Origin of the sequence: Salegentibacter sp. 24, assembly GCF_004362395.1 — a bacterium.
Taxonomy (GTDB): Bacteria; Bacteroidota; Bacteroidia; order Flavobacteriales; family Flavobacteriaceae; genus Salegentibacter.
Window position 1 is genome coordinate 230,687 of sequence record NZ_SNWE01000002.1, and the last position, 57,671, is coordinate 288,357.

General features: G+C 37.3%; 43 protein-coding genes and 1 tRNA gene (1 of these 44 cut by a window edge). 27 read left to right on the plus strand and 17 right to left on the minus strand.

Annotated elements, in window-relative coordinates:
* Positions 1–927: 927 nt before the first annotated feature.
* Positions 928–1,932, plus strand: coding sequence for an endonuclease/exonuclease/phosphatase family protein (locus DET49_RS02385; RefSeq protein WP_133546556.1), 1,005 nt, complete (start codon positions 928–930; stop codon positions 1,930–1,932).
* Between the two features lie 202 nt (positions 1,933–2,134).
* Here the strand turns inward: DET49_RS02385 and DET49_RS02390 are convergent.
* A tRNA-Phe gene (locus DET49_RS02390) sits at positions 2,135–2,207 on the minus strand.
* A gap of 106 nt (positions 2,208–2,313) precedes the next feature.
* Between DET49_RS02390 and DET49_RS02395 the strand changes: the two genes are divergently transcribed.
* From DET49_RS02395 to DET49_RS02425, 6 genes are all read left to right on the plus strand, one after another.
* Positions 2,314–3,045, plus strand: coding sequence for a type III pantothenate kinase (locus DET49_RS02395; RefSeq protein WP_133546557.1), 732 nt, complete (start codon positions 2,314–2,316; stop codon positions 3,043–3,045).
* Entirely contained in the window at positions 3,042–4,292 is a 1,251-nt protein-coding gene (locus tag DET49_RS02400) for a hypothetical protein (RefSeq protein WP_133546558.1), read from the plus strand. Before DET49_RS02395 ends, DET49_RS02400 begins: the two co-directional genes overlap by 4 nt.
* A gap of 21 nt (positions 4,293–4,313) precedes the next feature.
* Positions 4,314–5,687 carry a hypothetical protein gene (locus tag DET49_RS02405; protein WP_133546559.1) on the plus strand — a complete coding sequence of 458 codons (1,374 nt, stop codon included), beginning with the start codon at positions 4,314–4,316 and terminating at the stop codon, positions 5,685–5,687.
* 1 nt (position 5,688) lies between these two features.
* Entirely contained in the window at positions 5,689–6,261 is a 573-nt protein-coding gene (gene lptC, locus DET49_RS02410; protein WP_133546560.1) for an LPS export ABC transporter periplasmic protein LptC, read from the plus strand.
* A gap of 189 nt (positions 6,262–6,450) precedes the next feature.
* Positions 6,451–7,740 carry a hemolysin family protein gene (locus DET49_RS02420; protein ID WP_133546562.1) on the plus strand — a complete coding sequence of 430 codons (1,290 nt, stop codon included), beginning with the start codon at positions 6,451–6,453 and terminating at the stop codon, positions 7,738–7,740.
* 92 nt (positions 7,741–7,832) lie between these two features.
* The gene (locus DET49_RS02425) at positions 7,833–9,953 is read left to right on the plus strand and encodes a peptidylprolyl isomerase (RefSeq protein ID WP_133546563.1); all 2,121 of its coding nucleotides are present in this window, start codon (positions 7,833–7,835) and stop codon (positions 9,951–9,953) included.
* Between the two features lie 158 nt (positions 9,954–10,111).
* Here the strand turns inward: DET49_RS02425 and DET49_RS02430 are convergent, their stop codons facing one another.
* Both DET49_RS02430 and DET49_RS02435 read right to left on the minus strand, forming a co-directional pair.
* Positions 10,112–11,029: a GYDIA family GHMP kinase gene (locus tag DET49_RS02430; RefSeq protein ID WP_133546564.1), complete on the minus strand. Its 918-nt coding sequence runs from the start codon at positions 11,027–11,029 to the stop codon at positions 10,112–10,114.
* The gene (locus tag DET49_RS02435) at positions 11,026–12,345 is read right to left on the minus strand and encodes a hydroxymethylglutaryl-CoA reductase, degradative (protein ID WP_133546565.1); all 1,320 of its coding nucleotides are present in this window, start codon (positions 12,343–12,345) and stop codon (positions 11,026–11,028) included. Before DET49_RS02435 ends, DET49_RS02430 begins: the two co-directional genes overlap by 4 nt.
* Positions 12,346–12,524: 179 nt before the next feature.
* Between DET49_RS02435 and DET49_RS02440 the strand changes: the two genes are divergently transcribed.
* From DET49_RS02440 to DET49_RS02450, 3 genes are all read left to right on the plus strand, one after another.
* Positions 12,525–14,696 carry a S9 family peptidase gene (locus DET49_RS02440; RefSeq protein WP_133546566.1) on the plus strand — a complete coding sequence of 724 codons (2,172 nt, stop codon included), beginning with the start codon at positions 12,525–12,527 and terminating at the stop codon, positions 14,694–14,696.
* A gap of 5 nt (positions 14,697–14,701) precedes the next feature.
* A complete protein-coding gene (locus DET49_RS02445; protein ID WP_133546567.1) occupies positions 14,702–16,618 on the plus strand; it encodes a peptide MFS transporter in 1,917 nt (638 codons plus the stop codon).
* A gap of 69 nt (positions 16,619–16,687) precedes the next feature.
* Positions 16,688–17,227, plus strand: a complete 540-nt coding sequence (locus DET49_RS02450) for a thioredoxin family protein (protein ID WP_133546568.1) — start codon at positions 16,688–16,690, stop codon at positions 17,225–17,227.
* A 367-nt stretch (positions 17,228–17,594) separates the two neighbouring features.
* Here the strand turns inward: DET49_RS02450 and DET49_RS02455 are convergent, their stop codons facing one another.
* From DET49_RS02455 to surE, 4 genes are read right to left on the minus strand one after another with little or no spacing between them, the layout of a single operon-like run.
* A complete protein-coding gene (locus DET49_RS02455; protein WP_133546569.1) occupies positions 17,595–18,134 on the minus strand; it encodes a C40 family peptidase in 540 nt (179 codons plus the stop codon).
* Between the two features lie 3 nt (positions 18,135–18,137).
* Positions 18,138–19,253, minus strand: a complete 1,116-nt coding sequence (gene lpxB, locus DET49_RS02460; RefSeq protein WP_133546570.1) for a lipid-A-disaccharide synthase — start codon at positions 19,251–19,253, stop codon at positions 18,138–18,140.
* Positions 19,254–19,312: 59 nt separating this feature from the next.
* The gene (locus DET49_RS02465; RefSeq protein WP_133546571.1) at positions 19,313–19,594 is read right to left on the minus strand and encodes a hypothetical protein; all 282 of its coding nucleotides are present in this window, start codon (positions 19,592–19,594) and stop codon (positions 19,313–19,315) included.
* Complete coding sequence (surE, locus tag DET49_RS02470; RefSeq protein WP_133546572.1) at positions 19,587–20,369, minus strand: 5'/3'-nucleotidase SurE; 783 nt, start codon at positions 20,367–20,369, stop codon at positions 19,587–19,589. The genes DET49_RS02465 and surE overlap by 8 nt, the downstream gene beginning before the upstream one ends.
* Positions 20,370–20,513: 144 nt before the next feature.
* Between surE and DET49_RS02475 the strand changes: the two genes are divergently transcribed.
* Entirely contained in the window at positions 20,514–22,649 is a 2,136-nt protein-coding gene (locus DET49_RS02475) for a carboxy terminal-processing peptidase (protein WP_133546573.1), read from the plus strand.
* 582 nt (positions 22,650–23,231) lie between these two features.
* Here DET49_RS02475 and rodA read toward each other — a convergent pair.
* The 5 genes from rodA to purH form a co-directional block, all read right to left on the minus strand.
* Complete coding sequence (rodA, locus tag DET49_RS02480) at positions 23,232–24,482, minus strand: rod shape-determining protein RodA (protein ID WP_133546574.1); 1,251 nt, start codon at positions 24,480–24,482, stop codon at positions 23,232–23,234.
* Positions 24,483–26,351 (minus strand): penicillin-binding protein 2, encoded by a 1,869-nt coding sequence (gene mrdA / locus DET49_RS02485; protein ID WP_133546575.1) that lies wholly within the window; start codon positions 26,349–26,351, stop codon positions 24,483–24,485.
* A 492-nt stretch (positions 26,352–26,843) separates the two neighbouring features.
* The gene (gene mreC / locus DET49_RS02495) at positions 26,844–27,668 is read right to left on the minus strand and encodes a rod shape-determining protein MreC (protein WP_133546577.1); all 825 of its coding nucleotides are present in this window, start codon (positions 27,666–27,668) and stop codon (positions 26,844–26,846) included.
* Positions 27,669–27,681: 13 nt separating this feature from the next.
* Positions 27,682–28,710 (minus strand): rod shape-determining protein, encoded by a 1,029-nt coding sequence (locus DET49_RS02500; protein ID WP_057482684.1) that lies wholly within the window; start codon positions 28,708–28,710, stop codon positions 27,682–27,684.
* A gap of 38 nt (positions 28,711–28,748) precedes the next feature.
* A complete protein-coding gene (gene purH / locus DET49_RS02505; protein WP_133546578.1) occupies positions 28,749–30,281 on the minus strand; it encodes a bifunctional phosphoribosylaminoimidazolecarboxamide formyltransferase/IMP cyclohydrolase in 1,533 nt (510 codons plus the stop codon).
* A gap of 239 nt (positions 30,282–30,520) precedes the next feature.
* On the opposite strand from purH, the gene DET49_RS02510 reads away from it, so the two are divergent.
* Complete coding sequence (locus DET49_RS02510; protein ID WP_133546579.1) at positions 30,521–31,774, plus strand: ABC transporter permease; 1,254 nt, start codon at positions 30,521–30,523, stop codon at positions 31,772–31,774.
* Between the two features lie 47 nt (positions 31,775–31,821).
* Here the strand turns inward: DET49_RS02510 and DET49_RS02515 are convergent, their stop codons facing one another.
* On the minus strand, positions 31,822–32,283 hold the full coding sequence (locus DET49_RS02515) for a GAF domain-containing protein (RefSeq protein WP_133546580.1): 462 nt from the start codon (positions 32,281–32,283) through the stop codon (positions 31,822–31,824).
* An 87-nt stretch (positions 32,284–32,370) separates the two neighbouring features.
* Between DET49_RS02515 and xrtF the strand changes: the two genes are divergently transcribed.
* The 12 genes from xrtF to DET49_RS02575 all read left to right on the plus strand — a co-directional run bounded on the left by xrtF (position 32,371) and on the right by DET49_RS02575 (position 47,057).
* Positions 32,371–32,916 (plus strand): exosortase family protein XrtF, encoded by a 546-nt coding sequence (gene xrtF / locus DET49_RS02520; RefSeq protein WP_133546581.1) that lies wholly within the window; start codon positions 32,371–32,373, stop codon positions 32,914–32,916.
* Complete coding sequence (locus DET49_RS02525; protein ID WP_133546582.1) at positions 32,913–33,356, plus strand: exosortase F system-associated membrane protein; 444 nt, start codon at positions 32,913–32,915, stop codon at positions 33,354–33,356. The genes xrtF and DET49_RS02525 overlap by 4 nt, the downstream gene beginning before the upstream one ends.
* A 65-nt stretch (positions 33,357–33,421) precedes the next feature.
* Entirely contained in the window at positions 33,422–33,814 is a 393-nt protein-coding gene (locus tag DET49_RS02530) for an HYC_CC_PP family protein (RefSeq protein ID WP_133546583.1), read from the plus strand.
* 185 nt (positions 33,815–33,999) lie between these two features.
* A complete protein-coding gene (locus tag DET49_RS02535; protein WP_133546584.1) occupies positions 34,000–37,848 on the plus strand; it encodes an efflux RND transporter permease subunit in 3,849 nt (1,282 codons plus the stop codon).
* 28 nt (positions 37,849–37,876) lie between these two features.
* The gene (locus DET49_RS02540) at positions 37,877–39,145 is read left to right on the plus strand and encodes a TolC family protein (RefSeq protein WP_166636529.1); all 1,269 of its coding nucleotides are present in this window, start codon (positions 37,877–37,879) and stop codon (positions 39,143–39,145) included.
* Complete coding sequence (locus DET49_RS02545) at positions 39,132–40,841, plus strand: efflux RND transporter periplasmic adaptor subunit (RefSeq protein ID WP_133546586.1); 1,710 nt, start codon at positions 39,132–39,134, stop codon at positions 40,839–40,841. Before DET49_RS02540 ends, DET49_RS02545 begins: the two co-directional genes overlap by 14 nt.
* A 23-nt stretch (positions 40,842–40,864) precedes the next feature.
* The gene (locus tag DET49_RS02550; RefSeq protein WP_133546587.1) at positions 40,865–41,410 is read left to right on the plus strand and encodes an ion channel; all 546 of its coding nucleotides are present in this window, start codon (positions 40,865–40,867) and stop codon (positions 41,408–41,410) included.
* A gap of 37 nt (positions 41,411–41,447) precedes the next feature.
* On the plus strand, positions 41,448–42,017 hold the full coding sequence (locus tag DET49_RS02555; protein WP_133546588.1) for a DUF3347 domain-containing protein: 570 nt from the start codon (positions 41,448–41,450) through the stop codon (positions 42,015–42,017).
* 56 nt (positions 42,018–42,073) lie between these two features.
* A complete protein-coding gene (locus tag DET49_RS02560; RefSeq protein WP_133546589.1) occupies positions 42,074–42,640 on the plus strand; it encodes a helix-turn-helix domain-containing protein in 567 nt (188 codons plus the stop codon).
* A 184-nt stretch (positions 42,641–42,824) separates the two neighbouring features.
* Positions 42,825–43,145, plus strand: coding sequence for a four-helix bundle copper-binding protein (locus DET49_RS02565; protein ID WP_133546590.1), 321 nt, complete (start codon positions 42,825–42,827; stop codon positions 43,143–43,145).
* 156 nt (positions 43,146–43,301) lie between these two features.
* Positions 43,302–45,809, plus strand: a complete 2,508-nt coding sequence (locus DET49_RS02570; RefSeq protein WP_133546591.1) for a heavy metal translocating P-type ATPase — start codon at positions 43,302–43,304, stop codon at positions 45,807–45,809.
* 27 nt (positions 45,810–45,836) lie between these two features.
* Positions 45,837–47,057 carry a permease gene (locus DET49_RS02575; protein WP_133546592.1) on the plus strand — a complete coding sequence of 407 codons (1,221 nt, stop codon included), beginning with the start codon at positions 45,837–45,839 and terminating at the stop codon, positions 47,055–47,057.
* A 340-nt stretch (positions 47,058–47,397) separates the two neighbouring features.
* On the opposite strand, the gene DET49_RS02580 is transcribed toward DET49_RS02575, so the two are convergent.
* Both DET49_RS02580 and lysS read right to left on the minus strand, forming a co-directional pair.
* On the minus strand, positions 47,398–49,884 hold the full coding sequence (locus DET49_RS02580) for a zinc-dependent metalloprotease (protein WP_133546593.1): 2,487 nt from the start codon (positions 49,882–49,884) through the stop codon (positions 47,398–47,400).
* A gap of 187 nt (positions 49,885–50,071) precedes the next feature.
* Complete coding sequence (lysS, locus tag DET49_RS02585) at positions 50,072–51,763, minus strand: lysine--tRNA ligase (protein WP_133546594.1); 1,692 nt, start codon at positions 51,761–51,763, stop codon at positions 50,072–50,074.
* A gap of 314 nt (positions 51,764–52,077) precedes the next feature.
* Between lysS and DET49_RS02590 the strand changes: the two genes are divergently transcribed.
* On the plus strand, positions 52,078–52,242 hold the full coding sequence (locus tag DET49_RS02590; RefSeq protein ID WP_133546606.1) for a YqaE/Pmp3 family membrane protein: 165 nt from the start codon (positions 52,078–52,080) through the stop codon (positions 52,240–52,242).
* Positions 52,239–52,937, plus strand: a complete 699-nt coding sequence (gene lipB / locus DET49_RS02595) for a lipoyl(octanoyl) transferase LipB (RefSeq protein ID WP_133546595.1) — start codon at positions 52,239–52,241, stop codon at positions 52,935–52,937. The genes DET49_RS02590 and lipB overlap by 4 nt, the downstream gene beginning before the upstream one ends.
* Before the next feature lie 98 nt (positions 52,938–53,035).
* On the opposite strand, the gene DET49_RS02600 is transcribed toward lipB, so the two are convergent.
* Positions 53,036–55,489, minus strand: coding sequence for a hypothetical protein (locus DET49_RS02600; protein WP_133546596.1), 2,454 nt, complete (start codon positions 55,487–55,489; stop codon positions 53,036–53,038).
* Positions 55,490–55,519: 30 nt separating this feature from the next.
* Entirely contained in the window at positions 55,520–56,116 is a 597-nt protein-coding gene (locus DET49_RS02605) for a ribonuclease HII (RefSeq protein ID WP_133546597.1), read from the minus strand.
* Positions 56,117–56,456: 340 nt separating this feature from the next.
* Here DET49_RS02605 and DET49_RS02610 point away from each other — a divergent pair, with 340 nt between their 5' ends.
* Positions 56,457–57,671, plus strand: partial view of a SusC/RagA family TonB-linked outer membrane protein gene (locus tag DET49_RS02610; RefSeq protein ID WP_133546598.1) — the 5' portion only. The gene runs 2,016 nt beyond the window's last position; only the first 1,215 of its 3,231 coding nucleotides appear in the window; the start codon lies at positions 56,457–56,459; its stop codon lies off the right edge, out of view.

A 57,671-nucleotide genomic window follows, 5' to 3' on the forward strand; every position in this document is an offset into this window, starting at 1 on the left:
TTTTCGTACTATTGCAGCCCTTTAACAATAGAAAAAGAGAGCTATTTCGGCTCATTTGAAATACTGAGCTGAATTTGAATAAGTTAGGACAGAGAGTTCGAGTCTCGTCCAGACCGCAAAGTTGCAAAAGCCTTTCAGGAATGAGAGGCTTTTTTTATGGGGTAAATTCACTTGAAATTGTGGGAACGGATGGATCTCCACCTTCTTTAGGGATTTAGTTTCTATATCCTCCTTTTATATTTCATTTGTCATTACAGTGTAATCATTTTTCATGAAAAAAGGAATATAATAACTATTTTTCATAATTAGTAATCGGTTTTCATAGATGGTTTTATAGCTTAGAAGTTATACCCGCATATTGCCTTCGCTTATTGTAGAGCGTAGTTTTTATGCGGGGATTAATCTTTTTATTTGTTAAATAGAAAGAAGAAATTGTATATTTGCCAGCCCTTATGGAAACTTTATGTTTACCTAGATTTTGGTTTAACGATAGAAATCAATTTCTTCTGAAATGATCCTTCAAAATACTTTATAAGTAGTAGGCGTCAGATTGGTTGGGTGAATTCAATAAAATTTACGGTTTTAGGATCGTGTAGCAAATGTTTTTCTAAAAAGGTTTTTGCATTAAATTTAAGTTGTGTTGTTTTCCCAATTTTGTTGGGATGTGTAGTTAGCCAGACCATTATCTTGTGTTGTGAAGATTTTGGCTAACCAATGAGAAGCTTTTTTCCGTGTATTCGGAAAGAGGCTTTTTTTATTTTAGGGTTTCCTTGGTCACTCTAATCTTCTTAAATCAATTTAAGTTATAGTGGCTAAAAAGGTCGCAGATTTCACAGTTTCTAAATAAATGAGTTTTTTGTTAATCCAAAAAAGTGGATGTTTTATGGAAAATGAATTTTTTATATTTAAAAATCAAATTCATCTGATATGAAAAAGTTTCTGTATTACCTTTTAGTGTTTATTGGGTTGATTACCATTCTTATTTCCCTGGGTTCATTAATATCGAACGAAAGAATCTGGTGGGTTAAAATTTTAGACTTTCCACGAATTCAGGTCTTGATTTTATCATCTATGGTACTGGTTTTGTTTTTTATATTAAAACGTGGTTTTGGAAGCAAAGACCTGAATCGGGGTCAATGGATTTTTATATTAGGGATAATTACCAGTATAGTAATCCAGGTTAAATATCTATATCCTTATACAAACCTGGGAGAAAAAAGACTAAAAAGTATTTCACTAGCCGAGGCACCTGAAGGTTCGACATTTGATCTATTAGTTGCTAATGTTTACTTGCACAACAAAAAGGTCCAAGAACTTATTGATATCATTGATGATCGAGAGCCTGATATTATCCTTTTGATGGAGACAGATCAGTGGTGGGAGAATGCCCTACAATCCATTGATGATAAATATTCTTACGGGATGGAGTATCCGCTTAATAACACGTATGGCATGATATTATATTCAAAATTCCCGCTTTTCAACCAACAAATTAAGTTTTTGACCTACGACAATGTGCCTTCCTTCCATACGCTTATTGAACTACCATCAGGAAAAATATTTAAGTTCCACGGGGTGCATCCTGTGCCTCCCTATCCAGGTGAGCCAAATACTACCAATGATAAGGAGGTTGCTTTAGTGAAAATAGGTAAAATGGTTGAAAAAACAGATATGCCTGGGGTAGTAGCAGGAGACTTTAATGACGTTGCTTGGACACGAGAGGATCTTTTTAAGCAAGATGACCTCCTCGAGGATGTTCGTATTGGCCGGGGGATTTACAATACTTATAGTGCTAAATCCATTTTCAAACGCTGGCCTTTGGATTATGTTTTTACAACCGAGCATTTTGCAGTAGTCGATATTTTACGCCTAAGGGATATTGGATCAGATCATTTCCCATTGTATGCAAGCTTAAGCCTTATTGGGGAATAAACCTCAGCTAGCGAATACAGTAGACCTCTGGGTTAGGCACCTGGAGTCTCAGACTTACTTCATGCAACGCCTATCCTTTTTTTTCGTGGGCGACTTGATCATTTATTTATACTCTGTTTCAGGGTGTTTTTGGGCTTGATCCTAATTCTTATCCAGGTAATTAAAAAAGCCCGAAAACACTATGTGTATCGGGCTTTTAAGGTGGTGCCTCCAGGAATCGAACCAGGGACACAAGGATTTTCAGTCCTTTGCTCTACCAACTGAGCTAAGGCACCAGTTGCTTTGTTATAAGCGGTTGCAAATATATATCCATTTTTATAATCTCACAAAGGAAAATTTAAAAAAATGCTTTTGTAATTTAGCCAGTATAATCATTTTGCTATGAATTTAATTATTGATGTAGGTAATTCTGCCGTAAAAAGTGCTGTTTTTCAGAATAATAAACTTCTAAAATCTTATACTTGTTCGCATGAAAATTTTTTTGAATTATTTCAGAAAATTAGGAAAGAACATCCAGAGATCGCATTTTCTATCCTTTCTACGGTTATACATGATTCTTACAACATCGAAAAGATACTGGAAAAAGAGACTAAGCTTTTGTTCTTAAATGAAAACACTAAGCTTCCATTTAAAAATATATATGACTCTCCGCAAACCCTAGGAAAAGATCGGCTAGCACTTGTAGCTGCTGGTGCTGAAAAATATAAAGATTCAAATTTGTTAATTATTGACGCGGGTTCTTGTATTACTTTTGACTTCAAGAATGATAAGAATGAATATTTAGGGGGAGCAATTTCTCCTGGTTTACATATGAGATTAAAAGCCCTTCATCATTTTACAGCGAAACTTCCTTTGATTGAACTGGAAGAATACCTTCCTTTAATCGGTAATTCTACCAAAAATAGTATTTTATCTGGCGTACTCAACGGGGTTGAAGCGGAGTTGGATGGAATAATTAAACGTTACAAAGCTGATTATAAATATTTAACAATTATTTTAACAGGAGGAGATACGCAAATTTTGTCAAAACGGGTAAAAAATGGCATATTTGCCAACCCGAATTTTCTTTTAGAGGGTTTAAACTACATTTTAGAATTTAACAAGACTCAATGATTAAACGATTTATAGTAATCGTAGCTGTTTTTTTTACAGTGGTTGCTACTGCTCAGGAGAATGTGTCATCGCCCTATTCATATTACGGGATTGGACTAACCACCTTTAAAGGGACCGTGGAAAACAGGTCTATGGGAGGTTTAAGTATGTTTTCAGACAGTATTCATCTAAACCTAAGAAATCCTGCCGCTTACGGAAGGTTAAGAAGAACTACATATGCCGTAGGAGGCTCTCATGATAGGTTGACTCTTAACTCAGATAATGCTGAGGATAATGCTAAGGTAACTTCTCTTGATTATTTAGCAATTGGAGTGCCTGTAGGAGGAAATCTTGGTTTCGGAATTGGAGTTTTACCATACACCTCAGTTGGATATCAAATTCTCGATGTTAGGGAGGATGTCGCTAGCAGGTTAGAAGGTCGTGGTGGAATGAATAAAGTATTTCTTTCAGCTGGTTATCAGGTCATCCCTTCTTTAAGTATTGGCGTTGATGCGAATTACAACTTCGGAAATCTTCAAAACCGTAGAACAATAGTCCGTGAAGATGTTCAGTTAGGAACACGAGATATAAGCAGAACTGATCTCCTGGGGTTTAGTTATAATTTTGGAGCCGATTTTCAACAAAAACTTAAAAATGGGCTAAATTTACACGCCTCAGCCACATTTTCACCAACTACTACCATTGACGCTGAAAACACTAGGAGCCTGGCTACTATCGCTTTTACCGGTAGGGGTGAGTTAGTGGTGGAAGAGAGAGATTTAGAGGTTGCAGATTCAGAATTGCAACTTCCATCCAAATATTCTTTAGGATTAGGTCTGGGTAAAAGTAATACTTGGTTCTTTGGAGGAGAGTACGTAAGTACCGATGATAATTCGTTTTTAAGTGTAAATGGTGCAGGTGGAACAAATGCAAATTTTGCCAAAGCTGCGCAATATAAATTTGGCGGATACTTTATTCCAGAATATAATTCTATTACGAATTATTTTAATCGGATTGTTTATCGGGCTGGATTCAGGTACGAGGAGACCGGTTTGAGCGTCAATAATCAGGACATTAATGAGTTTGGCATTACTTTTGGAGTTGGACTACCTGTAGGACCAGGATTTTCAAATATAAACCTTGGCTTTGAGTATGGTCAGCGCGGTACGACAGATTCAGGTTTAATTCAGGAAGATTATTTAAGGTTTTCAGTTGGGCTTTCCTTAACTGAAGCCAGAAGATGGTTCGAAAGAAGAAAATTTAATTAACCACAATAATAAAACAAGAAAATGAAAGCGAGATTTATAGCATTAATTACAGGAGCCGTGCTAGGTTCAAGTGTTTTAAGTGCACAGTCGAATGATTGTGCTACAATGGCAGCTTTGGCTTATGATGATGCAAAAGCTAAAAATTACGATGCCGCTTATGAACCTTTAATGAAAGTTAAAGAAGAATGCCCTAAATATAGTTTAGCAACTTTTCAGTATGGGGAGCGAGTTCTTGATTATAAAATTGAAAATTCTGAAGGGGCCGAGAAGGAGCAGTATATCCAAGAACTTATAAATCTTTGGGAAGAACGTTTGGAACTATATCCTAGCAAATCTTCAGCAGGGCAAATTTATGCTGACATCGCCCAGTTAAAATACGACCATAAATTAGGTACTAAGGAAGAATTGTATAATGCTTTTGATAAAGCTTATACAGAAGATCGTGAGAATTTTACCAGTGCTAAAAGTTTATACGCTTATTTCGATCTAATGGTTGAAATGCAAGATGCAGGTGATAGAGAACTTCAAGATGTTTTTGATAGTTACGATAAAGTAATGGAGAAAATTGAAGAAGAGGAAAATGACGCAGCCCAAAGGCTGGCTGAAATAATAAAGAAACAAGAAGCAGGAGAAGAGCTTACAGCTAAGGAGAAAAAGCAGGTTAAATATGCTGAGATTAATTTGAATAATTACAATGCTGTTAAAAATGCGCTTAACGCTAAACTAGGAGCAAGAGCGGATTGTGATAACTTAATCCCGCTTTACAAGAAGGATTTTGAAGCAAAGAAAAATGATGTTAACTGGCTGCAGAATGCTAACGCTAGATTATCTGCGAAAGATTGTACCGAAGATCCATTATTCTTCCAGGTTTCTGAAGCACTTCATGAATTAGAGCCTTCTGCAAGTTCTGCCTACTCTTTAGGCCAGTTGGCAGAGGCTGACGGTGATCGAGCGAAAGCCCTAGAATACTATAATGAAGCTGCCCAATTGGAAGAAGATCCAAGTGACAAAGCGAGGATTTTCTATAGAATTGCTTCTAACTATAAAGAAAGAGGTAGTTTTTCACAGGCCAGAAATTATTATAGAAAAGCAATTGATGCTAAACCATCTTTAGGTAATGCTTATTTGCAAATTGCTAATATGATCGCTCAAAGTGCAAACAGTTGTGGTGATACTACTTTTAATAAAAGAGCTGTTTATTGGTTAGCAGCGGATTATGCTGCCAGAGCGGCAAGGGTAGACCCTTCTATTGCATCTACAGCAAATCAAACTGCTACTGCCTATAGAGGTAGAGCGCCACAAAAATCTGATGTATTTCAGGAGGGTAGAAGTGCTGGAGAAGCAATAACCATTGGATGTTGGATTGGGGAAACCGTGCGCATTCCACAGATGTAATATGAGATTAACATATAAGGAAATAATAACAGGCATTGTCACGCTCTTAGGCGTGACAATGCTTTTTTCATGCCAGGGTAATCTCAATGAGCTTCGTGCCTTAGAAATCGAAGGTGATGCTCCACAGGCCATTGCAGAGGGAATAAACCTTAAGTATACGGATTCCGGGCGTTTGGTGGCAAATTTGAAAAGTCCCAAAATGATGGATTTTACCAATAAAGAATTCCCATACCGTGAGTTTCCCCAGGGACTGAAACTGGAGATTTATGACGAAAATAATAAGAAAAGTACTGTTATTTCAGATTACGGAATAATTTACGATGGAACAAACCTTATAGACCTGCAGGGAAATGTAGTGATTTATACTGCCGATAGTATGCGTCTGGAAGCCTCACAATTATTCTGGGATCAAAATATTAATTGGATATTTACCGATAAGCCCAATACGATAAGATTTCCAAATGGCGCACTTAACGAAGGGGAGGGTTTTGATGCTAATCAAAATTTCGGTAATTTTCGGTCACGAACCAATGTAGGGGTTCAAATAATTAAAGATGATAAATCCGATGAGTAAATATTTTAAATATTTTGAATACGCTTATTTATTTATAGCTGCATTTTTCCTGTTTGAAAGTTTTAGAATTTGGAATACCGAGCGCAGCAGGGCGTATTTATTCATTTTTTTTGTCATTATATCTATCTTTATGTTCTTTTTTAAAAGACGTTTTAGACGTAAGATTGAAGAGCGTAATAAGCGGGAGTAATGGAAGTTGAAATTCTCATAATTGTCTTTTTCTTAATTTTATCTGCTTTCTTTTCCGGGATGGAAATTGCCTATATTTCTTCTAATAAGATCTATATTGAAATTGAAAAGCGTCAAGATGATTTCTTGGCAACCGTTCTTAAAAGATTGACCAAAAAGCCATCAAAATTCATCGCTACGATGCTGGTGGGAAATAATATTGCCCTGGTGGTATACGGGTTTTTTATGGGAGATTTGTTAATGAACTGGCTTCAGGGACTGCAACCAATTAATAGTGCGTTTCTTGAATATATTGTGGTGGACCTTAGTCTTTTCACCCAGACCGTTATCTCTACCCTTCTAATTTTGCTTACTGCCGAATTTCTTCCAAAAGTATTCTTTCAAATTTACGCGAATTCAATGTTGAAATTCTTCGCGGTACCCGCTTATATCTTCTATTTGCTTTTCGGTCTTATTTCCTCTTTTGTAATTTGGATTTCTGATGTTATTCTGAAAAGATTTTTTAAAACTGAAGGAGATGAAGTGCAACTGGCTTTTAGTAAGGTTGAACTGGGGAATTTTATCAACGAGCAGATGGAGACAGTGGAAGATGATGAAGAAGTAGATTCTGAGATTCAGATTTTTCAGAATGCCCTGGAATTTTCCGATATAAAAGCGAGGGAAGTAATGATTCCAAGAACTGAAATTATTGCTGTAGATCAACACCAGGCACCTGGTGATCTAGTAAATACCTTTACGGAAACCGGCCTTTCAAAACTTCTAATATATAACGAAACCATAGATGATATTATAGGTTATGTGCACTCTTTTGAGCTTTTTAAGAAACCAGATTCTATAAAATCCATACTTCTGCCGGTTGTTTTTGTTCCCGAAACTATGTGGGTGAAAGATGTTTTGAATAACCTCACTAAAAAGCGTAAAAGTATTGCAGTGGTGATTGATGAATATGGAGGGACCAGTGGGATGATAACCGTAGAAGATATTGTAGAAGAACTTTTCGGTGAAATCCAGGACGAACATGATCCCGTGGTGCTTACCGAAGAGGAATTGGGAGAAAACCACTTTAAATTTTCAGCTCGTTTAGAAGTAGATTACCTTAACGAAAACTACAGGTTTAATGTCCCGGAGGGAGAAAATTATGAAACCCTGGGCGGGTATATTGTAAATCATACCGAGGAAATTCCCCAACAGAATGAAGAATTGCAAATAGATAATTTCTTATTTAAAATCCTTGAAGTTTCCAATACTAAAATAGAATTGGTGGAGTTAAAAATAAAACCCTTAGATTAAATGGTGATTAGTTAATATTTTGCAAATTATAAGTTTTATAATTAGGTTAAAAACATTATTTTCGCCCACTATATTTCGATAAAAAACAACAAATGGCAGTATTAAATAAAATCAGACAGCGTTCTGTTTTCTTGATCATTATCATTGCATTGGCACTTTTCTCTTTTGTGCTTGCCGATGTAATCCGTAACGGAGGCTTTTCTTCGCAAAAGGACCAAAATACTATTGCAACCGTAAACGGTGAAGAAGTGAGTAGGGAGAATTTTGCACGACAGGTAGAAGCTTATCAGCGTAATATGGGTTCAAATGCAAGTACTATGCAGGCAGTGAACCAAGTATGGGAACAAACCCTCCGTGAAACTATTCTTAAAGAGGAATTAGAAGAGCTCGGAATAAGAGCCGGCGAAGCTCAAATTAAAGAGGTGATGCGCATGCAGATGGGCAATAATCCTGCTTTTACAAATGAAGCTGGTGTCTTTGATGTAAATCGCGTTCGAGAATATATTGCAAGTTTAAGAGCTACCCAACCAGAAGCTTACCAGCAATGGTTGCAAATGGAGAGCAATATGGGAGATATTGCTCGTCAAAATATGTATTTCTCTATGGTGACGGCAGGGATTGGTGCAACACTCACCGAGGCTGAACAGGCATACCGTTTTCAGAATAATAGTGTAGACCTTCGCTTTGTTCAGTTGCCTTATTCTTCGGTACCAGACGAAAAGGTAGAGGTGACCAAAGAGGAAATTCAGAATTATATTCAAGAAAATCCAGCTCAATTTGAAACGGAAGCTTCTAGAAATATTAGGTATGTTTTCTTTGAAGAAGAAGCCTCTACAGAAGATATTAAGGAATCAAAAGAAAGCCTAACTGCTCTATTGGATAATCGCGTTGAGTATAATGCGGTAACTAGTGCAAATGACACCCTATCAGGATTTAATAACACAACCGACTACGAGGATTTTGTAAATGCAAATTCAGATCTTCCATACGAAGGTAGATTCAAGTTTAAAAATGAATTACCATCAGAATTTGCTGATGAACTTTTTAGTTTAGATCAAGGAGAGACTTTTGGTCCCTATAAGGATAATGGATATTTTAAAATTTCAAAATTGGTAGAAACCAAAGAAATTCCAGATTCAACAAAAGCAAGTCATATTCTTGTGGCTTATCAGGGACAACAATTTGCTCCTGATGTTACCAGAACCAAAGAAGAAGCAGAGGCTTTAGCCGATAGCCTCGCTGCTGTGATTAGAAATGATAAGGGTAAATTTGCTGAACTAGCTGCTGAATTTTCATCCGACCGTTCCAATAATCAAGATGGGGGGGATCTCGGTTATTTTGGTCCCGGAGCTATGGTACCAGCATTTGATAATTTCATTTTAGAAAATAATGCTGGTGATATCGGGGTTGTTGAGACTGATTTTGGTTATCACGTAATTCATATTGAAGAACAAACGGAAAGAGAAAAGGCTGTGAAAATTGCCACTATTGCCAGGGAATTGCAAGCTTCAGAACGTTCCAGAAATAACCTTTATAATGAAACTACGAAATTTGAAATTGCTGCAGGCGATGGAGATTTTGCTAAAGTGGCAGAAGAAGGGGGATATAATATCAGAACCGTAAATAATGTAAAGGCGCTGGATGAAAACATTCCAGGAATTGGGCAACAAAGAAGAGTGGTGCAATGGGCCTTTGAAGACGAGGCAAATGTCGGAGATATAAAACGTTTTGATATTCCTTCAGGATATGTTGTAGCTCAAATAACTTCTAAGAATAAAGAAGGATTAATGAGCGTTGAAAATGCTTCTTCTGAAGTAATTCCTATTCTTGTTAAAAGAGAAAAGGCTGCAATTCTTAAAGAGCAAATTAATAGTAACAATCTTCAAGAGATAGCCTCTAACCACAATGTTATTGTGCAAACCGCCAATGCGGTAAATCTTGCCAATCCAACATTGCCTGGCGCAGGTAGTGAACCAGAAGTTGTAGGAGCTGTATTTGCTTTGGAGCCGGGAAGTGTTAGCGAACCTATCGCGGGAGAAAAAGGAGTATATGTGGTAGAACTTGAAAGTATTAATGAAGTCCCAGCAATGAACTCTTATAGCGGAATAGCAGAACAGGAAACTGCAGAAAGAAGACAGAGAGCTTCTCAAAGACTGTTTGAAGCCCTTCGTGAAAAAGCAGAAATTGAAGATAATCGCGCAAGATTTTACTAATGGAATAAGCGTAAATTAAGAAGTTAGCCCCGTAATTTTATCGGGGCTTTTTTTGTGCTATGTGCGGCCTGAAAACGGCCAGGGTAGTTAGTGGAAGGGAGGGTTTCAAATAATTTGCAAACTGTTTCGCCGGGAAAAAAGTGATAATTAAGTTTTAGCTAGAGAGCGATATCCTCAAAAGGGAAAATAGTTTTAAAACCTTTTCTACTGAAATAATCATAAACATCTGCTCTATTTCCAGTAACCATTACAAAATCTCCGCCCCAGCCACCAAGACTTTTTACGGCGCCCGGGAAATCTGGAAAATATTCCTGTTTTATTTTTTTTGTTTGCAGCGTTTTAGATAATAAAGTCTCGTGAATATTGATTAGAAGTTCAAACTCATTTAGTGATGTACAGTCGATAAATTGTTGTGTAAGTACAGAAATTTTTTCAGTTAATCCTTTTTTACTGCTTGTTGGTAAAGCTCTGTATTGTGCAATTGCTTCACGACTATTCTTTTTCTTATTTAGGTAAATAAAAAAGATATTATTTGAAAAATTAGGATGAAAATTAGCTTTTAAAACTGAAGGGCTATTTTTTGTAAGTTGATATGTTATGGCTTGGTTATTCTGTGCAGCTGCAATGTCATAGCCACTACCGCCAAAAGTAATTTCTAACAGTTTGTATGCATCAATTTCAAACCAGTCAGAAATGTTGTTAATTAAAGTGGAAGAGCTTCCCAGACCCCAGTTCCTGTTAAAATTCAGCCTCGTATTTACAGTAATTCCCGATTTTTCCTGGGATAATATTAAAGGATTTAATCGATGCGCTTCTGTAAGGATTTGTTGAAGTTTAGCCCCAGTCTCTGCTTCACCTGAAATTAATTTTAAGTTTCCATTTCTTAGTTCAAACTTGCCTTGAAACCAAAATGTGCTAGTTTCATCAAAACTACTCCATTCAATATTCTCGTTCCCAGAAACTTTTACTTCCAAAGACTGTCCGAATTTGGTAGGAATTGCGAGGGCCTTTGCGCCATCTAAAACAGCATATTCCCCTGTGATTAATAGTTTCCCATTACTATAAAACTCTTTCATGAATTCCTCAATTTTCGCAATTCTTCAACAGCCCTGCTGTGGGTAACTGTGTGTTTTGTGAAATATTTAGTAAGGATTTCTTTTTCCTGCATTGTAGCTTTATGTTGATTTAAAATATTCATCAAATGCATTTTCATATGTCCTTGCTGAATTCCTGTTGTGGTTAGCGAGTTTATTGCTGCAAAGTTCTGCGCTAATCCGGCAACGGCAACAATTTTCATCAATTCTTTTGCCGTAGGTTGTTGTAATATATCTAATGCAAGTTTTACTAGGGGATGTAAGCTTGTTAATCCGCCAACAGTTCCTAAAGCTAGTGGAACTTCTATCCAGAATTTAAAAATTCCGTTCTCAATGCTTGCATGAGTTAGGCTGGAATATTTCCCATTTCTGGAAGCATATGCATGAATTCCGGCTTCAACTGCTCTAAAATCATTTCCAGTTGCTAGTACAACGGCATCAATTCCGTTCATAATTCCCTTATTATGGGTCACTGCCCGGAAAGGTTCTACTTCAGCAATATTAACCGCTTGAATAAATTTCTTTGCGAAATCTTCTCCCTTTACATCTTTGTTTTCATTGAGATCTTCTACCCGACACGAAACCTCGGCTCGTACTAAACACTCAGGAACATAATTGGAAAGAATACTCATAATGATTTCTATATCCTTTTCTTCCGGAGAAAAATCAGCGAATTGCTGAGCTTCATACTGAAAAACTTCGGCAAATTTCTCAAGGCAGGAATTAATGAAATTGGCGCCCATAGAGTCCTTGGTTTCGAATTCACAATGCAGCTGATAATAATTAGCTATTTCCCCAGTTTTATCATTAAGGTTTATATTTAAAACCCCACCTCCACGTTTTTCCATATTGTGGGTTATAGATTTTACTGCTTGCAGAAGCTTTGGTTTTGTAACTTCAAAAAAATGTTCAAGTTTTTCTATAGCTCCAAAGAAATTAAAATGTACCTGACCTATTTTCTTGGTATCTATTACTTCAGCTCTGAATCCACCCCGTGTTCTCCAGAATTTAGCTGCTTTACTCGCTGCTGCTATTACCGAGCTTTCTTCAATAGCCATAGGAATAGCAAGAAGGTCTTCGTTGATAAGAAAATTTGGTGCGAGTCCGAAAGGCAAGTAGAAATTTGATAATGTATTCTCGGTAAATTCGTCGTGGAGCTGCTGTAATCTAGAATCTTCATTCCAATATTGTCTAAGTATAGCAACGTCTTCGGGCCGATCTATGAGGTAGGTCTTGGCTAGCCAGTCTATTTTCTCTTTCTTGTTAAGCCTTGAAAAGCCGCTGATAGGTTTTATCATTTTAAGCTAATTTATAGGGTGCAAAGATACAATTGTTATTTAAGGGAATTAAGCTTTCTCTTTTAGGAATAAATAAGGGAATATTTCCTTAACAAATTCTTAGTATTTAACACTTAAAACCTACTTTTTTTGCTGAAATTTTAGTAAACTTGGCAGACAAAATTCATTTTATAAATTTTATGAAGTTCTCAAAAATATTAGTGGGGTTGTTAATTGCTGCAACTTCAACAATTTACGCGCAAGATAAAGAGATTAGCCTCGAAGAGATTTATGACGGCACCTTTAGGCAGGAACGCTTACAATCATTGCAATCGTTAAATAATGGTAAAGAATATCTGGTTTTAAATCGCGACCGCGATGCACATACTACTAGCATAGATGTGTATTCTTATAAAACCGGCGAAAAGATCGGAAGTCTTTTAAACAGTAATAATCTGAGTGAAATTTCCAGTTTTCAAGGATTTGAACTTAGTAAAAATGAAGATAAAATTTTGCTTTCTACAGATGTGGAGCAAATTTATCGCCGTTCTTCCCGTGGAATTTATTATATCTACGATGTAAAAAGCGAAAGTCTAATAAAATTAAGTGAGCATAAAGTTCAGGAGCCTACCTTTTCTCCCGATGCCTCTAAGGTGGCGTATGTTTTTGAAAATAACATTTATATCCACGATGTCATTACAGGGGAAAAAACTCAGGTTACTACAGATGGCGAAAAAAATAAAATTATTAATGGGATTACCGACTGGGTTTACGAAGAAGAGTTCGCTTTCGTAAGAGCTTTCGACTGGAATAAGACCGGGAGTCATTTGGCTTATCTTAGGTTTGATGAGAGTGAAGTGCCTGAGTTTTCCATGGCTATCTTTGGAAAGGACCTATATCCTACCCAAGAGGTCTTTAAGTATCCAAAAGCGGGGGAAGAGAATTCTAAAGTTTCGCTTCATATATACGAAGTAGATGATAAGGAAAGTGAAAAAGTGGCACTTGGAGACTATAAGGACTATTATATACCAAGAATGGAATGGACTCAGGCCCCTGATATTTTAAGCGTTCAGGTTTTAAACAGGCACCAAAATGATTTAGATCTTTTGTTCGTGGATGCTGAGGATAATGAAGCCGAAGTAGTAATGAACGAAACCGATGAAGCTTATATTGATATTACTAATAACCTGACTTTCCTTGAGGACAATAGTTTTATCTGGACCAGTGAAAAAGATGGGTGGAACCATATCTATCTTTATAATGAAGATGGTGAGCTCGAAAACCAGGTGACTAAGGGAGAATGGGTAGTAACCGATTATTATGGATATGATGAAGATACTGAAAGGATCTTTTATCAAAGTACGGAAAACGGAAGCGTAAACCGCGATGTTTATTCCATTAAGATTAACGGCAAAGGTAAAACTCGACTAACCCAAAGAGAAGGCATGAATAATGCTGATTTTAGTGCGGATTACACCTATTTTATTAATTCTTTCACCAATACTGAAACTCCATATGTGTATACCTTACATAATGCTAAAAATGGAAAATTGGTTAGAAAGATAAAAGATAATGCTGCTTTACTTGAGAAAGAGTCCGTATATAACTTCTCTCCGAAAGAATTAAGCACAATTGAGATCAATGGGAACGAGCTTAATATGTGGATGATTAAACCAAACGATTTTGATGAGAATAAAGAATATCCTTTGTTGATGTTCCAATATTCCGGTCCAGGATCTCAATCGGTATCTAACTCTTATTTTGGGACTAACGATTATTGGTATCAGTTACTAGCAAACGAGGGCTATATTATAGCAACAGTGGATGGAAGGGGTACCGGTTTCAAAGGAGCTGCCTTTAAAAAGGTTACTCAAAATGAACTCGGTAAATATGAAGTAGAGGATCAGATTGCTGCCGCACAAAAGCTTGGAGCAAGAGATTATATAGATGAAGACCGAATAGGGATATGGGGATGGAGCTATGGAGGTTTTATGTCCTCCAACGCCATTTTGAAAGGGAACGATACTTTCTCTATGGCCATTGCTGTAGCGCCGGTAATTAGCTGGAGATTTTACGACACCATCTATACCGAAAGATATATGACTACTCCGCAGGAAAATCCTTCTGGATATGATGAAAATTCACCGATTAACCACGTAGAAAAATTGAAAGGAGATTATCTTTTAATTCACGGTGGGGGAGATGACAATGTGCACCTTCAAAACACGATGAGAATGGTAGAAGCCTTGGTTCAGGCCAACAAGCAATTTGACTGGGCTATTTATCCGGATAGAAATCACGGAATATATGGTGGGAATACTAGATTGCACCTTTACACCATGATGACCGATTTTATTAAAGAAAAACTATAATCTAAATGGCAACAGCAACAAACAGAGTTCCTCAAAAAGAATTATTCGGGCATCCAGTAGGGTTATATATTTTATTTTTCACAGAGATGTGGGAGCGTTTTTCCTATTACGGAATGCGGGCAATTTTGGTTTTATACCTTGTAAGTGCTACTACCGGTGGTAACGCCGGGCTTGGTTGGACAGGGGGTGAAGCCATCGCTCTTTACGGATGGTATACGATGTTGGTTTACGTGGCTTCGATACCCGGTGGAATTATCGCGGATAAACTGCTAGGACAAAAGAAAACTGTGTTGTGGGGTGGTATTATACTGGTCGCCGGACATGGTATTTTAGCAGTAGAAGAGATGTGGGCTTTTTATTTAGGGCTTGGATTAATTATTGTTGGCGTTGGAATGCTTAAGCCTAACATTTCTACCATGGTAGGCGGATTATACAAAAAAGGGGATATAAGAAGAGATAAAGGTTTTACAATCTTTTACATCGGAATTAATCTCGGTGCTTTTCTTTCCAGTTTAATTGTTGGTTATGTCGGTGAGAATATTGGCTGGCATTATGGTTTTGGTCTGGCTGGTATAGCTATGGCATTTGGACTTTTAGTTTACTTATGGGGCCAAAAATATCTGGTGAATGTAGGAAACTTGTTGTCTAAGGTGGAACGTAATGAAGGTGCCTCGCTTACCAATATGTTTAGCGAACTCTTAAAATCACCATTACAGCTGATTATTACTTCAGTGTTGATGATCGGGTCTATTTATGTACTAATAATGGTGTCAATTCCCTTCGGCCTACTTTATATATTTTTAACCCTGGTAATAGCATTAATGCTTATGGTCTATAAGGATCTTACTACACAGGTTATGAAAGACAGGTATGTGGTAATGATCTTATCATTCTTATTAGTAGTGGTCTTTTGGGGAGCTTTTGAACAGGCCGGTGGATTAATGAATATCTATGCGGCTGATAAAACAGATCGAACACTTTCATTTAGTTTACCCCTTATTGGTAGTGAAGTGCCAGCAACTTGGTTTCAGTCATTAAATGCTTTATTCATAATTATTTTTGGAGTTGTGGTTGCCAATTTCTGGGCCAAAAGAAAGTTGAAGAACAAAGAAGCATCTTCAATTTTTAAAATGGCCATTGGGGTGATTATTATGGGACTTGGATTTCTGTTTATGGCCGTGGCCGCAAAAGAATACACTGCCTTTGAAAGTAAGTCCGCAATGTATTGGTTAGTCCTTGCATACTTACTTCACACCATTGGAGAACTTTGTTCTTCTCCGGTGGCCCTGTCCTTTATTACTAAACTGGCACCGGTGAAATATGCATCTTTAATGATGGGGGTTTATTTTGCTGCAACAGGACTAGGAAATAAAGTTGCGGGACTTATTGGTGAATTCTCTCAGGGAGAACCAGCCAATATTATGCTGGTCACACAAGGTGAAAATGTGGCCAATAGGTTGCAAATAAATGATACGATCCTGGAGAACGAAAACGATTTTAGGTTTAACGGACTGGTATATCTTGAAAACAATGATTTTGTAGTTACCACGATGGAGACTGGAGAGCCGGTAATGGATATTTTAGTATTTGAGGAAAAGGAACGAAAAGCCGAAATTTTAGCAACTTTAATCGAAGAAAACGTAACGGAAGCAGAACCTTATCATGTTATTTTAAATTTTGGGTTAGGAGAGGATAAACCTGGATACTACGGTGAATTCGTAATTGAAGAACTGCAAACCAAATTAGAGTTTAGAACCTTTATTGGGATTACCATTTTTACTACCGCCTTCGGTTTAATCGTAATTTTTATGCTTAAGCCTTTAAAGCGTTTAACTCACGGTGCTGAAGATAACGAGAGGGAGATGTTGGAGCAGGAGCAATATGAAATTGCAGACAATGAGAGAGATAATAGAAAATCATAAAAAAGTAAACAAAAAGCGTTCCTTGAATTTAGGAACGTTTTTTGCTTGATCACACCTCAAAAGCATAATATGATTAGATTAGTTACCCTGATTTTTCTCTTTATAGGAATAAATCTACAGGCCCAGGATGAAATAAAATGGATGAGTATGAACGAAGCTCTTGAGGCCCAAAAAGAAGAGCCGAAAAAGATTTTTATGGATGCCTATACAGTATGGTGTGGTCCCTGCAAAATGTTGGACAAGAATACTTTTACCAACGAAGATGTGATTGAATATGTAAATAAGAATTACTATCCGGTTAAATTTAATGCTGAAGGTTCTGAAGAAATTGATTTTAAAGGACAGATATTTAAAAATCCAAATTATGATCCGGATAAAAAAGGTAGAAATGCCCCTCACGAACTTGCCAGAGCTTTGAAAATTACTGGTTATCCCAGTCTTGTTTTCTTTGATGAGGAAGCTAAATTGATAGCTCCTATACCGGGTTACAGAACTCCACAACAGTTGGAGCTCTATTTAAAACTTTTTGCTAAAGATGAGTATAAAAAAATGACTTCAAAAGAAGCCTTTGCACAATACCAGGAAAATTTTGAAGGCTCTTTTGAGTAAAGCTAAGTGTTAGTTGATAGTGAACCCTAAGGTTTATTAGAAATGTAAAAAGCCTCGGTTTTGCCATCGCAGTAAAAACGGGCTTTTTGTCTATTGGTTGTTTCTACCGCGAGAAATAATTAGATTTTAACTACTAAATAGGCCCTTACTTATTCAAAAAATATAAATTTCTGTGTTTATTTCAAGAATCATCATCAGATAAAATTCTAACCCCTGAAGAAATCAAAACGGGAATAGTATATAAAATCTCGGGAAAGACCCTAAAAGATGAATGTTGTGATTATGTTCCTCTAAGAGAATGGGAATGTAGTATTTCTAATTAAGTGAAGAAATTACATCCCCTTGAATTTGCTTTATTCTTTGAGTTTTAAAGTACTCGACGTGCCATTACAAAGGCGCTGTTCCAGTAGGATTCAGAAAGAGAAGATACGATTACCCCACTTGAGGTTGATGCATGAATAAAATAAATATCGTTTTGTTTTACCTCTATTACCAAACCAACGTGATTAATAACTTTTCGGTTTTTATTAGTTTCAAAAAATAATAGATCACCAGGATTTACATGTTTAATAAAAAGTCGTTTCCCTTCTAATGACATTGCCCGGGAAGTTCTGGGAATCGGGATATTTTCTTCTGAAAAAGCGGTGTAAATAAGTCCTGAACAATCCATTCCACGCCTATTAGTTCCACCATATTTATATGGTGTACCTTCAAATCTCCTAGCTGTAGAAATAATTTTCCCAACCTTTTTCTCGGCGTTTATAATTTTAGAGCTGCCAGAGGTAGAAACCTTAGCCGTGTGATTATCTTTATTTTTAGTAGTAATAATCTTTGAGCGGGAGCTTCCACAGGAGATTAGACTTAGCATAAAAATACCAAAAAAGAGTAATTTGAAAACGTTCTGCATAGATCAATTTTTAATCGCACTTACAATAAGTTTTGCGGTTTTTTCACTGGCTCCTTTCCCTCCCAGTTTTCTTTCCAGCTCAAAGTAATCTTTAAAGATCCTGGTACGATTCTTTTCATCAAGAATTTTTCTAAGCTCCTTTTTTAGGGTTTTAGAATTAAAGTTTTCCTGAATAAGTTCTTTTACAACTTCTCGATCCATAATAAGGTTGACCAGTGAAATATAATCTAGATTGACAATACGACGTGCAATTTGGTAGGAAATATAGCTGCCTTTATAACAAACTACTTCTGGAATTTTGAATAGAGCAGTTTCTAAAGTTGCGGTTCCAGAAGTTACCATAGCTGCATAGGCAAGGCTAAGAACATCGTAAGTTTTATTCATAACCAGTTTGATGTTTTTATCTTTAATGAAAGGAGTGTAAAAGTGAGCATCCTGGCTAGGTGCACCCGCAATTACGAACTGAAATTCGGGGAAATCTTCGGTAATGCTTAGCATAACTTCCAGCATTTTTGAAATCTCTTGTTTACGGCTCCCAGGCAAAACAGCAATTATAGGCCTGTGATCTAGCTGATATTCTTCTTTTATTCCCGTTACATTTGGAAGTTCTTTTTGCCCAATGGCGTCAATTAAAGGATGCCCTACAAAATGCACAGGAAAGTTATGTTTTTCTTCATAGAATTCTTTTTCAAACGGAAGAATTACATACATATGATCTATATCTCTTTTTATTGCCTTGATCCTGTTTTCTTTCCAGGCCCAAATTTGTGGGGATATATAATAATGCGTTTGGTAGCCTTCTTCTTTAGCCCATTTAGCCATTCTTAAATTAAAACCAGGATAATCTACAAAAATGATTACATCCGGCTTGAAGTTACTGATGTCATCTTTACAAAAGGAAATATTTTTGAGGATGGTTCGTAGATTAAAAAGTACTTCTATAAAACCCATAAAGGCCAGTTCTCGATAATGTTTAACTATCTCGCCACCTTGTTTTTGCATAAGATCGCCACCCCAAAACCTGAATACCGCTTGTGAATCGATTGTCTTTAAAGCACGCATTAGGTTTGAAGCGTGAAGATCTCCTGATGCTTCTCCCGCAATAATATAATATTTCATCTGTTTGTAAATTTAATTTCCAATAGGAAAACTCTCCCGGATCTAGCCTCTTTCCAGGTTTAGACTATTTTTGAAATGAAAATTGCAATTGCGGCTATCATGGTTGCTAAAAGTACACCTCTTGCGTGATACATTTGTTTTTTTCGCAGGAAAATAAAGAATGGTAAAAAGTTCAAAATTGCCCCCAAAGCAATGAGTTTACCAATATATCCCTGAGCTATGGAATTGGATAGCGTTTCATCTAATCCTATTTCAGAAAAAAGCAGGATATAAAGTAATATGCCACCAATATTTGAAGCAATTCCGGTTAAAAAACCTATTAAAATATTTTGTTTAATCATTAAGTTCCCAGGTATTTAGATTGTCTAAAAAGTGATGTGCAGTTAGATCGAATTGTACTGGTACAATAGAGACGTAATTATTTTGCAGTGCCCATTCATCTGTATCTTCACCCTTATCCTTATTTACGAATTTACCGCTTAGCCAATAATAATCGCGCCCCTGAGGATTTGTTCTTTTATCGAATTCTTCTTCCCAATGAGCATTGGCCTGTCGACAAACCTTCATTCCTTTAATTTCTGAAGCGGATAATTTTGGAATATTCACATTTAAAACAACTCCCTTTGGCAGGCCGTTTTTAATAACATTTCGGGTTATCGCTTTCACATATTTTCTGGCAGGTTCAAAATCAGCATTCAGTGAATAATCCAGTAAGGAGAAACCTATGGCAGGAATTCCCTCAATCCCGGCTTCAACTGCTGCACTCATGGTTCCGGAGTAAATCACATTTATTGAAGAATTTGAACCGTGATTAATTCCGCTAACGCAAAGGTCGGGTTTTCGGTGCAGGATTTCCTGGGTGGCAATTTTTACGCAATCCGCAGGGGTGCCAGAGCAGCTAAATTCTTTATGCTTGTAATTTTCTTTTATCGTAACCTGCTCACAAAATAAGGTATCACTGATGGTAATGGCGTGTCCCATTCCGCTTTGCGGGCTATCGGGCGCCACTACTACAACATCTCCTAATTCTTTCATCACTTCAATCAGGGTTCTTATTCCGGGAGCGGTAATCCCGTCGTCATTGGTTACCAGTATTAATGGTTTATGCTTAGTCATAGCTATTTTTATATAAGCTAAAATAGTAATTTCCGCTAGAAACCTTATCTTAGTAGTTTAACAAATTATTATTACCTGTTAGCTTTATTGGCACAATTTTTAATGTATTTTGGAGAGCTGTTAATGATGAAATTTATGCGATTTATGAAAAGGAATTTAAAATTAATGGTGGTAGTACTTTTAATGGCTGCCACATCTTGTAGTTTTACTACTAAAAAATTTGACGATCCAAATAAAGATAAGCTATTAATAGACCTTATCACTTATGTACTAAATGAAGGGCATTATGATGCTAGGGAAATTAATGATGAATTTTCTAAAGATGTATATAATAAATATCTTGAAAATTTGGATGCGTCTAAACGTTTCTTTTATGCCGACGATATTAAAGAGTTTAGCCAGTACAAGGATAAAATTGATGACCAGATTGAGGAAAAAAAGATCGATTTTTTCGATCTGACTTATAACCGACTAATAAAGCGAAGTGATGAGGCCCGTGAGATCTTCAAGGAAATTCTTGCTAAGCCTTTTGATTTTTCTAAGGAAGAAGATATCAATACCGATTTTTCTAAAGCCGAATATGTATCTTCAAAAAAAGAATTAAAAGAGCGTTGGAGAAAACAACTTAAGTTTTCTACACTCATTACCTATTATGATAAGATAGAAGAGGAACGACAGAAAAAGGAAGAAAACCCAGATTATGAAATGAAGTCTAAAGAAGAGCTCGAGAAAGAAGCTCGGGAAGTTACCTTAACTTCTTTAGAAGAATATTTTGATTTTACTGATGACTTTGAGAGGAAAGATTATTTTTCGATCTATCTCAATTCAATTGTAGAAAGATTTGATCCCCATACGTATTACTTTGCTCCACAGGATAAAGATAGATTTGATATTGCGATGTCAGGTCAACTTGAAGGAATAGGTGCGAGGCTGCAAAAGAAAAGTGACAATATTACAATTACTGAAGTAATTTCTGGAGGTCCGGCCTGGAGAAGTGAAGAACTTGCTGCGGGAGATGAGATCCTGAAGGTTCAACAGGAAGACGAAGAAGAACCCGTGAGCATCGTGGGGATGCGCCTAGAGGATGCTGTAGAACTTATTAAGGGGCCCAAAGACTCTAAAGTTACGCTAACTGTTCGTAAGAAGTTAATGGGGAATATTGAAGAAATTACTTTGACCCGTGATATAGTTGAAATTGAAGAGACCTACGCTAAAACTGCGATGGTAAAAGAAGGTGGGAAGAATTTTGGTATAATTAATTTACCTAAGTTCTACTTTAATATGGAAGATTACGAAGAACGAAATGCAGCTTCAGATATTAAAAAGGATATTATTCGCCTTAAGAAAGAGAATATGGATGGTTTAGTTCTTGACCTTAGAAATAATGGAGGGGGATCATTGAAAACTGTTGTAGATATTGCAGGGCTTTTTATTAAAGAAGGTCCAGTTGTTCAGGTTAAATCTAATGGCGAGAGAAAGGATGTACTTTCAGATGAAGACCCATCTGTACTTTGGGATGGTCCGCTTGTAATTTTAGTAAATGAGCTTTCTGCTTCGGCTTCAGAGATTTTAGCCGCTGCAATGCAAGACTATGAACGAGCTATTATCATCGGAAGTAAACAAACTTATGGTAAGGGTACCGTTCAAAATGTTGTGGATCTTAATCGTTGGTTAAGAAGCAATGAATTTGGAGATGTCGGTGCACTTAAGCTTACTACTCAGAAATTCTACAGGGTAAATGGAGGATCTACTCAATTGGAAGGTGTGAAAAGTGATGTAGTAGTTCCGGATCGTTACAGTTTTGTTGAAATTGGTGAGAAAGATCAGGATAATCCCCTGCCTTGGGATAAAATAAATCCTGCCGATTATAATGTGTGGGACGGTTATGTGAATTTTGAGAAAACTATTGCTGAAAGCAAAGCTAGAATGAATTCAAACAAGCAATTAAAGTTAATAGAGGAACATGCTAGATGGATCAAGGAACAAAGCGACGAAAGTTCTCATTCTTTGCAGTTTGAAGAGTATGCAACTTCTGCCGAGATGAATCAAAAGATGGCAAAAAGGTTTGATTCTATTAATAATTATAAAACTGACCTCACTTTTACTTCCTTACCCTATGAAAAGGAATTGTTTGAAACCGATACAATTTTGGAAGAAAAAAGAGATCGCTGGCATAGTAGTTTGAGTAAAGATGTGTATGTTGAAGAAGCAATTCACGTGCTCTCTGATATGAGAAAGAATAATATTAGACCAGATCATCTAGCAAAGGTTAGAGATTGAAACTTTTTGCTTAATTATTAAAGAAACGCTTCAGCAATGAAGCGTTTCTTTTTTTGGATGTGTATCACTTAAAGGTGATAGTCCCTTATGAGGCTTTTATAGTTAGCGATCCCTAGCTTAAGGGATGATCCACCGCGAGATGAATCTGAAGGAAAACGGCAATAATGTTCCCAGAGAGGGGAAATTTACCATTATATACAAGATACCTGAACTGGCTGAGCTTTTGCAATAAGACAACTTCCTGAAGATATCAAGGGCTAGGGTGTGATTAAACAGTAAAAAATTTGCCTTATAATGGCGTTAAACCCGGCAATTGTTCAAACCAAGACTATTAATGATAGGTTAGGTTTGGATAGTAGCTTAAGGGAGTAAATTAGAACCCCTTCCCTGAAATTAAAAAGATGCTAAAGCAGAATACTCACGAATATCCTTCTTCAAATTAGGCTATAGTAGAGGTGGTAAATAATATAATCTCTGCTTTAATTGAAAAATATTAAATTTGTATATGTTAAAACGAAAATATATTTACCCGATAATTATTTTAATAGTTGCAGCTGTCTTGCTTTTGATAGATAGTTATAATTAATTAAAAGACATTCTTTCTGAATCCAACTTTACGAATATAAAAAGAAGGATGGTAAATCCCCAGAGCCCTGACCCCCCGTAACTCAAAAAAGGTAAGGGGATGCCAACAGTAGGAAAAATACCAATCACCATTCCTATATTTACTAGAAAGTGCATAAAGATAATTCCTATAACTCCGTATCCATAGACCCTATTAAAAGTTGAACGCTGTCTTTCCGCAAGATAAATTAGTCTTAGCATTAATAGCACAAAGAGGCCAATAATAAAAGTGCTGCCAAGAAAACCCCATTCTTCTCCTACGGTACTGAAGATATAATCGGTGTGTTGCTCGGGAACAAAGTGTCCTTTGGTTTGGGTTCCTTCTGTCCAGCCTTTTCCAAATAAACCGCCACTCCCTATGGCAATTTCGCTCTGGTTGGTATTATAGCCTATTCCCCTGGAGTCTACTTCTCTTCCCAGCACAATATTAAACCTATCGCGATGATGTTGTTTAAAAACATTTTGAAATACATAATTCACCGAAAGTGAAAAGCCTACCGCAACCGCTGCAAAAAAGAGATACTTGATTAGGTTTGGCCGCCTTTTTAAATTTTTAAGGTAAGTTAGGATTAGAATAATAAGAACACCTCCGATTACCCATAAAGGACCAAAAGCCAGGGTGGCTACAAATAAAATAGCAGCAAAAAACCCAAGAAGTAAATAAGCAAAATGCAAACCTTCCCTGTACAGGGCAAAGGCGAAAGAAAAATAAATCATAGCGCTTCCTGCATCGGGCTGGAGTAGTACTAAAAGCATGGGTAATCCAACAATTAGAAAGACTCGCAATTGATGTGTGAAATCTTTAATATTGGTTTGTATACCACTTAAGTATTTTGCTACGGCCAGTGCCGTGGCCGCCTTTGCAAACTCTGCAGGCTGTATGCTTACCGGGCCTATTTGATACCATGCTGTTTGACCTGCAATGGTACTACCAAAAATAAATAGGCCTGCTAGACTTAAAAGACTTATCGCATAAATGACACTTGAAAAACGTTGATAGAATTTCGCTTCAATAGATAATAGGATAATAACCAGAAGGAAACTTAAAATAATCCAAAGCGCCTGTTTGCTGTATATTTGAGAAAATTCAAAAAAATCGGAATGATCTTCAGCTAAGGATGCAGAATAAATGTTCGCCCAGCCAAAGCCTACTAACAAAAGGTAAATTAAAATAGTAATCCAATCGAATCCCGTTGCGCTTTTCCCCATTTATTGATTAATTCTAAAAGGTTCTCCACTAAGCGGTTTGGCATATTCCTCTTTAAGACTGTGGTTTAAGATCCAGTCTTCCATATCGGTTCGGGTTATTTCCTTTTTAAGATATTTTTCTACCATTAAGCTGGCAATCCTTCCTGCGTATCGACTCCCCCAGTATCCGTTTTCAACAAATACGGCAATCGCTATTTTAGGATCGTCAACCGGGGCAAAAGCAATAAAGATTGAGTGATCGGTAAGCTGCGTGCGCTTTCCATCAATCTCTGTAAAGTTCTCTGCAGTTCCGGTTTTTCCCGCAATTTCGATTCCAGGTATCTGTAAACTGCTTGCAGTCCCTTTTTTATATACCTGGTGCATGCCTTCTACTACAGGTTCAAAATGTTTAGGATCTATGGTAGTTTTGTTCTTTTTCGTGAATTTTTCTTCTTTAATGGGATCACCTTCAATTTTTTTCAAAATATGCGGGGTATAGTACCAACCACGATTTGCTATAATAGCCGTCATATTTGCTAATTGAATCGGGGTCATCAAAACCTCTCCCTGACCGATAGCATTAGAAATTGTGGCGGTAGCATACCACTCATAGGTTGGGTAGTCATAAATTTGGTTGTAATATTCTGCATCTGGTATTTTGCCCGGCCTGCCTGTGCTGAGATCATTACCCATAAATTGTCCCAGGCCAAAACTTTTTAAATGTTTGTTCCATGTATTAATTCCTTCCTGAGGGGTAGGGAATTTTTCAATTGTTTTACGATAAACCTGCGCAAAATAGGAATTACAGGAGTGAGCAATACCCGGGACCATATCCAGAGGGCTTGGATGAGAATGACAGCCCAAAGGACGCCTTGCGCCATAGTTGTACCCGTTATTACAGGAAAATGTATCATCGGTATCTACGACACCTTCCTGAAGTCCAATTAAAGCGGTTAATGTTTTAAAAGGAGATCCGGGAGGATATTCAGCTAAGAGTCCACGGTCATAAAGAGGCCGTGCAATAGAATCGTAATAAAGCCGAGTATAATTAGGAGATCTTTTTCTGCCTACTAGTAAGGAAGGATCGTAATTTGGAGCAGTTATCAAAGATAAAATTTCTCCACTTTCTGGTTCAATGGCCACAATGCCCCCCCTTTTGTTTTCCATTAATTTTTCACCATAGGCCTGAAGTTGTGCATCTATGGTAATAGTTATGTCTTTCCCTTTTGTTGGGAGGGTATCATATATTCCATCTTTATATGGTCCAATATTACGATTAAACCTATCTTTCTGAATGTACTTTACACCTTTTTTTCCACGCAACAAATCTTCGTATACTTTTTCTACGCCGCTTCTTCCTATAAGGTCACCCGAAATATAGTATGGATCTTCATTAATTTTTTGCTGATTTACCTGTGCGATATACCCCAATACATTTGCGCTGTGGTCCACCTGATAATCTCTTAAAGAACGCTTCTGAATGTAGAAACCTTCATATTTTCTCATTTTCTCCTGCAAATAAGCATATTCAGCTTTTGTTAGCTGGGGAATAATTACCGATGGAAGGATAGGAGAATAAATCTTGGCTTTGTCTAAACGCCGCCCCAATTCTTCGGGTTCTATACTTAGAATTTTACAGAATTCAGTAGTATCAAAGGGTTTTAGGTTTCGTGGTATTGCCATTACATCGTACGAGGGCTGGTTAGAAACCATTAATTTCCCGTTTCGGTCAGAAATATAGCCCCGCTGCGGATAATCGTAAACTATTTCTATGGCATTATCCTGCGAACGAACCGTAAAAGATTCGTCCATTATTTGTAAATAGAATAAGCGGGCAAGAAAAACAATGCCCGTGGTAAGAATAATAATGTATAAAAGTAATTTTCTCATCTATATTTTTTACTGAAAACCGCTAAGCTTAACATAATTAGAATAACACTAAAAAGCCCTGCAAATAACGTTTTTTTGAGCACTATTATTATATGACTTAAGCTGAACATTTCCAAGAAAAATAAGATAAAATGATGAATTAAAATACTTATAAAAATATAACTCACTCTTGCTCCAAAAGGTGTAGTGGAAAGTCTTAAGTTTTGATGATCGTAGCTTATACCAAAGGAAAATCGTAATAAATTAGGTCTTACAAAAGCTAGTACCAGGCAGGCTGCGGCGTGAGCCCCGCCGCTGTCTTCAAAAAGGTCGATACTGAAACCCAATAGGAACGAGAGAATTAAAAAAAGACTTCGATTGGAATTAAAGGGATAAAGTAAAATGAATAATATGTATAGATAGGGGTTTATGTATCCTAAAAAGTTAATGTTACTTAGGATGAGTACCTGTATTAATACCAGGCCTAAAAATCTAATGCTATTTTTTACAATGTTATTGTTCATCTTCCCGCTCTAATTCCTGTATATTTTCTTTATCCAGGTTTTCAATTACATAGACATAACCAATATTTGTCATATCATTAAAAAGCTTGACATCAATGGTATAATAACTTTGGCTTTGGTCCAGCTCAAAATTTTCAATTTGACCAATAGGAATTCCTTCCGGAAAAATCAAGGATTTACCCCCTGTTATTATGGTATCTCCTTTTTTGACAGGCGCTTGACGAGGCACGTCTATTAACTGAACGATATTAGGATTTTCACCGTTCCAGATTAAACTTCCAAAATGATTGGTTTTACTAAGTTGTGCATTAATTTTAGATTCTGAGTTTAATATCGAAATTACCCTGGAAAATCTTTTATTAACACGGTCGACGATTCCGATTACTCCTTTGCTGGTAATAACTCCAAAATCTGCTTTAATACCAGATTCCTTCCCCTGGTTTAAGGTTAGAAAATTGTTTGGTTTGGAATAATTATTATTTATAACTCTTGCGGTTCTGAAATAATAAGTACCCTCAAAACTGGAAGTATCGGTATAGTTCTCTATGGGAATAGTGTCTTTTAAATTAGTGAGTACATTGCGAAGTTGCTTATTTTCTTCCATTAACCGCTCATTGTATTCATCTAAATGCATATACTTGTCAAAATCGTTGGCCCAGGAATAGATTCCCCCGGTAAGGCTATTTGCCGAACTTATAAAGCTACTTTTATGAAAAGAATGTGTTTGAATCGTGAAAAATACAGATAATGCAAGCAAGAATAAGAATAAGATATTATTCTTATTCCGAATAAGAAAATTGAAAATTTGCTGCATACAACTATTTCTCCTACTTTATCAAAATTCCCTTGTATCGGTTCAGGGTCTTTAAGCATATTCCGGTTCCCCTAACCACGGCCCTTAAGGGATCTTCAGCGATATAAACCGGAAGATCGGTTTTTTGGGATAACCTTTTATCCAGTCCCCTAAGCATAGATCCACCCCCTGCGAGATAAATCCCGGTATTGTATATATCGGCTGCTAATTCTGGTGGGGTTTGGGACAAGGTTTCCATAACCGCGTCTTCTATCCTTAAAATTGATTTATCTAAAGCTTTAGCAATCTCCCGGTAAGAAATGTTTACTTGCTTGGGTTTTCCTGTTAATAGGTCACGGCCCTGTACGCTCATTTCTTCTGGCGGAACCTCCAAATCTTCAGTCGCTGCACCGATCTGAATTTTTATTTTTTCAGCCGTGCGCTCGCCTACATAGAGGTTATGTTGGGTGCGCATATAATAAACAATATCGTTGGTGAAAACATCACCGGCGATTTTAACCGATTTATCACATACAATTCCTCCAAGTGCAATAACCGCAATTTCAGTAGTACCACCCCCTATATCTACGATCATATTACCTTTGGGCTGCATAATATCTACCCCAATACCAATTGCCGCAGCCATGGGTTCGTGAATAAGATAAACCTCTTTTCCGTTAACACGCTCTGCACTTTCTTTAACCGCACGCATTTCCACCTCCGTGATTCCAGATGGTATACAAATAACCATTCGAAGTGCTGGAGTAAACATTTTCTTTTTTAGAGCGGGAATTTCCTTAATGAACATGGTGAGCATCTTCTCACTGGCGTCAAAATCTGCAATTACCCCGTCTTTTAGAGGACGAATGGTTTTGATGTTTTCATGGGTTTTTCCCTGCATCATCGCAGCTTCTTTCCCTACTGCGGTTATTTTCCCAGTAGTGCGGTCTCGCGCAACAATGGAGGGACTGTCTACAACCACTTTATCGTTGTGGATAATAAGGGTGTTTGCAGTTCCTAAATCTATTGCTATTTCTTCAATGAGAAAGTCAAAAAATCCCATGGTTTGTTCGGTATTGAGGTTTGGTAAATGTAATAAAATTAATGCTTAAAATGGCGTGTTCCTGTGATCACCATTGCTATATTATTTTCATTGCAGTAATCTATACTGAGCTGATCTTTTATAGACCCGCCAGGTTGGATTACGGCTGTAATGCCTGCCTTTCCAGCAATCTCCACGCAATCAGGGAAAGGGAAAAATGCATCACTGGCCATAACTGCGCCATTTAAATCAAATTTAAACGACCTGGCTTTCTCAATGCTATGCCTTAAGGCATCTACACGAGAAGTTTGTCCGGTTCCACTGGCACATAATTGTTTGTTTTTAGCCAGGACAATTGTGTTCGATTTTGTGTGTTTGCAAATTTTTGATGCAAACAACAAATCAGATAACTCGGTATCCGTTGGTTTATTGTTGGTAGCTTCTTTTAAATCTATGAGCGCATCTGTTTTGTTGTCTTTATCCTGAACCAAAACCCCGTTTAGACAAGTTCTTACTTGTTTCTTGGGAAGTTCTGTATCTTTCTGAATCAATAAGATCCTGTTCTTTTTTCCTTTGAGGATTTCTTCGGCCTCGCCGGAGAATGAGGGAGCAATAACCACCTCACAGAATAATTTATGGATCTCTTCAGCCGTGACTTTGTCAATTTCAACATTACTGATTAGAACTCCACCAAATGCTGAAACTGGATCTCCAGCTAAAGCATCCAAATAAGCCTGGTGGATAGTATCACGTTGCGCCAAGCCACATGCATTATTATGTTTCAAAATTGCAAACGTGGGGGATTCACCTTTGAACTCGTTGATCAGATTCACTGCTGCATCCACATCGAGAAGATTATTGTAAGATAGTTCTTTTCCGTGCAGTTTTGCAAACATGGCATCAAAATCTCCATAAAAAGTTCCTTTTTGATGTGGGTTCTCTCCATATCGCAGTTCTTTTCCACTTTGGATACTTTCCTTATGGACTTTTACTTTTCCTTCGGTATTAAAATAGTTGAAGATAGCAGTATCATAATGCGAAGAAATATTGAAAGCTTTACCGGCAAAATGTTTCCGGTCCGCTAGACTGGTTTCACCATTTTTCTCTACCAGTAGGTTTTCAAAATCTTTATAATCTTCTACTGAAGAAACACAAAGGACGTCTTTGAAGTTCTTGGCGGCAGCGCGGATTAGCGAAATTCCACCAATATCTATTTTTTCAATAATATCCTGTTCTGAAGCTCCTGAAGCTAGAGTTTTTTCAAAAGGATAAAGGTCAACAATCACAATGTCTATCTGGGGTATTTCGTATTGGTTAAGTTCCTTAACATCAGTTTCGTTATCCTGACGGTTTAATATTCCGCCGAAAACTTTTGGGTGGAGCGTTTTCACCCTTCCTCCTAAAATGGAAGGATAGGAAGTTACCTCTTCTACGGGAACTACGTTAATTCCAAGGTCCCTGATAAATTTCTCGGTGCCTCCGGTAGAGTAAATGGTAATTCCCAGATCGTTAAGTTTTTTGACGATAGGCCCCAGGCCGTCTTTGCTGAATACAGAAATTAAAGCAGATTTTGCTTTTTTTAAGTCGCTCATTGTGTTGTATTTGTTAAAGTGGCAAAAGTAAGTATTTAACCCAAAAACATAAAAGGCATTTACTTTATTTATCGATAAATTTTGTAACGAAATTTAAAGCTGGGCGTCATACCAATAAGTACATAAAAATCCCTGCTGAGTTACTCACTAGGAGAGATTTGAAATGGGCCGATTTAGCGTCATAAAAATTTATTTTTTCAATCTAATGCTTTGTGGATCTCCCCCGGGCTTTATTTATTATGTTAATATATTTACGCGTACTTAAAGAGAGTTTTAATTTTGCGATAAACGCACTTAAAAACAATAAGTTAAGGACATTTTTGTCTCTGCTTGGGGTGACCATTGGGATTTTTTCCATAATTGGAGTGCTTGCGGCTGTAGATTCTTTAGAGCGTGAAATTAAAGGAAGTTTAAGCGCCTTGGATAACAGCACCATTATTGTTATGCGTTTTTCTTTTGGTCCTACCGAAATTCCCCAATGGAAACGACAGCAATTTCCGGATGTTTCTTATGATGAATATCAATTCCTAAAAAGGAACTTACCAAATACTGAATCTATCAGTTATACCATTGGTGTACCTGAAGAATCTATAAAGTACCAGGATGTTACTAGCACTGGCGTTGGTGTTGGTGCGGTAACCCACGAATATTACGAAATAGAAGCCCTGGAACTTGAAGAGGGACGCTTTTTTAATGAATCTGAGTCTGTGAGCGGTTCTCCGGTAATTGTTTTGGGTCACGAAATTGCAAATAATCTCTTTGGCAATTTTAATGCACTTGGAAAAGAAGTACGCATGTATGGCAGGAAACTTACCGTAATTGGCGTACTTGAGAAACAGGGAGCAAGCCTTTTCGGAGGATCCCGGGATGGCCAGGTTTTTCTTCCGGTTAATATTGCCAGAAGAGTTTACGGGGATAGTAACAAAGGCGTGTTTCCGCAACTTGTTTTAAAACCTGAAGACGGGGTGGACAACGCGGAATATATTGCCGTTTTAGAACAACAACTTAGAAATTATCGTGGGATAAAACCTGGAGATATAAATAATTTTTTCGTAAATCAATTACAGGGTTTTGCTGATTTTATTGATAATATTACTAATCAGCTCAATTTCATTGGGCTTATTATTAGCGGGTTTTCCTTACTGGTTGGTGGATTTGGAATTGCCAATATTATGTTTGTGAGCGTTAAAGAACGAACTAACCTAATTGGTATTCAGAAATCTCTAGGAGCAAAGAACAAATTTATTTTATTTCAGTTTTTATTTGAAGCGATAATACTGGCTATTATCGGAGGACTGGTTGGCTTAGGTCTTGTTTGGTTAGTTTCCCTGGCTGCTTCACAATTCACAGGTGATTTTGAATTTGTGCTTTCATCCTGGAATATGTTTATAGGAACCGCGGTTTCCGCTGTAATTGGATTGATTTCCGGAATTATTCCTGCGATTTCAGCTTCGAAATTAGACCCTGTGGAAGCCATTCGAACCGGAATGTAATAGTTAGATAAAAATTAGAGTTTTGCTCTTAGTCTCCTGCTTCCTTCCTAGACCTTTAATACTTCCGCAACTCGTGCATTTACCCACTCCAAAAATTCTTCATCTTCTTTAGAAAAAGGATCTGCGGTATGGGAATCTATATCGATCTGCCCAATGTTTTCATCGTTTAAGAAAAGCGGTACAACAATTTCAGCTTTTACATTAATACTGCAGGCAATATAATTATTTTGCGTTTTTACATCGGGAACCACGAAGTTTTTATTAGAAACGGCTACCTGGCCGCAAATTCCTTTTCCAAAGGGAATAATAATATGATCGGTAGGTTCGCCTGCAAAAGAGCGTAATTTCAATTCGTTTTTATCACCATTTTTAAAATAAAAACCGACCCAGTCATAGTATGGGATGTTTTCTTTTAAAATTTCGCAAACCTGGGATAACCTATGGTCAATAGAAAGATTTTCGTTTTCAATAATTGATTTGATTTCCGGTTTTAATTTCTGAAAAGGCATAATTGATATTTTGTAGCAAAAGTATTCAAAAATTATAGCAAGCGCAGACTCATATTTGTATAAATTTGTTAAAAACCCATTCTAAAGTTGCTCAATTTATTCCTAAAATATAAATCGGTACTTCGTTTCATCTTTATGTTTTTAGGTAGCTACCTGGTTTTTACGCTGGCTTACAATTTGTATTTAGAATTTTTTAGATACCCGGTTTATTTTCCCGATTATATAACCCATTTGGTAGCCATACAAAGTGAAGCTTTGATAAATAGTTTTGGTTATGATGCCCAAATTTTACCGCATCAGTCAGAGCTTTCTATGAAGCTTATAGTTAACCAGGTATATTTGGCCAGGATTGTAGAAGGTTGCAACGCTGTAAGTATTATTATATTATTCTCCGCTTTTGTACTTTCTTTTTTTGGGAAATTAAAATTAACACTTCTTTATCTCTTGGCTGGCGCTGTAATAATATATGCCATGAATATAATTAGAATCGCTATTCTCGCGATAGGGATCTATGAATTTTCTCAGTATACAGAATTCCTCCACAGTATCATTTTCCCCTTAATTATTTATGGTACGGTATTTTTACTTTGGGTAATTTGGGTAAGGATTTACAGCCAAAAACAGAAAGTATGAAACAGCTAATTAGACTTTCGCAAATGGTGTTTTTAGTTGTTATGCTAGTCTTGGTTAGACTTTTTGAAAAACAACTTTTTTACGATCCGCTAATAGATTTTTATCGCTATGGAGGATATCTGGCAATGAAAGTTCCTGATATTACTTTTTCAACATTGGTATTGCATATTAGTTTACGTTTCTGGTTGAATACCTTAATTTCCTTAGTAATCCTTTTCGTAGCTTTTCGCGATAGGAATATTGTGAAATTTGCAGCTTTACTTTTCATATTGCTGTATGGTATGAGCCTGAGCTGTTTTTGCATACTCTATTTTAATCTAAACTCCCAAAATGTAATGGGCTTATTTTATGTTCGACGCTTTTTAATTCACCCCTTGTTTATCCTTATTCTGTTACCTGCTTTTTATTATTATCGATTACAAAAACGTAAAAACCCATAATTTTGAAGTTATTCCGAAAAACCTGGAAAGGCTTTATTGTAAAAAATTGCCTATTTTTGTAACGGATGAAAAAAGCTTTTCAACATAGCGTTTCTGTAATAATGGCATTTTTGGTGCTGTTTTCAACCTTCTCTTTTACAGTAGATAAACATTTCTGTGGAAGTCTTTTGGTTGATAAAGCAATTTTTTCTGAAGCTGAAACCTGCGGGATGGAAATGGAAGCTTCAGCTGAAACTTCCTGTTGCACCAATGAAAAGGTGGCGGTTAAAGGACAGGACGAATTAAAACATCAATTTGATTCTTTAGACCTTAACCAACAACTTTTTTTAACTGGCTTTTTTCATTCTTATCTCTTCGTTTTTGAAGACTTTTCAGAAGAAATTGTTCCGTTTAGAAATTATTCTCCTCCCTTTCTGGTCAAAGATATACAGCTGGTAGACCAGGTTTTTCTTATTTGATATAAATTTTTAAAAATGTCATCCTGTTTCGAAATGATATAAAATTCTCGTGGCGAAACAATAGGGGAATTACAAATTCCTTTGTAGGTCCAGATGGCATTTGCAATTTGGTTTTGAGGTAACCCTCTCTTTCCATCTATATTGTTTTTCAGCGTTTTGTTGTTTTATAAATGTATATCCAAATTATGTTCAATAAGATTATCAAATATTTCCTTTATAACCGGTTGGTTTCTATCTTGCTATTGATATTTCTAATCGGCTGGGGACTGGTAACTGCACCTTTTGATTGGGATACGGGATTTCTGCCAAGTGACCCGGTTCCCGTTGATGCTATCCCAGATATTGGAGAGAATCAACAAATAGTATTTACCGATTGGCCCGGACGATCCCCCCAGGATATAGAAGATCAAATCACCTACCCGCTTACCAGTTCGCTATTGGGAATTCCTGGCGTGAAATCTATACGTAGTTCTTCTATGTTTGGATTTTCAAGTATCTATATCATTTTTGAAGAGGACGTTGAATTTTATTGGTCCAGGAGTAGAATCTTGGAGAAATTGAATTCTTTACCAACCGGCTTATTACCTGATGATGCTCAACCTGCTTTAGGGCCAGATGCTACTGGTTTGGGCCAGGTTTTTTGGTATACTTTAGAAGGGCGCGATAAAAATGGAAATGTAACAGGAGGGTGGGATCTACACGAATTGCGTAAAATACAGGATTATTATGTAAAGCTGGGATTAAGTGGCGCTAAAGGTGTTTCGGAAGTAGCTTCCATTGGTGGATTTGTGCAGGAATATCAAATTGATGTAAATCCAGAAGCTCTAAAAGCTTACGGGATTGGAATTGATGAAGTCATGATGGCGGTAAAGAATTCCAACCGGGATGCCGGGGCTAAAACTTTAGAAGTAAATAAAGTTGAGTACCTGGTGCGAGGATTAGGTTATATAGAATCTATAGAAGATATAGAAAATACAGTTGTTGCCGAAAAAGAAAACACACCGATACTTATCAAAGATATTGGAAAGGTCAAACTTGGCCCAGCACAGCGACGGGGTGTTTTGGACAAGGGAGGCGCTGAAGTGGTGGGTGGCGTGGTTGTCGCCCGATATGGCTCAAATCCATTGGCAGTAATTCAAAACACAAAAGATAAAATTCAGGAAATATCTTCAGGACTTCCGACCAAGACCCTTGCTGATGGAACACAAAGTCAGTTGACCATTGTTCCTTTTTACGATAGAACACAATTAATAAATGAAACTATAAATACATTGGAAAGTGCACTTTCTCACGAGGTGCTAATTAGTATTATTGTAATTATCGTGTTGGTTTTAAACCTGCGAGCATCGGTCCTTATTTCAAGCCTATTACCAGTAGCTGTGCTTATGACCTTTATTGCGATGCGCTATTTTGGGGTAGATGCCAATGTGGTTGCCCTTTCTGGAATTGCTATTGCCATCGGAGTTATGGTAGATGTAGGGATTGTTTTTGTTGAGAATACCATTCGTTGGCTCGAAATGCCAGAATACAAAAATTCCCGAGGTAAGAAACTCGCCGGAATAATCTATAATGCCACTGCGGAAGTTGCTCCTGCGGTAACCACTGCGCTTGCAACTACCATCGTAAGTTTTATCCCTGTTTTCTTTATGGAACATGCCGAGGGTAAATTATTTCGTCCTTTGGCCTTTACCAAAACTTTTGCGCTCGTTTCTGCTTTTCTTATCGGGGTTTTTGTTTTACCAATGTTATCGTATTTCTTTTTCAATATTAAAATTGATAAAAGTAAAACCCAGCGAATTTGGAATCTTATCCTAATAGTTTCGGGAATCTCGCTGGCTATTGTTTTTACATTTTGGTTGCCATTGGCCTTAACCCTAATTGGACTTTTAAAACTTGTTGAAGACAGGAATCCACAGTTTTTGGGTAAATATTCTCATTTAATTATACCGGGAGTAATCCTAGGGGTCACCATTCTTTTCCTTGCCAAGGAGTGGATGCCACTTGGTTTTCAGAAATCCGTCTTTGCCAATTATATTTTCGTGATTCTGCTGCTGACCATTACTTTGGTGGTTCTAATGATGATCGTAAAATTTTATGAACCTATATTAAATTGGTGTTTAGTCAATAAAGTGAAATTTCTTACCATACCTATAGTCACTATATTTTTTGGAACCATGATCTGGCTTGGCTTTCCAAAATTATTTGGATTTGTGGCAACTGGATTTGAGAAAGTCGGATGGAATATAAAAACAACTGATGTATGGAGCGGGCTGACGCATACTTTTCCAGGTGTGGGAAAAGAATTTATGCCTTCGCTTAACGAAGGTAGCTTTTTGCTAATGCCGACCACGATGCCACACGTTGGAATGGAAGAAAGTATCAAGATTTTAAAACAGCTTGATATGGCGGTGACTAGCATACCTGAAGTGGAGGTTGCAGTCGGAAAACTGGGAAGGGCGGAAACCGCCTTAGATCCTGCTCCCATTTCTATGTATGAAAATATTATCAATTATAAATCCGAATTTATTCGTGGGGAAGATGGATCTATGCAGCGTTTTAAGGTGGATGGGAAAGGACGCTTTATTTTGGAGTCAGGGGATACTTTAACTAATTCTGAAGCTATTGCAGGCGATGTTTCTGCGGAGAATTTAATAGCGGATGAAGATGGGGAATTTTACCGAAACTGGCGAGAACATATTCATAGTCCTGATGATATTTGGAATGAAATCGCGGAACGTACAAAACTTCCCGGGGTTACTTCAGCGCCAAAATTACAACCTATAGAGACCCGTCTTGTGATGTTGCAAACCGGAATGCGAGCTCCAATGGGAATAAAGGTGTACGGCCCAGACCTTAGGACGATCCAGGAATTTGGGATTGAACTGGAAGAACTCCTAAAAGAAGTGCCATCGGTTAAGTCGGAAGCTGTTTTCGCCGACCGGGTGGTAGGAAAACCTTACTTGGAAATAGATATAGATCGGAACGCGATAGCCCGCTACGGGCTGAGCATCGAAGATGTACAGCAAACTATAGAAACTGCCATTGGCGGAATGAAAATTACCTCTACAGTAGAAGGTCGAGAGCGTTTTCCGGTAAGGGTTAGATATCCCAGGGAATTACGGGATAACCCAGAAAGCATTAAACAAATTCTGGTGCCAACTTCAGATGGAGCTCAAATTCCCTTAGGCGAACTTGCTGATCTCAATTATGAGCGTGGCCCACAAATGATTAAAAGTGAAGATACTTTTTTAACCGGATATGTACTCTTTGATAAACGCGACGGCTTCGCGGAAGTAAATGTGGTAAATGATGCTAAAAATTATATTCAGGAGAAAATTGATACCGGAAAATTAGAAGTTCCTCCAGGTGTGAGTTTTAAATTCTCCGGAAATTACGAAAATCAGGTGCGGGCGGTAAAACGACTTTCAATCCTTATTCCTATATGTTTGGTAATCATTTTCCTGTTGTTATATTTTCAGTTTAAGACAATTATTGCCTCAACAATTCATTTTTCAGGAGTATTTGTGGCCTTTGCCGGAGGATTTATCATGATTTGGTTATACGGCCAGGGCTGGTTTATGGATTTTGGAATGTTCGGCACCAATATGCGAGATCTTTTTCAAATGCACGAAATCAATTTAAGTGTAGCCGTATGGGTTGGTTTCATCGCATTATTCGGTATCGCTACAGATGATGGGGTTTTAATGGGTACTTATATTCACCAGGTTTTTGAACGCAGAAATCCTCAAACTGTCAAAGAAGTTCGTGACGCAGTAATGGAAGCGGGTCTAAAACGGGTTCGTCCCGCTATGATGACTACTGCCGTTACTATAATCGCACTTTTTCCCGTGCTAACTTCAACCGGGAAAGGTTCCGATATTATGGTGCCCATGGCCATTCCCATTGTAGGTGGAATGCTGATTCAAATTATGACGATTTTTGTAGTGCCGGTTTTACAGGCCATATGGAGAGAAAATACATCACGTAATTTTCGGATAGATAATGGAGAAGAATCAGAAACAATTGAAACTTAACATTTCTGATGAAAATAAAAATCAAAAGATGAAAATAAAGAAAAAGGATATAATCTTAAGCTTATTATTAATTCCAATTTGGGGAGGGGTAGGGCTTGCCCAGGATTTAGAAGAGTACCTTCAGATTGCTGCCAAGAACAATCCGGAGTTGGAAGCGTCCTATACCCAGTTCAAGGCTGCATTGCAGGAAGCTCCGCAGGTGTCATCATTACCTGACCCTACCCTGAGTATCAGTGCCTTTGGGAGAATGATAGAAACCCGATTGGGTGCTCAGGAAGCTCGATTGGGATTAATGCAGATGTTTCCCTGGTTTGGAACCTTAGAGGCAAAACAAGAGGCTGCGAATTTATTGGCAGAGGCGAAATTTCAGGAATATCTAGCAATGCGTGCCGGTTTATTTTCTGAAATAAAGCAAGCTTATGCTGAACTTTTTGCTATTAAAGGGACTATTGTTTTAAAACAGGAAAACCTGGATATTTTAGATTCCTATCGTAAACTTTCATTGAGTAAATTCAGAAGCGGCAGTTCCAAAATGGTGAATGTATTGCGAGTGGATATTAAACAAGAGGAAGCTTTAACCGAAATAGCACTGGAAGAAGAACTTTTGTCAAGTTTAAAAAAACAGTTTAACCTACTACTTAATAGAAATCCAAATGCAGAGGTTCCTATTCAGGATACTTTGATATTTGACGGGGCTGTTCAGTTTGAAACAATCAATGCGGAAGAAGTTGTAGCATTGCATCCTGAATTGATCAAATTTGACAGGCAGCAAGAAGCTTATCAGAGACGGGCTGAAATAGCTGAAAAAGCAGGTTTGCCGAATTTTGGAATCGGTGTGGATTATGCAATTATTTCCGAACGTACCGATGCCAATCCGGTCCATAATGGTCAAGATGCGATTATGCCCATGTTTTCGGTGAGTATACCCATTTTTAGAACTAAATATAAGGCAGCTGAAAAAGAGGCCGAATTAATGCAAGAGGCAGTAAGTATGAATAAGCAAGCTCGAAAGAACCAATTGCAAAGTGAATTTGAGAAAATTTTATACAATTTAAATAAAGCCGCAAAACTCTTAAAACTTTACGAGCGGCAACTTGAAGTTTCTAACCAGGCCAGCAATCTTTTGGTTTCGGCATTTGGTAATGATGACGGGGACTTTGAAGAGGTGCTACGAATGAATCAGGATATTTTAATGTTGAAAATTCAGCAAATAGAAGCTTTGAAAGCCGGGTTTACGGCACAGGCAAAAATGGATTATTTATTAGCTAAAACTGAAAATTACGATGAAACGAATTAATCATATATGGAAAGCTGCAGGAATTCTTCTCGGGGGGATTTTGTTGGGATACTTGCTTTTTGGAGGCGGAGGGGAGTCTAAAAAGGAAGTACATGAACATTTAGAAGTTTCTGAAAATCAAATTTGGACTTGCTCGATGCATCCTGCTGTGCGTCAGAGTGAACCGGGTGATTGTCCGATTTGTGGGATGGATCTTATTCCGGTAGCAAAAAGTGGAAGCCAGGTGGATCCTGATCTGTTTGTCATGAGTGAAAATGCGATGAAGCTTGCAAATGTTGAAACCTTAATTGTAGGCTCTGAGGAGGCTTCAAAAGAAATAAGACTTAATGGTAAAGTTGAGTTGGATGAACGAAACACCTACACACAATCTACCCATATTCCGGGAAGAATTGAGCAGTTACGCGTAAATTTTACGGGTGAAAAAGTGAATCAGGGTCAAGTTATAGGAAGTGTTTATTCTCCGGAATTAGTAACCGCACAGGAAGAATTATTACAGGCAGCCCAGATTAAGAAAAGTCAGCCAGAACTTTTTGAAGCAGCAAAAGAAAAACTAAGAAACTGGAAAATAAGCGATACCCAGATAAATAATATGTTAAGCAGAGGCGAACCCATAGAACGTTTTCCTATAACCGCTGATGTTGGTGGGGTAGTTACCGAATTAATGGCAGAACAAGGTGATTACCTGGAGAGGGGAATGCCTATTTATGAAATTGCAAATCTCGAAGAACTTTGGGTGCTTTTTGATGTTTATGAAAGCAATATGTCCTGGATAAAAGAAGGGAGTATTATAGAGTATACTATTGAATCACTTCCCGGTGAAAGTTTTACGGGGGAAATTGATTTTATAGATCCTTTGTTGAATAATAACACACGTGTAGCAACAGCTAGAGTAGAAATTGATAACCAAAACGGGCGCATTAAACCTGGAATGTTTGCTACCGGAATGTTAGTTAATAAAATTTATTCCGAAAATGAGAAAATTGTAATTCCTGAATCTGCTGTTCTATGGACGGGAAAGCGCTCCCTGGTTTATGTAAAGGAAGATGTAGAAAGTGGAACTGGATTTAAGTTGCGAGAGATTGTTTTAGGTGCTTCGCTGGGAGATTCATATGTAGTGGAAGAAGGATTGAGTGTTGGAGAGGAAATTGTAGTCAATGGAACTTTTACCGTAGACGCTGCGGTGCAATTAGCCGGAAAACCCAGTATGATGAATCCTGAAGAAAATCACCCTACCGGAATTGTCTTAACTGTAAGTGAAAAGTCGGAAATCCAACCCGTTTTTACTTCCTATTTAAATTTAAAAGATGCTCTTGTTGCCGACGATTTTGAATTAGCCAGCAGACAGCTTTCTGCCTTGGAAAATAAAATGGAAAGCCTTGATCTATCAGCTTTCGAGACTAAGCTAGCAGATGACATTGAGAATTATATTAATAGGCTTCAATCCTCGATAGGCGATTTAAAGGCTGCTAACAATATTTCAGTTTTCAGGAATGAATTTGTTGATCTTTCCACAGTAATGATCGACATAGCTAGGAGTTTAAAACCTTTTGATCAGCAGGTTTACATTCAGCACTGTCCAATGGCAAACAATGAAAAGGGTGCTAATTGGTTGAGCCTTTCTGAAGTTATTAGAAATCCCTATTATGGGAGCGCTATGCTAACCTGTGGAGAAGTTGCCGGTGTGATTGAGGATTAATATTTAGAAAAGAAGAATAAAAAATGAGTAACAAAAAAGAGGCTGACAAAAAGTTTTACGGGCAATTGTTAGCTAAAGCAGGGTGGACTTCAGCTACAATATTAATTCTGGCGTTTTTATATTTCCTCTTTTTGCCAAAAGCATTGGATAACGAAGCCTGGAAATGGGCGATAATTATTATTGCAGTTATAAAGGCATTTCTAATTGTTAGAATTACTTTTAAACAATTGAGCAAAATACTGGGAGATAGCCATTATTTAGAACACGTATTAAGCCTTTTTGCACTTATAGTTAGCCTAATTATAATTTCATTTGCATCAGATTATTATGCACTATATTTAAACGAGGCGGCCAATTTTAAAACTAATTTAGTGATAACAGAACCTTCAATATTTTTATTTTTTGAATTTATCTATTATTCGCTAATTTCATTTTCCACCGTAGGTTATGGCGATTTTGTGCCTTTGTCGCTTTCGGCTAAATTCTTAGTAATTTTGGAGACCGTACTCTATTTTTTTGTACTGGTATTTGGAACTGCTAATATTAACAGAATCAATATTAAAGATTAAACCTTTTTAAATTCCATAAACATTAAATTAAATAAAAATGAAGAAAAAGAGTCTGAGAAGTCTAACTATGCTATGTCTTATTGCAGGAAGTACGGTGATATTTTCCTGTAAAAATGAAGAAAAAAAAGAGGATGTTCCAGTTCCGATGCAAAATGAAATGCACCAGCCAGAAGAAGAGCAGGTAGTGGAAGCATATGAGGGGGAGGAATTACAAGCTGAATTCAGGGAAGAAATTATCGCCAAAATTTATAATTCGTATGTGGAGATCAAAAATGCCTTTGTAAATAGTGATGCGGCTACCGCAAGTAGAGAAGCAGCAAATCTCGCTGAAATAGCCACGGATAAAGAAAAAATAGCTGTTATTGCCAAAGCCATTGCCGCAGCCGATGATGTAAATAAACAACGAGAAGAATTTTCTAAGCTTACCGCGGCTATGGAGCCAATATTGGATAATGCCTTAGAATCGGGTGCAATTTATAAGCAATACTGCCCAATGGCCTTTGAGGGCAAGGGCGATTACTGGTATTCCAATTCAAAAGATATTTTTAATCCCTATTTTGGAGATAAAATGCTAAAATGCGGCAGGATAGAAACTACTATCCAGTAACTATTTAATCATCCTACAGGGTTTAAAAGTCCTGTAGGATTTCAATTAAAAATATTTTGAAACAAAACATCCTGCATATTAAAAATATGGTCTGTGATCGTTGTCTTGAAAGTGTTAAGAATACTTTAAAGCAACATGACCTTAAATTCAAGCACGTAAGTTTAGGTAGAATCGAACTAAAAGATAAACTTTCTGCATCTCAATTTGAACTTTTAGGGGAAGCATTACGGGCAAACGGATTCGAAATAGTGGCAGAAAGGGCAGACAAAATCGTAACCGATATAAAAGCTGTTGTTATTGGTTGGGTTTATGAACACAATCAATTTGGAAATAAAAAACTTTCTGAGGTTTTAAGCCAGGAGCTACATTATGAATACAGCCATCTTACCAGTATTTTTACCAAAGCCGAAGGTAAAAGTATCCAAAGTTTTCAAAATAAAATAAAAGCAGAGCGCATAAAGGAATTACTGGAATATGATGAATTGAATATTTCAGAGATTGCTGACAAAATGGGCTTTGGCAGTGCTGCTTATCTTTCCACCTTCTTTAAAAAGGAAACTGGTTTAAATCCGTCGCAATTTAAGCTGCGGCATTCTGAACGAAAATCACTCGATAATATTTAGCCTTTAGATTTTAAAAAAGGCATTTTGGAATTATCAGAAGCTATGGATATATTCTTACTCTGAGGTTTTTCTTCTTTAATATTTTAAATTTTTTTCCATATTCTTATAATTTCTTACCATAATTTTAAAACTCATTTCGGTTTTTAGTGTTTAATTTTGAGTTAAACCAATAAAAATCAATATTATGAGAAATGAGAAAATGTTGAATGCTTTAGGAAATTGTATCAATCATTGTAATTATTGTGCTGACGCTTGTCTCGAGGAAGAGAATGTGAAAATGATGAAAGATTGCATTAGAACCGATAAAGTTTGTGCCGAGGTTTGCAGCGCACTTAATACGGTACTGGCCACTGGTTACCAAAATGTAGAAGGACTCGTAAAATACTGTATGGAAATTTGTAATGCCTGTGCCCAGGAATGCAGCAAGCATGATCACGATCATTGCCAAAAATGTGCTCAGGCTTGCCGTGAATGCGTGGAAGCTTGTGAACAATACCTAAGTTAGTCCTACATTTAAAAGGCTGTTTTTAGCTTCAAGACATCCTGAAATTATTCCCATAGTCTTACTATGGAAATTTAATATCTTCAACAAGATGGACCCTGGGATAAATCCAGGGTTCTAATATTAATTTATTCAGCCTTAATTTCTTTAAATATAACTATGAAACACAATTTTCAAATTTCCGGAATGACCTGCATGGGCTGCAGGGCCCACGTTGAAAACAGCCTAAAAAACGTGGAAGGTGTAATTAGTGCCCAGGTAGACCTGGAATCGGGTTCTGCTGAAATCGAGATGAAAAGGCATATCGAAATTCAGGAATTTAAAAAAGCACTTGAAGATAGTAATTACAATATTTATCCTCCTGGAGAAATACCTGGTCCAGAAACCATACAAGAAAAAAATAATAAAAAGAATTCCCCAAACGAGATAAAGGGTAATGGGGTTTATTACTGTCCGATGCATTGCGAAGGGGATAAAACATACGAGCAACCCGGGGATTGCCCTGTTTGTGGGATGGATTTAGTTGAAGAGGCAAGTCTCCAACCACGGTCTACAGATTATACCTGCCCTATGCACCCTGAAGTAGTACAGAAGGGGCCTGGTTCCTGCCCGAAATGTGGGATGGACCTTGTCCCAAAAAAACCTGAGGAATCCTCTGAAAGCAAATCTTACAAAAGATTGCTGAGAAAGTTTAAAATCGCAGTTGCCTTTACCCTACCTATTTTTATAATCGCCATGTCCGAGATGATTTCAGGTAATCCCCTTTACGATATTCTAGAAATGAAATACTGGAACTGGGTACAATTTGGCTTGTCAATTCCGGTAGTGTTTTATGCTACCTGGATGTTTTTTGAACGAGCTTGGCGATCTATAAAAACCTGGAACCTCAATATGTTCACACTTATTGGTATTGGTGCTGGTGTAGCCTGGCTCTTTAGTGTTTTTGGTATGTTTTTCCCCGATTTCTTTCCCCCCCAGTTTAAAACGGAAATGGGAACGGTTCACGTTTATTTTGAAGCTGCCACGGTGATTCTTACCCTGGTGCTGCTGGGTCAGGTGTTAGAAGCCCGGGCACATAGTAAAACAAATTCGGCGATTAAAGAACTGTTGAAACTCGCTCCAAACAAAGCGATAAAAGTAGTTGATGGCCAGGAAAAAGAAGTTGCTATAGATGATATTCATAAAGGAGATATCCTAAGGGTAAAGCCCGGAGATAAAATTCCTGTGGATGGTATAATTGAAAAAGGGAATTCCAGTATAGACGAATCGATGATTACCGGCGAACCTATTCCAGTTGATAAATCTGAAGGTGATAAGGTAAGTTCGGGAACGATCAATGGAAACCGGAGTTTTACGATGAGTGCTGAAAAGGTAGGAGAGCATACCCTGCTTTCACAAATCATTAAAATGGTGAATGAAGCCAGCAGGTCTCAGGCACCTATTCAGAAATTGGCAGATAGGATTTCAGCTTATTTTGTTCCTGTTGTAGTGGTGATCTCAGTATTAACGTTCATTGTATGGGCCATTTACGGACCCGAACCTCGGTATGTCTATGCCCTTGTAAATGCTATTGCGGTATTAATTATAGCCTGTCCATGTGCTCTTGGTTTGGCAACGCCAATGTCAGTAATGGTTGGAGTGGGAAAAGGTGCTCAAAATGGGGTGTTGATTAAAAACGCCCGGGCCCTTGAACAAATGGATGATATCGATACTCTTATTATTGATAAAACTGGAACTATTACTGAGGGTAAACCCAAAGTAGAAAAAGTGGAAGTGCTGACAGAAGAAAACAAAGATGAGATAATAAAACTGATCGCATCAGTAAACTCCCAAAGCGAACATCCACTGGCTAAAGCTACTATAGACTATGCACGGGAAAAGAAACTAAAATTTACAGAAGCTACGGATTTTAATTCTGTTACCGGAAAAGGAGTTACTGGATTTGTAAATAATAAGAAAATAGCTATAGGGAATGACAAGTTGATGCAAGCTGAGAATATTGAAATCCCTTCAGAAATTATTAAAAATGTAACGGCTGAACAGGAAAAAGGAAAGACGGTCTCCTTTATTTCGGTAGATGGAACAATAAGAGGATATTTTACCATTACAGACCCGATAAAAAAAACAAGTAGAGAAGCACTGAAATCCTTAATGGATGATGGGGTTGAGGTTTTTATGTTTACCGGAGATAATGAAAAAACTGCAAAATCTGTTGCCCAGGAATTAGGATTAACTGGATTTAAGGCAGGGATGCTTCCGCAAGACAAACAAAGTGAGGTGAAAAAACTTCAACAACAAGGAAAAAAAGTGGCCATGGCCGGTGATGGCATAAATGATGCGCCGGCATTAGCGCAATCGGATATTGGGATTGCGATGGGAACAGGTACGGATGTCGCTATAGAAAGTGCGGAGATTACTTTGGTCAAAGGTGACTTAAAAGCAGTGAAGAGGGCAAAAAACCTTAGTAAGAAAGTGATGCGAAATATTAAGCAGAATTTATTTTTTGCATTGATTTATAATACCATCGGAGTACCTATTGCTGCCGGTGTTTTATATCCGGTTTTTGGTCTTTTATTATCACCCATGATCGCAGCTTTAGCTATGAGTTTTAGTTCGGTTTCTGTAATTGCGAACGCCTTACGATTAAAAAGCACCACATTAGAGTAAGTATTAATCAACCAAAAATTTAAGTAAATGCAGGATTTTTTTACGAAATGGGGAGAAGCGGCCAACACTAGTGCCGGATTTTTTTGGATGGCATTATGGGCCTTTATTTTGGGATACGTGATAAGCAGTTGTATCCAGATCTTTATAACCGAAAAACGAATGCAAAGAACAATGGGTAAAGACGAATCTAAAAGTCTTTTGCTGGGAACTTTTTTTGGTTTTATTAGTAGTTCCTGTAGTTTTTCAGCCCTTGCTTCTACAAAAAGTCTCTTTAAAAAGGGGGCGAGTTTTCCCTCTGCAATTGCCTTTTTACTCGCTTCAACTAACCTTGTTATAGAGCTTGGAATTATAATTGCGATCTTTCTGGGCTGGCAATTTGTAGTGGGGGAATATATTGGTGGAATACTACTTATTCTTATTAGTTGGATGCTCATTAGAATTATTAACCCTAAAAAACTGATTAAAAATGCTCGAAAGCGGCTTGATGAAAATGGAGATGAGGATGAGCATTCTGAAAAAACCTGGAAAAAGAAACTAAAGTCTGAAACCAGCTGGGCTAAAGTTTCCAAACAATATGCAATGGAGTGGAAAATGGTATGGAAAGATGTGACCCTCGGCTTTACAATTGCTGGGATTGTTGCCGCTTTTGTACCCGATTCATTTTTTCAAACTTTATTTATCAACACTGGAAATGGTAATACCAACTTTGGTTTTTTTACAATTCTTGAGCATATCATTGTCGGCCCAATTGCAGCCTTTCTAACCTTTATTGGTTCTATGGGAAATATCCCTTTAGCAGCACTTCTTTTTGGAAAAGGAGTAAGTTTTGCGGGGGTGATGGCTTTTATCTTTAGTGACCTGGTTGTTTTTCCGGTTCTAAGGATTAATGCAAAATATTATGGTTGGAAAATGTCGTTATTTATTCTTTTCCTACTTTTTACCGCGCTCATTGGAACTTCCTTATTATTACATTATGGTTTTAATCTTTTTAACCTAATACCAGACCCTTCTGCAGTAAAGATTACCAATACAGATCATTTTAAAATAGACTATACTTTTTGGCTCAATATGGCTTTTTTAGTGGTATCTGGCTTTCTGATTTATCTGGGTTTCTATAAAAGAAAAGATGTGAAACATATGAAAGAAATGGCTCCAAAAAGCCAGTTGCTTGAAACTAGTTTAAAATACATTGCGTTTGTTTGTTATCTGTGGCTCGCCGGAGGCCTGGTTGTGAAGTATTTCCTATAAAAAAGAGAGCAGAGGGAGCTAATTTTTATCTGGCTCAGGTATAAAATTTAAATTTTCAGTTCCCAGTGCTGCTCTCATTTTCAAAATTCAAACAAACTCAACAAAATAATTTAAACGGTCCTAGTTAATCTTTACAAAGATTAAATCTAAAAAATCTTTTTCATAACAATTCAGTAGGGGTTTCGGTATAGGACTTTACAAATATCAAAAGGTTTAATATAATTCTTACTTAAAACTTAAGTTTAGGGAGAATTTCCAGGTAATAACCATAAGTTCTTCATAAAAAAACCGCCGTGTAGGGACGGCGGCCTTCAAAACTAACACATCAAAAATGTTGGAGTTAATTTATAGGATTTAATATTAAATCGATTCGTTCTAGTGCATCCTGTAGATGATACCTTGTTAAGCGGTCACCACCATTGGCTACCCTTCTAATCTGGTTTTGAAGCGTTTTGAGCTCTCCTCTTACTACGGGGCGAATATCACTCTGGGCTACATCTACATTGCTACGGGTAATCCACTCCCGATAACGAGATGGAATTTCACTTTGTTCTTCGGTCATTAAATGTTCCATGCGGTCTATATAAGCACGTTGAAGATTTCTGCGATAACGGTCTATATCTTCACCTGAAGAAAGTTCACTCCAAATCCCGGTTCTTACAGCAGCCATCATATCTACTAAACCATAAGCTTCTTGCCCGTTTATTTCTTCGTTTTCTATTAGCCGTGCCATCCTTCCAAAATCCAGCAGATTATCCAGAGTTCGTTCCTGTAAATTGCTAATGCGTTCAACTTGCCCGTCAAACTGAATTTTATTAAAAATATCCTGGTCAATCATCCATTCAGGAGTTTCAAAAAGCTGTTCCTGTAAGAAATTCATTGCTTTTTCCTGGTAATCAGTCTTCACGTGAGTATACACAGGACCTTCCTGATTGTATGTTTTGTAATTCTCATAAACGCCGCCAATATTTGCCGTTACGTGTCCCATATAGCGATTAAACTGACTTAAAACTTGTCCATACAAATCTTCAAGATCTTCATAGTTCTTGCCGTCTTCAGCAGTCCATTTGATCAAATTAGGCATAATACGTTTCAGGTTCTTAATTCCGTATTCGCTGGCTAAAACTGCATCATCACCAAGATCTTCAGTTTGTGAACTTGGATCTATAACCCCTCCACTTTGCTGGCTCCCGAAACGATATAAGGGGTTGTCTGCTTTTTCAAGGATCCACTGGTCAAGAATTTGTTTTTCTTCTTTAGCAGTCTTACCTAAAATAGGACGGTAACCCCATTCGATAGCATATTTATCGTAGGGTCCTATGTCCGGCATTAAGGCTACATTCCCGTCTTCCGGCTGAGCGATATAGTTAAAACGCGCGTAATCCATAATGGATGGAGCGGTACCAAATTTAGCTGTAAATTCAGGATCGCGTAAATCTTCTACATCATAGGCAAAACTACTTCCCATATTATGCGGAAGTCCTAAAGTATGTCCAACTTCGTGAGAAGAAACAAAACGAATTAAGCGCCCCATGACTTCGTCTTCAAACTCAACCCCTCGAGCATCTTCGTTGATTGCTGCAGTTTGTACAAAGAACCAGTTTCTAAGTAAGGTCATTACATTATGATACCAATTAATATCTGATTCTAGAATTTCTCCAGAGCGAGGGTCACTTACGTGAGGCCCGTTTGCATTGGGAATTGGAGAGGCCAGGTAGCGTACAACCGAATAGCGAACGTCCTCTGGGCTCCAATCTGGATCCTCTTCTTTACTTGGCGGATCTTTTGCGAGAATCGCATTTTTAAAACCTGCCTTTTCAAAAGCAACCTGCCAGTCTTCAATTCCCTGTTTGATGTATGGCACCCATTTCTTTGGAGTAGCGCGGTCTATATAATAAACGATAGGCTCTTTGGGTTCAACGAGTTCTCCGTTTTTAAATTTTTCTATATCTTCCTCTTTAACTTCGAGCCTCCAACGGTCCAGGTATTTTACTTCCTTGCTTTTTTGAGCATCAAGTCCGTAATCTGTCTGACCCCGGGCAAACCAACCAACTCGTTGGTCAAAATACCGACGTTTCATTGGGTCTTTTGGAAGTAAAATCATAGAATTACTAAATTCTAAAGAAATAGATCCAGTACTTTCATTTGAAGGTGGTTCTCCAGCATTGTAAGTTTTTACATGCCTAACCTCAATATTTTCGGGATAACTACGAATAGTGTCAATGTAAGAGCGGCTATCGTCTAAACGCGATACCTTATACTCCTCTCTGGCCCCATTTCTTAAGCCAAGCGCCTGAACATCTTTAGTGTACAGATCAGTGACCTCGATAACCGTAGTCTTACTAATTGAATCTTTCCCCACAGTTTTTACTGGGAAACGCTGTAAAACAGGTTCAAAATTAGAATTTACCACTGCCTCATGAACTGGAAGCGAGTCGGCAGCATAAATTTCGTAAGATACGACCCTTAAAAGAACGTGCCCGTTTTTCTTTTGCCAGCGGTGGACCTGTGTATTTTGTTTTCCACCACCAAAACCAAGCCCGGTAGCGGTTTTAGCAATTCTTGTAACCGTAAGCATCTCACGGTTAAAAAGACTGTCAGGAATTTCATAATAATATTTATCATCGACCTTGTGCACAGTAAATAAGCCATTGTCGCTTTTTGCATCTTTGGTGATTACTTTGGAATAAGGTTCAAGTTCTCCATCCTTTTTTGGGGATTCTTTTGAGGCGTCAGCCGAAGTTTTTTCGGACTGAAATATCGCACAACTGGAGAGCGAAACCGAAAAGATTACTAAAAATAGCTTATGCGTAAATCGTTTGGTCATAAAGTTAAATTTTGTTTTGTGTGATTAATTTGAAGTGGAATAATTTCTATATCGAAACGCTAAAAAACGAAAAAAGACCACCATTTGGTGATCTTTAGACTCATAAATCTTAAAAAGGTTTAAAATTAAACTTAATAACGCATTAATTTAACACTTGTTTATTTCATTGAAGTAAAATCTTATGTGCTTAAATAGCTTTGATCTTCATGGTCTCTTGATCTTTAAAAACATCTATCATCTTATGCTTTCTTAATGATTTAAGGGTTTTATCCCACTTTTTGTTGCTTAAGCCAGACCTGGCCTTTATGTTTTCCAACTCCTGAATTACATCATCCTTTAATAAATGAAAAACGGCTTTTTCATCCTCACTTAATTCAACAGCCTTTTTTTCTGGTTTCATTTGTGGGAAGAAAAGAACCTCCTGGATGGATTGATTATTGGTTAAGAACATAATTAAACGGTCCATTCCAATTCCTAAGCCTGAGGTAGGAGGCATGCCGTATTCTAAAGCTCTTAAGAAATCCTGATCTATAAATTCTGTTGCTTCGTCATCTCCTTTTTTGGCTAATTTTAGCTGTTCCTCGAAACGTTCACGCTGGTCTATAGGATCGTTTAATTCAGAATATGCATTTGCGATTTCCTTTCCACAAACCATTAATTCAAACCGTTCGGTTAATTCAGGATTCTCACGATGTTCCTTGCAAAGCGGACTCATTTCCTTGGGGTAATCCGTAATGAAAGTAGGCTGGATATAATTCCCTTCACATTTTTCTCCAAAAATTTCATCGATGAGTTTTCCCTTCCCCATAGTTTCATCTACATCAATTCCCATATCTTCGGCTGCTTTTCTGATTTCAGCTTCCGATTTTCCGGTAATATCAAATCCGGTGAATTCTTTAATCGAATCTGTCATGGTAACCCTTTTATAGGGTGCTTTAAAATCGATTTTATTTTCTCCGAAAACCGCTTGTGTAGTATTGTTTACCGCAAGGGCACAATGTTCCAGTAGGGTTTCTGTAAACTGCATCATCCAATTATAATCCTTGTAGGCTACATAAATTTCCATTGCAGTAAATTCCGGGTTATGAGTTCTGTCCATTCCTTCATTTCTGAAGTTTTTAGAAAACTCATAAACCCCATCAAACCCACCAACTATAAGTCTTTTCAGATATAATTCATTGGCAATCCTAAGATAAAGTGGAATATCCAGGGCATTATGGTGGGTTATAAATGGTCGTGCCGCCGCTCCACCGGGAATAGATTGTAAGATTGGTGTTTCAACCTCGAAATATTCTCTTTCATTAAAGAAATTCCGCATCGCGTTGAACAGTTTGGTCCGCTTGACAAAAATCTCCTTAACTTTTGGGTTTACGGCCAAATCAGCATAGCGTTGGCGGTAACGGTGTTCTGGATCGGTAAAACCGTCGTAGGTATTTCCGTCTTTATCTGTTTTTGGTAGGGGTAGTGGGCGAATGGATTTGCTTAACAAAGTGAAATCTTTCACCATCACAGTCATTTCGCCAACCTGAGTTTTGAAGAGTTCGCCTTCAATTCCAATAAAATCGCCAATATCAAGCAATTTTTTATATACATCGTTATACTTGCTTTTATCTTCATTCCTGCATATTTCATCACGGTTAAAGTAAACCTGAATCTTTCCTTTCGAATCCTGTATTTCTGCAAAAGATGCCTTTCCCTGAATACGCCGGGACATAAGTCTGCCGGCCAAAACCACTTTTTTACCATCTTCAAAATTCTCTTTTATTCCCTTGCTATGGTCCTTAACGGGGAACAAATCTGCCGGATAGGGGTTAATACCAGCTTTTCTCAATGCAGAAAGCTTCTCTCTTCTTACTTTTTCCTGTTCAGATAATTGCATACTCGTAATTTGATGTATAAATCCCGAAGTTACCCTCGAAATTTTAAAATTGGTTTCCGGTTCATACCTCCTGGGCTGGCCTGGAGGATTTCCTTTTTGCTTTAGCAAAACGAGTGCAAATATAGTGACTATGTGGCTACCAACCAATGGGGTATAAACCTGAATTTTTTAAAAAATTGGAATGAAAATTTGAAGAGTATTACCAGGAGGCTTTCTGTATTTATAATCTTATCTTTGCCGCTCATTAGAGTTTCATTTTCGAGATTCAGAGTTTAATTTTAGAAATACGGGACTTGAAAACCCAGATCAAAAGTATGAGTGTTTGGCGTGTAATCCTTTCTGTATTGTTCCCCCCTTTGGCAGTTTATGACCGGGGTTGTGGGTCGATTTTAATCGTTTTGATCCTTACTATTTTAGGATGGATTCCAGGAGTAATCGCAGCACTTATTATTCTGAATAATCCAAGAAAAGGCATATGAATAAGAGGATAAAATTACAAAATTTAGGCTACAAGGATTATAAAGAAAGCTGGGATTACCAGGAAAGCCTGTTTAAGGAAATTCTTGACCTTAAAATTAAGAACCGCCGGCAGAATTTAAATGAAGAAACGCCCAATTACCTGTTAATGGTAGAACATCCGCATGTGTATACTCTGGGGAAAAGTGGTGATGTTAATAATCTGCTGATCTCTGAGGCTGAACTGGAAAAAAAGCAGGCAAAATATTACAAAATTAACCGTGGAGGCGATATTACCTATCATGGGCCGGGACAACTGGTAGGCTATCCAATTTTAGATCTGGATAATTTTTTTACCGATATCCATAAATACCTTCGTTTTCTTGAAGAATGCATTATCCTTACTTTAACTGATTATGGCTTAAAGGCAGAACGAAGTCCTGGCGAAACTGGGGTTTGGCTCGACGTGGGCACTGCTTTTGCCCGTAAAATTTGCGCAATGGGCGTTCGTGCCAGTCGTTGGGTCACTATGCATGGCTTTGCTTTAAATGTAAATGCCGATTTAGGTTATTTTGATCATATTATTCCCTGTGGAATTCAGGGAAAAGCAGTTACTTCCTTAAATGTGGAACTCGGGAGAAAGGATATTCCTTTAGCTGAAGTACAGGAGAAATTTTTGAAGCATTTTGCAGATTTGTTTGAGGCAGATTTCATTTAGAGCATATGCTTTAATCCTATCCCTATCCTTTTTGATTATTTGGTTTTGTATGCTTAGCATTAAATTCAAAGAAGTAAATAGAGAGAAGCATTATTTTTCTAGAGTTTATAAATTAGAACTTCTTTCTCCCCCCCTTTTACCACAAATTCCGGGCGCTGGTCAATGTCCGCATTGTTCAAGTCAATTCTCGAAGTACCATATACCGGGAATCCCGGAAGGAGTTCCCCGTTGCTATCAAATACATACACTTCCTTGGTTTGCAAGTCCGTTGTGCTGATGTAATACTTATCGTTTATATAAAAGATCTCCGGGTCTGTGTAAAGTCCGTAATCCAGATTTAACACTTTCTCTTTAATCTTTAAATTGTTTTCTGACAAACTAACCAATAAATTAGGTCTTGCTGAAATCCCGTGGTTTTGGCTAAGCTCAGTATCTATAATATTTACCTGTCCGGTTTGTGTGATTTTTATAAGGCTTCCTTCAGAATTGCTCGAAACAAAATCATTTTCGTATTCATACCATTGATTTTTTGAAAAATCTATATTTTCTTTTACCTCTACACGGTGTTCTCCCTGACGACTTAAAATATTAAGTTTGCCCGATTTTTCCGGAAAAACAATATAATCCTTATTCTGAATTCTTATATGTTTTGGGGTTAATAGAATTTCAGAATTAGTTTTCCGGAAATCGAAACCTTTTACACCTTTTCCATTTTTGTCATACATCAATATTTCGTCGTTCTGGGTAATCAAAAAGCGATATTTCCTGTTGTTATCATAATCAAATAAAGATAATGGCTGGGTGATTTGATCCTGAAATTTGAGAGGGAAGGGTTTAACATTGTTGCCATTTCGGTCTAATACTTCAATGGAATATGGGGTTGCAAAAGCAAATTGAATTTTTCCATTTTTAAAAAGATCTACTTGTTGAATCTCACCTAAGATGGGGCCTCCTAGCTTTTTCTTCCAGAAAATCGTTCCTCTATTGGAAATTAAATAGAGCGTATTGTTGATATCCTGAACAGCAATATCCATTTGGTTATTGAGGTGATTTTTCACTAAAACCGGCTCGGTAAGTAAATCGGCTTCCAGGGTTACCGAAAGTATTTCTTCAGCTTTTATGTTTGAAGTATTCCCGTTGTTTTGCGCTTCGAAAGTAGCGTGGATATGGGCAAAATCGTCTTCTTCTACCAATTGTAAAATTGCTGATCTATGCTCCCCGAAATTCAAGTTTTTTATTTCAGCTCTAACTTCTTTTGAAACAGCCTCAGCTAGTTTGGTTTTTAGCTTTTCAGTGTTCACAACCATTAATACAGAACTTTGCTGTGCAAGTTGCTTTTCGCTTTCTTTATAATACGATTGATTTGCAATGGTGTTTTGATTTAAATAATCAGCAATAAGTTCACGTAACTGTGGGATGGAACTGGAAAAAACGAGATATTCATCAATGGCTGCAACAAAATTCGGTTTTTCAGCATGGATTATTGGAATAAAAAGTTTTTCAAAAATCTCAGGCTCCCTTACCTTATATATAGGGTATTCGCGATAGTTTTCTTGTAATTCTGCATAGCCGGAAATCAAATCGCCTGCATCAGTAGTTATTAATGTTTTTATAGCTAATAAGGAATTTTCCTCAGTAACAATAATTCCGGATTCCTGACTATTTAAAATGATTTCATTCTCCGTTTTTGTGATTGAGTCTCCTCGAAATTCCTTTAAATTCCTGAGAAAAATTTCAGAATCCTTATAGCCGATTGCTGAAAATCCTACTGATTTTTCAGGTGTAATTTGAGCGAAATCTAAAGTAACCGGACCTGTATTTCTAACTATTTGATGAAGGCTTGATTTATCTTTTGGAATACTAAGTCCGTTAAAAGAAATTCCCTTGTCGGAAAATTCAAGGTCTACCGCACTCCAGCCTGCATAATTTTTAACTGTTTCCAGATTTAGTTTTGCAAATAAATTTCGCCGAAGATCATCAAGCTTGGCGTGGTTTAAAATCACAGATGTTTTATTTGGAGAGATGGCCTGGTAGATCTTAGTAAATCCTTTGTTATTTAAAATATTTTCTTTTTTTAGAACCTTTCTCAGTTGAGCTTCGGAAGTAGCCACTATAAATGGTGAAGTTTTATCTGAAATATAGAATTCCTTTCCTTCTAAGACTAATTTTCTATAATTTAAACCTCCAGCTTTTATATTTTCATCAGATTTATTTTGGATGGAATCGAGTTGAAAGTCAGGTTGGCTTTTACTTATAAGGGTAAAGTTCAAATTCCCTTTTTTTGGAACAGTTATACTAATAATGCACTGAGTAAGGCTATCTGTAAATTTCAGGAAACCTAAATTCTCTTGGATGTTATCTTCTATACTGAGATCATTCTCGTTTAAAAATGAAAGTGTATTTAACTCCTTTTGGAGTTTTTGTAAATTCGACGTTTGAATAATTACAGCGGCATCATCTGTAATAAACTCGGTCAGTGAATCAAATTCTTGCCGGTTGTTGCAGGAAAATAATAAAAGGAGGCTTAAAAAGGTGAAGAGGGTTTTCCTCATGAACTTCAGAATTTTCAACAAATATAAAAGTTATAAGACAAGTTTGAGTTGCTCTGGTAGAAGTTTAAAACTTTTTCTGTGATAAGGAGTACTGCCATATTCCAAGATTGCACCACGATGTTCTTTGGTGGGATAACCTTTGTTTTGTTTCCAGTTATACAAGGGAAACTCGTGGTGAATTTTTTCCATAAATTCATCCCTAGCGGTTTTAGCTAAAATAGAAGCAGCGGCAATACTCAGAAATTTCCCATCTCCCTTTATGATACAATCATGAGGAATATTGCGATATGGTTTAAATCTGTTCCCATCTACAATTATATGTTCAGGAGTGCAATTTAGTTGCTCAATTGCACGGTGCATTGCCAAAATAGAAGCATTTAAAATATTGATTTCATCAATTTCTTCCATAAAAACGTGGGCAATGCCATAGGTTACTGCTTCTTTTTTTATAATTTCTTTAAGGGAATTGCGATTCTTAAGGTTGGTTTGCTTAGAATCATTTAACAATTTATTTTGAAATTTTTTTGGGAGTATCACTGCTGCCGCAGTTACTGGTCCGGCAAGGCAACCACGACCAGCTTCATCGGTGCCGGCCACCTGGAAAGATAGATTGAAGGTCTTTAGCATAATACAAAAATTGCAAGAATCCCGGGTTTACACAAAACTATTGTCTCTTTTTCTACGTAAATAAAATAGTAGCGGTGCTTAAAATGTAATGCATGCATAGCGAAATAACACCATTACTGACTTTTTCTTATTAAAATGCTCTTAAATTTTTAAGGTTTGTCTATTGTCAATTTTGTAAGATTTTGCAGTATTCATAAAAAAATTTCACTATTCAGGAGCTTTTTTTTAAATCTTATAAAGATGTTTTAATATAGTAAATGATAATTCAATTTAAAAATCATTTGTTTTATTAAGAATTTATTATGATTTTTGGCGCAGGCTAATTCAAATTTAAATAATAATGAAAAACAAATTACATGGAATTCTTACGCTATTATTAGCGTTTGTAGTGCAATTTACTTTTGCACAGGAAAAAACGGTGACCGGTACGGTGACCGATGACCAAGGTTTACCTCTTCCCGGGGTGAACGTGATTGTTCAAGGAACAAATAATGGAGATCAAACTGACTTTAACGGGGAGTTTAGTGTTAATGTAAATGAAGGTCAGGTATTAGAGTTTAGTTATGTAGGTTTCGTTACTCAGGAAGTTCCTATAGGCAGTGGTAGCATATACAATGTGACCCTGGATGTAGATTCTGGAGCCTTGGATGAGGTTGTTGTTGTGGGGTATGGTACTGCCACAAAACAATCATTTACAGGTTCAGCAAAAACTGTAGATGCAGAATTGTTGAATAGGAAAAACGTAGCTGATGTTTCACAAGCACTTGCTGGTGAGGTTGCAGGGGTACGAGTAATCAATACTTCTGGACAACCTGGTAGTGCTGCAACGATTCGTATTCGTGGGATTGGTTCTGTTAATGGTAATAGAGACCCATTGTATGTTTTAGACGGTGTTCCTTATAACGGTACCATTAGTGCAATTAACCCGGCCGATATTGCCTCTACAACCATATTAAAAGATGCTGCTGCCACCGCAATTTACGGAGCCAGGGGTGCCAACGGGGTTGTAGTAATTACAACGAAAAAGGGTAGAGCAGGACAGTCTTCCATAACTGTGGAAACTAAGATCGGTACTAACGTAAATCTTTTACCACGTTATGATGTAATTGATTCGCCAGAGCGATATATCGCTTTAGCCTGGGAAAGTATTTACAACAGAGCGAATATTGAGGGGGAAGAAAATCCCATTCAATTTGCAAACCAAAGATTGTTTAGCGAAAATGGTATTTCTCCTACTTATAACATCTGGAATGTTGATGGAGAGAATCTTATTAACCCGGAGACAGGTATGGTTCGTGACGGAGTAGAGCGAAGATACACACCGGAAGACTGGGAGGATTATGGTTTCCAGGAAGCAGTTCGTAGAGAAACGAACCTAAGAATTAGTGGAGGTAGCGAAAAATCAAGTTACTATGCTTCTGTGGGTTACCTTAAAGATGAAGGCTACATTATCAATTCTGACTATGAGCGTTTCTCAGGACGTTTAAACCTTACTCACGAGGTAAAAGACTGGTTGTCGGGTTCCATGAATATCGGTTATGGTTATTCTGAAACT

What these genes read in the sequence shown, in the direction of transcription:
- lysS (WP_133546594.1), bottom strand. Translation starts at nt 51,763, where the DNA reads ATGCAATTATCTGAACAGGAAAAAGTAAGAAGAGAGAAGCTTTCTGCA.
- DET49_RS02475 (WP_133546573.1), top strand. Translation starts at nt 20,514, where the DNA reads ATGAAAAGGAATTTAAAATTAATGGTGGTAGTACTTTTAATGGCTGCC.
- DET49_RS02600 (WP_133546596.1), bottom strand. Translation starts at nt 55,489, where the DNA reads ATGAGGAAAACCCTCTTCACCTTTTTAAGCCTCCTTTTATTATTTTCC.
- mreC (WP_133546577.1), bottom strand. Translation starts at nt 27,668, where the DNA reads ATGCAGCAAATTTTCAATTTTCTTATTCGGAATAAGAATAATATCTTA.
- DET49_RS02535 (WP_133546584.1), top strand. Translation starts at nt 34,000, where the DNA reads ATGTTCAATAAGATTATCAAATATTTCCTTTATAACCGGTTGGTTTCT.
- DET49_RS02570 (WP_133546591.1), top strand. Translation starts at nt 43,302, where the DNA reads ATGAAACACAATTTTCAAATTTCCGGAATGACCTGCATGGGCTGCAGG.
- lpxB (WP_133546570.1), bottom strand. Translation starts at nt 19,253, where the DNA reads ATGAAATATTATATTATTGCGGGAGAAGCATCAGGAGATCTTCACGCT.
- DET49_RS02420 (WP_133546562.1), top strand. Translation starts at nt 6,451, where the DNA reads ATGGAAGTTGAAATTCTCATAATTGTCTTTTTCTTAATTTTATCTGCT.
- surE (WP_133546572.1), bottom strand. Translation starts at nt 20,369, where the DNA reads ATGACTAAGCATAAACCATTAATACTGGTAACCAATGACGACGGGATT.
- DET49_RS02400 (WP_133546558.1), top strand. Translation starts at nt 3,042, where the DNA reads ATGATTAAACGATTTATAGTAATCGTAGCTGTTTTTTTTACAGTGGTT.
- DET49_RS02430 (WP_133546564.1), bottom strand. Translation starts at nt 11,029, where the DNA reads ATGAAAGAGTTTTATAGTAATGGGAAACTATTAATCACAGGGGAATAT.
- DET49_RS02395 (WP_133546557.1), top strand. Translation starts at nt 2,314, where the DNA reads ATGAATTTAATTATTGATGTAGGTAATTCTGCCGTAAAAAGTGCTGTT.
- DET49_RS02545 (WP_133546586.1), top strand. Translation starts at nt 39,132, where the DNA reads ATGAAACGAATTAATCATATATGGAAAGCTGCAGGAATTCTTCTCGGG.
- DET49_RS02540 (WP_166636529.1), top strand. Translation starts at nt 37,877, where the DNA reads ATGAAAATAAAGAAAAAGGATATAATCTTAAGCTTATTATTAATTCCA.
- DET49_RS02530 (WP_133546583.1), top strand. Translation starts at nt 33,422, where the DNA reads ATGAAAAAAGCTTTTCAACATAGCGTTTCTGTAATAATGGCATTTTTG.
- DET49_RS02425 (WP_133546563.1), top strand. Translation starts at nt 7,833, where the DNA reads ATGGCAGTATTAAATAAAATCAGACAGCGTTCTGTTTTCTTGATCATT.
- DET49_RS02450 (WP_133546568.1), top strand. Translation starts at nt 16,688, where the DNA reads ATGATTAGATTAGTTACCCTGATTTTTCTCTTTATAGGAATAAATCTA.
- DET49_RS02435 (WP_133546565.1), bottom strand. Translation starts at nt 12,345, where the DNA reads ATGATAAAACCTATCAGCGGCTTTTCAAGGCTTAACAAGAAAGAGAAA.
- DET49_RS02565 (WP_133546590.1), top strand. Translation starts at nt 42,825, where the DNA reads ATGAGAAATGAGAAAATGTTGAATGCTTTAGGAAATTGTATCAATCAT.
- DET49_RS02555 (WP_133546588.1), top strand. Translation starts at nt 41,448, where the DNA reads ATGAAGAAAAAGAGTCTGAGAAGTCTAACTATGCTATGTCTTATTGCA.
- DET49_RS02550 (WP_133546587.1), top strand. Translation starts at nt 40,865, where the DNA reads ATGAGTAACAAAAAAGAGGCTGACAAAAAGTTTTACGGGCAATTGTTA.
- DET49_RS02605 (WP_133546597.1), bottom strand. Translation starts at nt 56,116, where the DNA reads ATGCTAAAGACCTTCAATCTATCTTTCCAGGTGGCCGGCACCGATGAA.
- DET49_RS02405 (WP_133546559.1), top strand. Translation starts at nt 4,314, where the DNA reads ATGAAAGCGAGATTTATAGCATTAATTACAGGAGCCGTGCTAGGTTCA.
- DET49_RS02445 (WP_133546567.1), top strand. Translation starts at nt 14,702, where the DNA reads ATGGCAACAGCAACAAACAGAGTTCCTCAAAAAGAATTATTCGGGCAT.
- lptC (WP_133546560.1), top strand. Translation starts at nt 5,689, where the DNA reads ATGAGATTAACATATAAGGAAATAATAACAGGCATTGTCACGCTCTTA.
- DET49_RS02500 (WP_057482684.1), bottom strand. Translation starts at nt 28,710, where the DNA reads ATGGGATTTTTTGACTTTCTCATTGAAGAAATAGCAATAGATTTAGGA.
- purH (WP_133546578.1), bottom strand. Translation starts at nt 30,281, where the DNA reads ATGAGCGACTTAAAAAAAGCAAAATCTGCTTTAATTTCTGTATTCAGC.
- DET49_RS02515 (WP_133546580.1), bottom strand. Translation starts at nt 32,283, where the DNA reads ATGCCTTTTCAGAAATTAAAACCGGAAATCAAATCAATTATTGAAAAC.
- DET49_RS02575 (WP_133546592.1), top strand. Translation starts at nt 45,837, where the DNA reads ATGCAGGATTTTTTTACGAAATGGGGAGAAGCGGCCAACACTAGTGCC.
- DET49_RS02580 (WP_133546593.1), bottom strand. Translation starts at nt 49,884, where the DNA reads ATGACCAAACGATTTACGCATAAGCTATTTTTAGTAATCTTTTCGGTT.
- DET49_RS02525 (WP_133546582.1), top strand. Translation starts at nt 32,913, where the DNA reads ATGAAACAGCTAATTAGACTTTCGCAAATGGTGTTTTTAGTTGTTATG.
- DET49_RS02440 (WP_133546566.1), top strand. Translation starts at nt 12,525, where the DNA reads ATGAAGTTCTCAAAAATATTAGTGGGGTTGTTAATTGCTGCAACTTCA.
- mrdA (WP_133546575.1), bottom strand. Translation starts at nt 26,351, where the DNA reads ATGAGAAAATTACTTTTATACATTATTATTCTTACCACGGGCATTGTT.
- lipB (WP_133546595.1), top strand. Translation starts at nt 52,239, where the DNA reads ATGAATAAGAGGATAAAATTACAAAATTTAGGCTACAAGGATTATAAA.
- DET49_RS02455 (WP_133546569.1), bottom strand. Translation starts at nt 18,134, where the DNA reads ATGCAGAACGTTTTCAAATTACTCTTTTTTGGTATTTTTATGCTAAGT.
- DET49_RS02385 (WP_133546556.1), top strand. Translation starts at nt 928, where the DNA reads ATGAAAAAGTTTCTGTATTACCTTTTAGTGTTTATTGGGTTGATTACC.
- DET49_RS02510 (WP_133546579.1), top strand. Translation starts at nt 30,521, where the DNA reads ATGTTAATATATTTACGCGTACTTAAAGAGAGTTTTAATTTTGCGATA.
- DET49_RS02465 (WP_133546571.1), bottom strand. Translation starts at nt 19,594, where the DNA reads ATGATTAAACAAAATATTTTAATAGGTTTTTTAACCGGAATTGCTTCA.
- DET49_RS02590 (WP_133546606.1), top strand. Translation starts at nt 52,078, where the DNA reads ATGAGTGTTTGGCGTGTAATCCTTTCTGTATTGTTCCCCCCTTTGGCA.
- rodA (WP_133546574.1), bottom strand. Translation starts at nt 24,482, where the DNA reads ATGGGGAAAAGCGCAACGGGATTCGATTGGATTACTATTTTAATTTAC.